Annotated in this window: 34 protein-coding genes and 3 pseudogenes; 23 read left to right on the forward strand and 14 right to left on the reverse strand. The window is 72.1% G+C overall.

What is annotated here, in order from left to right; genetic code table 11:
* The 4 genes from FJ694_RS27850 to FJ694_RS27865 all read right to left on the reverse strand — a co-directional run.
* Nucleotides 1-947 (reverse strand): Hpt domain-containing protein (locus tag FJ694_RS27850; RefSeq protein WP_198321033.1); only part of this gene is annotated, 947 nt, incomplete at its 3' end.
* Nucleotides 948-957: 10 nt separating this feature from the next.
* Nucleotides 958-1245, reverse strand: coding sequence for an STAS domain-containing protein (locus tag FJ694_RS27855; protein ID WP_157270806.1), 288 nt, complete (start codon nt 1243-1245; stop codon nt 958-960).
* 11 nt (nt 1246-1256) lie between these two features.
* Nucleotides 1257-1619, reverse strand: a complete 363-nt coding sequence (locus tag FJ694_RS27860; RefSeq protein WP_157270807.1) for a response regulator — start codon at nt 1617-1619, stop codon at nt 1257-1259.
* 85 nt (nt 1620-1704) lie between these two features.
* Nucleotides 1705-2838 carry a methyl-accepting chemotaxis protein gene (locus tag FJ694_RS27865; protein WP_157270808.1) on the reverse strand — a complete coding sequence of 378 codons (1134 nt, stop codon included), beginning with the start codon at nt 2836-2838 and terminating at the stop codon, nt 1705-1707.
* Between the two features lie 339 nt (nt 2839-3177).
* On the opposite strand from FJ694_RS27865, the gene FJ694_RS27870 reads away from it, so the two are divergent.
* The 4 genes from FJ694_RS27870 (at nt 3178) to FJ694_RS27885 (ending at nt 10548) form a co-directional block, all read left to right on the forward strand.
* The gene (locus FJ694_RS27870; protein ID WP_157270809.1) at nt 3178-5007 is read left to right on the forward strand and encodes a methyl-accepting chemotaxis protein; all 1830 of its coding nucleotides are present in this window, start codon (nt 3178-3180) and stop codon (nt 5005-5007) included.
* 98 nt (nt 5008-5105) lie between these two features.
* On the forward strand, nt 5106-7637 hold the full coding sequence (locus FJ694_RS27875) for a PAS domain S-box protein (RefSeq protein ID WP_198321034.1): 2532 nt from the start codon (nt 5106-5108) through the stop codon (nt 7635-7637).
* A gap of 121 nt (nt 7638-7758) precedes the next feature.
* On the forward strand, nt 7759-9570 hold the full coding sequence (locus FJ694_RS27880) for a sensor domain-containing diguanylate cyclase (RefSeq protein ID WP_198321035.1): 1812 nt from the start codon (nt 7759-7761) through the stop codon (nt 9568-9570).
* 159 nt (nt 9571-9729) lie between these two features.
* Entirely contained in the window at nt 9730-10548 is an 819-nt protein-coding gene (locus tag FJ694_RS27885) for an EAL domain-containing protein (RefSeq protein WP_198321036.1), read from the forward strand.
* 75 nt (nt 10549-10623) lie between these two features.
* On the opposite strand, the gene FJ694_RS27890 is transcribed toward FJ694_RS27885, so the two are convergent.
* Entirely contained in the window at nt 10624-13680 is a 3057-nt protein-coding gene (locus FJ694_RS27890; RefSeq protein WP_157270813.1) for a CHASE domain-containing hybrid sensor histidine kinase/response regulator family protein, read from the reverse strand.
* A gap of 450 nt (nt 13681-14130) precedes the next feature.
* Between FJ694_RS27890 and FJ694_RS27895 the strand changes: the two genes are divergently transcribed.
* Together FJ694_RS27895 and FJ694_RS37375 are read left to right on the forward strand one after the other, a co-directional pair.
* Nucleotides 14131-16158, forward strand: a complete 2028-nt coding sequence (locus tag FJ694_RS27895; protein WP_232540250.1) for a PAS domain-containing hybrid sensor histidine kinase/response regulator — start codon at nt 14131-14133, stop codon at nt 16156-16158.
* Nucleotides 16047-16382, forward strand: coding sequence for a response regulator (locus FJ694_RS37375; protein ID WP_232540251.1), 336 nt, complete (start codon nt 16047-16049; stop codon nt 16380-16382). Before FJ694_RS27895 ends, FJ694_RS37375 begins: the two co-directional genes overlap by 112 nt.
* A gap of 45 nt (nt 16383-16427) precedes the next feature.
* Here FJ694_RS37375 and FJ694_RS36830 read toward each other — a convergent pair whose 3' ends face one another.
* Nucleotides 16428-16601, reverse strand: coding sequence for a DUF6726 family protein (locus FJ694_RS36830; RefSeq protein WP_198321038.1), 174 nt, complete (start codon nt 16599-16601; stop codon nt 16428-16430).
* Nucleotides 16602-16703: 102 nt separating this feature from the next.
* On the opposite strand from FJ694_RS36830, the gene FJ694_RS27900 reads away from it, so the two are divergent.
* The 11 genes and pseudogenes from FJ694_RS27900 to FJ694_RS27945 all read left to right on the forward strand — a co-directional run bounded on the left by FJ694_RS27900 (nt 16704) and on the right by FJ694_RS27945 (nt 27323).
* Nucleotides 16704-17639 (forward strand): LysR family transcriptional regulator, encoded by a 936-nt coding sequence (locus FJ694_RS27900; protein ID WP_157270814.1) that lies wholly within the window; start codon nt 16704-16706, stop codon nt 17637-17639.
* Between the two features lie 246 nt (nt 17640-17885).
* Complete coding sequence (locus FJ694_RS27905) at nt 17886-19256, forward strand: MFS transporter (RefSeq protein WP_198321037.1); 1371 nt, start codon at nt 17886-17888, stop codon at nt 19254-19256.
* Nucleotides 19257-19331: 75 nt separating this feature from the next.
* Nucleotides 19332-20360 carry an amidohydrolase family protein gene (locus tag FJ694_RS27910; protein WP_157270816.1) on the forward strand — a complete coding sequence of 343 codons (1029 nt, stop codon included), beginning with the start codon at nt 19332-19334 and terminating at the stop codon, nt 20358-20360.
* Nucleotides 20361-20405: 45 nt separating this feature from the next.
* Nucleotides 20406-21089, forward strand: a complete 684-nt coding sequence (gene ligK / locus FJ694_RS27915) for a 4-carboxy-4-hydroxy-2-oxoadipate aldolase/oxaloacetate decarboxylase (RefSeq protein ID WP_157270817.1) — start codon at nt 20406-20408, stop codon at nt 21087-21089.
* Between the two features lie 16 nt (nt 21090-21105).
* Nucleotides 21106-22047, forward strand: coding sequence for an NAD(P)-dependent oxidoreductase (locus FJ694_RS27920; RefSeq protein ID WP_157270818.1), 942 nt, complete (start codon nt 21106-21108; stop codon nt 22045-22047).
* Nucleotides 22048-22053: 6 nt separating this feature from the next.
* Entirely contained in the window at nt 22054-22992 is a 939-nt protein-coding gene (locus FJ694_RS27925) for an amidohydrolase family protein (protein ID WP_157270819.1), read from the forward strand.
* A 10-nt stretch (nt 22993-23002) separates the two neighbouring features.
* Nucleotides 23003-23323: pseudogene (gene ligA / locus FJ694_RS37380) on the forward strand (protocatechuate 4,5-dioxygenase subunit alpha); the annotation flags it as partial.
* Nucleotides 23324-23494: 171 nt separating this feature from the next.
* On the forward strand, nt 23495-24376 hold the full coding sequence (locus FJ694_RS37385; RefSeq protein WP_232540252.1) for a class III extradiol dioxygenase subunit beta: 882 nt from the start codon (nt 23495-23497) through the stop codon (nt 24374-24376).
* A 1-nt stretch (nt 24377) separates the two neighbouring features.
* Complete coding sequence (locus FJ694_RS27935) at nt 24378-25343, forward strand: Gfo/Idh/MocA family oxidoreductase (protein WP_157270821.1); 966 nt, start codon at nt 24378-24380, stop codon at nt 25341-25343.
* Between the two features lie 5 nt (nt 25344-25348).
* Entirely contained in the window at nt 25349-26350 is a 1002-nt protein-coding gene (locus FJ694_RS27940) for an aldo/keto reductase (RefSeq protein WP_157270835.1), read from the forward strand.
* Nucleotides 26351-26450: 100 nt separating this feature from the next.
* Nucleotides 26451-27323, forward strand: a complete 873-nt coding sequence (locus tag FJ694_RS27945; RefSeq protein WP_157270822.1) for a DMT family transporter — start codon at nt 26451-26453, stop codon at nt 27321-27323.
* On the opposite strand, the gene FJ694_RS27950 is transcribed toward FJ694_RS27945, so the two are convergent.
* Nucleotides 27277-28674 (reverse strand): formimidoylglutamate deiminase, encoded by a 1398-nt coding sequence (locus tag FJ694_RS27950; protein WP_157270823.1) that lies wholly within the window; start codon nt 28672-28674, stop codon nt 27277-27279. The two genes, FJ694_RS27945 and FJ694_RS27950, sit on opposite strands and share 47 nt — an antisense overlap.
* Before the next feature lie 203 nt (nt 28675-28877).
* Between FJ694_RS27950 and FJ694_RS27955 the strand changes: the two genes are divergently transcribed.
* Nucleotides 28878-29672 (forward strand): DUF2189 domain-containing protein, encoded by a 795-nt coding sequence (locus tag FJ694_RS27955; RefSeq protein WP_157270824.1) that lies wholly within the window; start codon nt 28878-28880, stop codon nt 29670-29672.
* 4 nt (nt 29673-29676) lie between these two features.
* Here the strand turns inward: FJ694_RS27955 and FJ694_RS27960 are convergent, their stop codons facing one another.
* From FJ694_RS27960 to FJ694_RS27975, 4 genes are all read right to left on the reverse strand, one after another.
* A complete protein-coding gene (locus FJ694_RS27960; protein WP_157270825.1) occupies nt 29677-31896 on the reverse strand; it encodes a xanthine dehydrogenase family protein molybdopterin-binding subunit in 2220 nt (739 codons plus the stop codon).
* Entirely contained in the window at nt 31893-32888 is a 996-nt protein-coding gene (locus FJ694_RS27965; protein WP_157270826.1) for an FAD binding domain-containing protein, read from the reverse strand. Before FJ694_RS27965 ends, FJ694_RS27960 begins: the two co-directional genes overlap by 4 nt.
* On the reverse strand, nt 32885-33589 hold the full coding sequence (locus FJ694_RS27970; protein WP_157270827.1) for a 2Fe-2S iron-sulfur cluster-binding protein: 705 nt from the start codon (nt 33587-33589) through the stop codon (nt 32885-32887). The genes FJ694_RS27965 and FJ694_RS27970 overlap by 4 nt, the downstream gene beginning before the upstream one ends.
* An 87-nt stretch (nt 33590-33676) precedes the next feature.
* A complete protein-coding gene (locus FJ694_RS27975; RefSeq protein WP_157270828.1) occupies nt 33677-35653 on the reverse strand; it encodes an acyltransferase family protein in 1977 nt (658 codons plus the stop codon).
* Nucleotides 35654-36008: 355 nt separating this feature from the next.
* Between FJ694_RS27975 and FJ694_RS27980 the strand changes: the two genes are divergently transcribed.
* Nucleotides 36009-36452, forward strand: a complete 444-nt coding sequence (locus FJ694_RS27980; protein ID WP_157270829.1) for a BLUF domain-containing protein — start codon at nt 36009-36011, stop codon at nt 36450-36452.
* 39 nt (nt 36453-36491) lie between these two features.
* Here the strand turns inward: FJ694_RS27980 and FJ694_RS27985 are convergent, their stop codons facing one another.
* Nucleotides 36492-37019: a hypothetical protein gene (locus FJ694_RS27985; RefSeq protein WP_157270830.1), complete on the reverse strand. Its 528-nt coding sequence runs from the start codon at nt 37017-37019 to the stop codon at nt 36492-36494.
* 96 nt (nt 37020-37115) lie between these two features.
* Between FJ694_RS27985 and FJ694_RS27990 the strand changes: the two genes are divergently transcribed.
* Both FJ694_RS27990 and FJ694_RS27995 read left to right on the forward strand, forming a co-directional pair.
* Entirely contained in the window at nt 37116-38144 is a 1029-nt protein-coding gene (locus FJ694_RS27990; RefSeq protein ID WP_157270831.1) for a L,D-transpeptidase family protein, read from the forward strand.
* Nucleotides 38145-38149: 5 nt separating this feature from the next.
* Entirely contained in the window at nt 38150-38794 is a 645-nt protein-coding gene (locus FJ694_RS27995; RefSeq protein WP_157270832.1) for a M23 family metallopeptidase, read from the forward strand.
* On the opposite strand, the gene FJ694_RS28000 is transcribed toward FJ694_RS27995, so the two are convergent.
* Nucleotides 38709-39728 carry a LysR family transcriptional regulator gene (locus FJ694_RS28000; protein WP_157270833.1) on the reverse strand — a complete coding sequence of 340 codons (1020 nt, stop codon included), beginning with the start codon at nt 39726-39728 and terminating at the stop codon, nt 38709-38711. The two genes, FJ694_RS27995 and FJ694_RS28000, sit on opposite strands and share 86 nt — an antisense overlap.
* Before the next feature lie 124 nt (nt 39729-39852).
* On the opposite strand from FJ694_RS28000, the pseudogene FJ694_RS28005 reads away from it, so the two are divergent.
* Together FJ694_RS28005 and FJ694_RS28010 are read left to right on the forward strand one after the other, a co-directional pair.
* A pseudogene (locus FJ694_RS28005) lies at nt 39853-40184 on the forward strand (protocatechuate 4,5-dioxygenase subunit alpha).
* Nucleotides 40185-40213: 29 nt separating this feature from the next.
* A pseudogene (locus FJ694_RS28010) lies at nt 40214-40345 on the forward strand (protocatechuate 3,4-dioxygenase); the annotation flags it as partial.
* 162 nt (nt 40346-40507) lie between these two features.
* Here FJ694_RS28010 and FJ694_RS28015 read toward each other — a convergent pair.
* The coding region (locus FJ694_RS28015; protein ID WP_157270834.1) for an IS5 family transposase at nt 40508-41150 on the reverse strand (643 nt) is incomplete at its 5' end.

The raw sequence follows: 41150 nt of genomic DNA on the forward strand, positions 1-41150 counted from the left end.
GGCTGCGCCGCGCCGCGGCGCTCGGCCGCGCCCTGGCGCCGCACGGCCAGCGCGGCGTTCACCGCCGCCGGCACGGCGGGCTCGGCCGCGGCAGGCGCCGCCGGCTCGGCCGGTGCCGCGTCGGCAATGGTTCCAGCCGGAACGGGAGCAGGTGCCGCAGCGGCCGCGTCCACTTGCGGAGCCAGCGGATCGATGCGCAGCTCGCAGTCGTCGAGCGCGAACTCGAACACGCCCTCGACCTCGGCGCGCGGCGCCTCGGACATCAACCGGATGTCGAAGCCCAGGTGGCAGCTCTCGGCGTCGAGCGCCTCCAGCGCCGGCACCGCGTCCACGCGCGTGGCGACGCTGCATTCGCTGCCCAGCCGGGCCAGGTAGCGGATGAAGGCCAGCGGGTCCAGGCCGTTGCGCAGCGCGTCGGCGCCGAAGCCGACCGCGACCTGCCATCCGGCGCCGGCCGATCCGGTTGCGGGCGCATCCCGCACGGACGCCGGCTGCAATTGCTGTTGTGGCTGCGTCCGGGGCGCGGCCGTGCCGCCCTGCAGCAGCGCGCGCAGCTGCGCGCCCAGCACGGCGCTGCGCTCGGCCACCACGGGGTCGGCGCTGCCGAGCTCGACCTCGCCGAGCAGCACCTGCATCTGGTCCAGGCTCTCCAGCAGCGCGGCGCAGATGGCCTCGTCGGCCTGCAGCGCGCCGCTGCGCAGCGCCTCCATCAGCGTCTCGACCTCGTGCGTGAAGGCCACCAGGGCGTCGAAGCCGAACAGGCCCGCGGTGCCCTTGATGGTGTGCGCGGCGCGGAAGGCCGCGTTGAGCAGCTCCGAGTCGCCGGGGGCCTGCTCCAGGCCCAGCAGCGACTGCTCGAACTGCTGCAGCATCTCCTGCGCCTCGGCCAGGAAGCCCTCGCGCGCGGCGGCGATGATGGCGGCGTCGTCGTCGTACGGTTGGTTCACCGTCGGTCCTTCACTCGTGGGCGCCGTGCGCCGCCGGCAGCAGCTGCCGCAGGCCCAGGCACTGCAGCGCGTCGCGCACGGCGGCGCTGGGCTGGTGCAGCACCAGCGCGCGGCCCTGCGCCTGCAGGCTGCGCCGCGTGGCCAGCAGCAGCTGCACGCCGGCGCTGTCGAAGTCGATGACGCCGGAGAGGTCCAGCGCCAGGTCGCCGGCACCGGCCTGCAGCGCCTGCAGCAGCGCCTCGCGCACCGTGGCGGCCTGCGCGATGGTCAGCTCCGGGCCGAGCGCGAGCATGCTCATGCCTCGTCGCGTCAGACGCAGAGCTTGGTTACCGCGTCCACCAGCTGCGAGGGCTGGAAAGGCTTGGTGATCCAGGCGCGCACGCCGGCGGCGCGGCCTTCGGCCTTCTTGGCTTCCTGCGACTCGGTGGTCAGCATGATCACCGGCACGAACTTGTGCGCGGCCTGCGCCTTGAGGTGGCGCACGAAGGTCAGCCCGTCCATGTTGGGCATGTTGACGTCGCACACGACCAGGTTGATCTTGTTGCCCAGCTTGGCGATGGCGTCCTTGCCGTCCACGGCTTCGATCACGGCGTAGCCGGCCTTCTGCAGCGCCAGCTTCACCAGGGTGCGAAAGCTCGCCGAGTCGTCGACGATGAGAATGGTCTTGCTCATGGGTGTTTCTCTCCCGGGAAGGCCGGTTGTTGGTATCGAAGTCGGAAACGGAATCCGTGGTGGGTGCTCGGTGCCGGCTGGCGCGTCAAAAGAACTCGACCCCGGCGCTGCGCTGCACGAGCACGTTGTCGTGATGGCGTGCGCGCTGTTCTTCCATGGTGTAGCTGGCTTCGAGCGTGGCCAGCCACTGCGCCGCGTCGGCGTTGCTGGCGTCGCGGTTCTCGGCCAGCCAGGCCACGAAACGCTCCATGTCCTGGCCCAGTATGCAAAGCATCTGGTTCAAACGGTCACCGAATTGAAAACTCACCAGCATGCGCTCGGCCTCGGTGCGCAATGCTTCGCAGCCCGCGCGCAGCGCCTGTGAAGTGTTCACGTTCTCGCTGAGGCTGCCGAGCATCAGCGACAGCGCCTCGCGCGCGCGCAGCTGCAGCTCGATGCGCAGCTCCTCGGCGCTGGTGTTCTGCAGCTCGCCCTGGTGTTGCGTGCGCTGGATGGCCTGCTCCAGCTCGCCCAGGTGGCGGCCGATGTGCTCGCCGGTGTCGCCGATGCGCGCGGCCACGGCGCGCACTTCCTCGGCCACGGCGCGCAGCCCGCCGTCGTCGGCAACGCGGCTGGCCTCGATGGAGGCGTTGATGGACAGCAGCCGCGTGTGCGCCGACACCGCCTGCAGCTGCTGCGACAGCTGCGTGAGCAGCGCCATGGGCTCGCGCAGCTCGCCCAGCAGGCCCAGCGCTTGGTCGCGCTGCCCGAAGGCGCGCCGCATCGGCGCCAGCAGGGCCTCCAGCGCAGCGGCGTTGGCGCCCAGCACCTCGTCGGCGGCGCCGGCCGTGGCCGAGAGGTTGAGCTGCGTGGCCTGCTGCTCCACCACGGCGAGCCCCTCGGTGATGCCGGCCAGCCCCTGCATCGCGCCGGCCAGCCCGTCCTCGGCCGACTGGCGCGCCGACTGCAGCTGCCGCTCCCACACCGGCACCACCTGCTGCGCCATGAGCGCCGCGCCGCTGCATTCGGCCGCGGCGCGGTCGTCGCGGGCCGCGCGCGCCGGAGCGGCCAGGGCCCCCGCCGAGCCGCAGGCCAGCGCCAGCCCCAGGCCCAGCATCCATCCGCCCTGCGCGGCCAGCAGGCAGCCGGCGGCCGCACCCGTGGCGGCCAGGGCGCGGCGCAGCGTCCCGCGGGGTGCGGCGGAGGAGTCGGCGGCGGGCGTGAGGGTGGAAACGGACATGGGTGCAGGCGGCTCTCAGTTGTCCGGCGGTCTATCGGCCGGCGCGGCACGGTGTTGAGCGCCACGCGTTTCCCGCAGGCACTGTCGCGACATAACGCACGAAGCCCACGCCCGCGTGGGCAGCACCGGCGCGCCGCCTGCCGCGGCGTGATACATCGCGTGCACGGGCGCCTGTCGTTGCGTGCGCAATCCACGGGCGCCTGCCAGGGGGCATTCAATGTCACAACCTTGTGACGATTTGATACTGCCCCTGCGCCAAGCTCGCAGGCATTCGTTCAGCTGCGGCCGCGGCTGCCGATGACAGCAGCCCGCAACGCTGCCGTCGGCGCCGCCCTTTTCATGAGCACCGTACCGACCACGCACGCCAGCGGCCCGTCCGCCGCATCCCGGCCCCACGCCGCATTGCCGTGGCTGGAGCCCGTGCGCCAGTACTTCGCCTACCACGGCCTGCTGGCGCCGGCGGTGCGGCTCATGCGCAACCTGTCCATGCGCGGCAAGGTGGCGCTCACCACCGCCTTGTTCATGCTGCCGCTGCTGCTGCTGGCCGGCTCGCACCTGGCCTGGCAGCAGCGGCTGCTGCGCCATACCCACATCGAGCTGGCCGCGCTGGAGTACGCCGAGGCGGCGCAGCAGGTGGCGCTGCATCCCGGCGACGGCGCGCGGCGCGCGGCGCTGGAGCAGGCGCGCCGGCGCGCCACGCAGGCCGGATTGCCGGAAATGGCCGCCTGGCCCCAGTTGCAGGCCGGCGCGCAGGAAGGCGCTGCGCTGGAGCGCTCGCTGTCGGTGCTGCGGCGCGAGGTGTTGCGGGTTTCGGCGCTGGGCCTGCAGGAGTGGGGCGAAGGCTTCCACCTGAGCCGTCTGGGCCTGTTCCTCGTCCCGGACCTGCAGCAGTCGATCAGGAATTTCGTGGCCAGTGCCCCGGCCGAGCGCGGCGTGCCCGAGGCCATGGTGCTGCGGCTGCTGTTCCTGGCGCGGGATGCCCACGAGGGGAGTGCCGGCGAGCTGCCGCGCGCCGAGGCTGACAAGGCCTTCGAAGCGGTGGAGAAGCTGCTGCGCCTGGACCCCGAGCCCGACGCGCTGCGCGCGCAGTCGCAGGCTGCCCTGGACGCGGTCGAGGCGCTGCGCGGCAAGGCGCTGCAGCTGCTGGAGCACAAGCTGCGCCAGCGCGCGGACGCGGTGGTGTCGCAGCAGGTGGTGCTGGTGCTGGGCGTGCTGGCCGCGCTGCTGGTGACGCTGTACCTGCAGCTGGCCTTCTACAAGGTGCTCTCGGGCGGGCTGCAGGCGCTGCGGCGCGAGATGGGGCAGCTGGCCGACGGCAACCTCAGCGCGCGGCCGCGGCCGCGCGGGCGCGACGAGGTGGCGGCGACGATGTGGTCGCTGTCGAGCTCGCTGGCGCGGCTGTCGGACCTGCTGGCCGCGGTGCGCCGCGGCGTGGGCGCCGCGGGGCAGGCCTCGCAGCAGATCGCCATGGGCAACGAGGACCTGGCCGACCGCACCCGGCGCGCCACGCAGGGCCTGGACCAGGTGGTGCAGGGCGTGACGCAATACGCCGCGCAGGCGCAGCACAGCGTGGCGCGCGTGGACGAGGCCGCCGCCTCGGTGCAGGCGCTGCGGCTGGAGGCCGCGCGCAGCCGCAAGCACATGGCGCAGCTGGCCGCGCGCATGCAGGCGCTGCAGGGCAAGAGCCGCGACATCGAGGCCATCGTCGGCACCATCGACGCCATCGCGCTGCGCACCGGCATCCTGGCGCTCAACGCCTCGGTGGAAGCGGGCAAGGCCGGCGCGGCCGGCCGCGGCTTCGCGGTGGTGGCGCAGGAGGTGCGCAGCCTGGCGCTGCGCAGCGCGGAGTCCGCGCGCCAGATCGGCGAGCTCATCGGGCGGGCCACCGAGGACATCGGCCAGGGCAGCGCGCTGTCGGCGGTGGCCGGCGCCTCGATCGCCGCCAGCGAGGGCCACGTGGACGGCATCCAGCAGGCCATGGCGGGCATCGTGGAGCTGTCGCGCACGGGCCACCGCCAGTCCACCGCCATCCTGGAAGAGCTGCGCTCGCTGCACGCCGTCACGGCCGAGAACGGCGCGCTGGTGGACGAGCTCACGCGCGCCTCGCTGGCGCTGCGCGAGCAGGGCGAGCAGCTCAACGCCCAGGTGCAGGGATTCAAGCTGTGCTGAGCTGACGGGCCGTTGGCCCGCACATGTCATGGGTCGGCGGGCGCGTGCCGGGCAAATGCATTGCTGCAACCGCATCACCTGCCTGGAATGCCACTGCCGTGGACCGCAACCGACCTGATCACGACTCCTCCGGCTGGCCCTTCGCCGGCGGCGAGATGGCGCAGCGCGTGCGCGAGCTCGACTGGGCTGCCACGCCCCTGGGCCCCGTGGCGCGCTGGCCGGCCATCCTGCGCACGGCCGTGCAGCTCATGCTGGCCAATCCCCAGGCCAGCGTCGTGCTGTGGGGACCCGGGCTCATCCAGATCTACAACGACGCCTACCGCGACGTGATGGGCGCCAAGCACCCGGCCGGACTGGGCCAGCCCACGCACGAGTGCTGGCCCGAGTTCCGGCACGTCACCGCGCCGCTCTACGAGCGGGTCTTCCGGGGCGAGCCGCTGATGTTCGAGGATGCGCTGTACCCGCTCGAGCGCGCGGGCGTGGTGCAGGACGCCTGGTTCTCGGTGACCTACTGCCCGGTGCACGACGCGGCGGGAAGCGTGGCGGGCGTGCTCATCACGATCATCGAGACGACGCGGCGGCGGCGTGCCGAGGCGGCGCTGCGCGAGAGCGAGGCGCAGATGCGCGCCATTGCCAACCTGGTGCCCGACCTGCTCTGGAGCAACCAGCCCGGCGGCCACGTCGACTGGTACAACAGGCGCTGGCACGAGTACACCGGGCTGGACCTGTCCGGCAGCATGGGCGAGGGCTGGGAGGCCACCATCCATCCCGACGACCTGCCGGACACGCAGGCGGTGTGGCAGCGTGCCCTGGCCGTGCCCGGACCGGTCATGCACGAGCACCGCATCCGCCGGCATGACGGGCTCTACCGCTGGCACCTGTTGCGGGTGGAGCCGGTGTTCGACGAGCAGGGACAGGTCGTGCGCTGGTTCGGCTCGGCCACCGACATCCACGAGCAGCGCACCGCGCGCGAGGTGCTGGAGCAGCAGGTGCGCCAGCGCACCGCCGAGCTCGAAGCCCTCGCCGGGCGCGAGAAGGCCATCGTGGCCAGCGCGCGCATCGCCGTCATCGCGACCGATCTCGAAGGGCGCATCACGTCCTTCAACCCGGCCGCCGAAGGCATGTTCCGCTGCACCGCGGCGCAAGCCCTGGGCCGTCTGGTGACGGACTTCTGCGAGCCCGAGGAGCTGACCTACAAGGCCCAGTTCTTCCCGAGCGACGTGCAGGCCGAGGCGGCGCGCATGCCCGCGGCGCTGATTGCCGGGCTGCTGCCCGAGCGGGCCCGCCCGGGCGAGGGTCCGCGCAACGAGTGGACCTACGTGCGCGACGACGGCACGTCCTTCCCTGGCCTGCTGCACCTGAGCGTGCTGCGCGACGCCCGGGAGGAGGCCCTGGGCTTCCTGGCGTTGCTCACCGACCTGACCGAGCGCCGGGCGCTGGAGGAGCAGCTGCGCGAGCGCACCCGCCAGGCCGAGGTGGCCAATGCCGCCAAGAGCGCCTTCCTGGCCAACATGAGCCACGAGATCCGCACGCCGATGAACGCCATCCTCGGACTCGCCCACCTGCTGCAGCGCGAGCTGCGCGAGCCGCTGCAGCGGCAGCGCCTGGCGCAGGTCATCGACGCCGCGCGGCACCTGCTGCAGGTCATCAACGACATCCTGGACCTCTCCAAGATCGAGGCCGGCAAGATGGTGCTGGAGGATGCCGAGTTCACGCTGGACGACGTGCTGGGCCGCTCGCTGGAGCTCGTGCGCGGCCTGGCGGCCGACAAGGGGCTGGCGCTGGCGCTGGACACGGGCGGGCTGCCCCGGCGCCTGCGAGGCGATGCGACACGGCTGTCGCAGGCGCTGCTCAACCTGCTGTCCAACGCGGTCAAGTTCACCGCCGCCGGCTCGGTGCGGCTGCGCATGGGGCCAGTGCGGGAGGAAGGGCCGCGGCTGCTGGCGCGCTTCGAGGTGAGCGACACCGGGCCGGGCATCCCGCCGGAGCGCCAGCAGGCCGTGTTCGAGGCCTTCGAGCAGGCCGACGGCTCGATCACGCGGCGCCACGGCGGCACCGGCCTGGGCCTGGCGCTGGTGCGCCACCTCGCGGGCCTGATGGGCGGCGAGGCCGGGCTGCGCAGCGTGCCGGGCGAGGGCAGCACCTTCTGGTTCACCGCCTGGCTCGGCCAGGTCCCGCAGGCATCGGGGCAGGCCGGCGCCGCCGCCAGGAGCCTGTCGAGGGAGGAGACGGAGGCGCTGCTGCGCTCGCGCCACGCGGGGCGGCGCGTGCTGCTGGTCGAGGACCACATCGTCAACCGCGAAGTCGCCTTGGCCGTGCTGCGCGCCGTCTCGCTGTCGGTCGAGACCGCCGACAATGGCCAGGTGGCCGTGGAGCTGGTGTCCGCCAGGCCCTATGACCTCGTGCTGATGGACGTGCAGATGCCGGTGATGGACGGCCTGGAAGCCACGCGCCGGATCCGCCGGCGCCTGGGCGCGGGGCTGCCCATCATCGCCATGACGGCCAATGCCTTCGAGGAGGACCGCCAGGCCTGCCTGGACGCGGGCATGAATGACCACGTCGCCAAGCCGGTGGAGCCCGAGCAACTGTATGCGACGCTGCTGCGCTGGCTGGGCCGCGGGCGGGAGTGAAGGATTGCACGGCGGGACGGCACGTTTTCACGATCCTGAATAGGTTGGGACCGCGCGGCACATCATCATCCGTGACCGCGCCCGCCCGACGGGCCTGCGCGGCAACATGAACAGTGAACGCATGGCCATTCATCGACGCGAAGGAGCCGGCACGGACCCCGCCGAAGGGGCGCGGCTGCAGGCGCTGCACGACCTGCACATCCTCGACACACCGCCCGAAGCCGAGTTCGACGACCTGGCCTGGCTGGCGGTGCGGCTGTGCGACGCGCCCATCGCCCTGGTCAGCCTGGTGGACGCCGATCGGCAGTGGTTCAAGGCGCGTTGCGGCCTGGGGGCCGAGCAGACGCCGCGCGCCATTTCGTTCTGCACCCACGCCATCGAGAGCGACGGCCTGTTCGAGATCCCGGACGCCAGGCAGGACCCGCGCTTTGCCGACAACCCGCTGGTCACCGGCGCCCCGCACATCCGCTCCTATGCCGGCATGCCGCTGGTCACCCTGGACGGCCACCGCCTGGGAACGCTGTGCGTGATCGACAACACGCGTCCCCGCACGCTGGACGCGACGCAGCGCGAGGCGCTGCAGCGCCTGGCACGCCGTGCCGCCGGCAGCCTGGAGGCGCGGCGCCAGCGCCTGCGCGCCGAGTCGCGCGAGGGCACGCTGGCGCTGCTGCTCGAAGCCATGCCCGACGCCGTGGTGACCTGCGATGCCACGGGGCTGCTGGGCGAGTTCAACCGGACGGCGCGAGACTGGCATGGCGTCGATCCCCGCGCGCTGCCGCCCGAGAGCTGGGCGCAGCACTTCGACCTGCACGAGCCCGGCGGGCACGAGCTGCTCGCCACCGAGCGCATTCCGCTGCTGCGCGCCTGGCGCGGCGAGCGCGTGCGCGAGGCGGCGATAGTCATCAAGGCGCGCGGCCAGGCACCGCGCACGGTGCTGTGCAATGCCGACCCGCTGCGCGCTGCGGACGGCACGCTGCAAGGGGCCGTGTGCGTGATGCACGACATCACCGACCGGCTGGCCGCCGAGGAGCGGCTGCGCAAGAGCGAGCAGCGCATGCGCACCGTGGCCGACAACATGCCCGCGCTCGTGGCCCACGTCGGCGCCGACCTGCGCTACCGCTTCGTCAACCGGCCCTATGCCCAGTGGTTCGGGCTGGAGCCGGAAGCCATCCTGGGGCGGCACATGAGCGAGATCCTGCGCCGCGAGCACTACGTCGGCATCCTGCCGCGGCTGCAGCAGGTGCTGGCCGGCCAGACGGTGGCCTTCGACATGGACGTGACCCGCGGCGGCGAGCTGCGGCACATGCATGCCACCTACGTCCCGGAGCACCAGGCGACGCCGCACGGGCCGCCTTGCGGGCAGCGCACGGGCTTCCACCTCATGGTGCACGACCTCACCGAGAAGACGCAGCTCGCGCGCATGCTGCACGAGCGCGCCCTGACGGATGCGCTCACCGGGCTGCCCAACCGGGCCGCGTGGGACGAGGAGATCCAGCGCGGCGTCGCCCGCGCGCAGCGCGCGGGCGTGCCGGCCACCGTCATGTTCCTCGACCTCGACGGCTTCAAGCAGGTCAACGACAGCTTCGGCCATGCGGCCGGCGACGCGGTGCTGTGCGAGTTCGCCCACCGGCTGCGCGGCTGCCTGCGCAGGAGCGACTTCATCGCGCGGCTGGGCGGCGACGAGTTCGTGGTGCTGCTCGACCGCATCACGCACCCCGACGTCGATCCGGCCGTCATCGCCGCGAAGGTGCTGGACGCCATGGCGCCGGCGCTCCACGTTGACAGGGCCGCGCTGCACATCAGGCCGAGCATCGGCATCGCGGTGCAGCCGGGGCCGCTGCGCGACGCAACGCGCCTCATGCAGGCCGCGGACGAGGCGATGTACCAGGCCAAGCGGCGCGCCGAGCTGCATTTCGCCACGCTGGAGTGTTGAGCGGCATTCCCGGCCGCCGTGCCCCTGTGCGGGCATGCGACGGCTTGGGCGCCGCCCGCCGGGCCGGGTCCGTGACGTATTGACCAGCGGGGCCGGCATGCCGGGCAGCGATCACGCCCCCATCCTCAAGCCCGGTCACGACGGGCCGAACACATGACCATGTCCGAATTCACCATTCCCGTCCTGCTCCATGCTCCAGCCCCGGCGGACCACCCGGCCGCCTGCGGCGGCGACTGCGCGTCGGCAGACAAGCTGGGCTTCGACTTCAGCTTCGCCTACCAGCCCATCGTGGACCTGGCTGCCGGCGACGTCTGGGCGCACGAGGCGCTGGTGCGCGGCCCCCAGGGCCAGGGCGCCTACAGCGTGCTGCAGCAGGTCAACGACGACAACCGCTACCGCTTCGATCAGCTCTGCCGCGTCAAGGCCATTCGCGAGGCCGTGGCGCTGGGCATCGATGCCCGGCTGTCCATCAACTTCCTGCCCAACGCGGTCTACAAGCCCGAGGTCTGCATCCGCACCACGCTGGAGGCCGCGCGCACGCACGGCTTTCCCGTCGACCGCATCATCTTCGAGACCACCGAGGGCGAGCACGTGAAGGACGCGGCGTGGTATGCCGAGGTCATGCGCGAGTACAAGCGCATCGGCTTCCAGACGGCGATTGACGACTTCGGCGCCGGCTATGCCGGGTTGTCGCTGCTGTCGGACTTCGTGCCCGACATCGTCAAGCTCGACATGGGGCTGCTGCGCGGCATCGAGGCCAGCCGCCCCCGGCAGGCCATCGTGCGCCACGTCACGGCGCTGTGCTGCGAGCTGGGCATCCGCGTCGTGGCCGAGGGCGTGGAAACGGCCGCCGAGCGCGACTTCCTGGCCGACATCGGCATCTCGCTGATGCAGGGCTACCTCTTCGCCAGGCCGTCCTTCCAGGCCCTGGTGCGGGCGCAACAGCTGTCCATGTTCGGCGAGCCCGTGCCGGTCTGACGGGCACGCACTCCGCGCGCTGCCGCGCCCGCCCGCACCCTGGGCAAGCCAGGCAGGGCGGCTGCCGGCGCGGCGCTACGCCGCCGGTGCCGGGTCGTCCGTACCCGGCGCTGCCTGCGGGCCGCCCGCGTCCGCAGACGACGACAGCCACTTCGCCAGCGTCGCGTACAGCGCCAGCGGCTCCACCGGCTTGGAGACGAAGTCGTTCATGCCCGCGGCCAGGCAGGCCGCGCGGTCCTCGTCGAAGGCGTTGGCCGTGAGCGCCAGCACGGGCAACCGCTCGAAGCCGGGCAGCGCGCGCAGCGCATGGGTGGCCTGCAGCCCGTCCATCACGGGCATCTGCATGTCCATGAGCACGAGGTCGCAGTGCCGCTGCTGCAGCCGCTCCAGCGCCTGCTGGCCGTTTTCCGCGACATCGACCTCCAGCCCGGCGTTGCGCAGCAGCACCAGCGCGATCTCGCGGTTGACGGCGTTGTCCTCGGCCAACAGCACCCGCGCGCCGCGGCGCCTGAGCCACGGCAGCGCATCGGCCTGGGCCAGGGCCGGCGCCGGCTGCCCGGCCGCCGTGCCGCGCTGCAGCCAGGCGGTGAACCAGAAGACGCTGCCGCCGCCCTGGCGCGGCTGCGCGCCGGCGCTGCCGCCCATGAGCTCGGCCAGCCGCCGCGTGATGGCCAGCCCCAGCCCCGTGCCGCCGTGCTCGCGCGTGGTGGAGGCCTCGGCCTGCTCGAAAGCCTGGAACAGGCGGGGCACCTGCTCCGGCCGGATGCCCACGCCCGTGTCCTCGACCGAGAAGCGCACCAGCAGCCACTGGCCCTGGCGGTGCCGCTGCTGCTGCGCCCGCAGCCGGATGGAGCCCGCCTCGGTGAACTTCACGGCATTGCCGGCGTAGTTGAGCAGCGCCTGGCGCAGCCGCGTGTCGTCGCCGACGAGCCACGCCGGCACCTCGCCCGCGTCCACCTCGAAGCGCAGTCCCTTGGCCGCGGCACTGGTGCCGACGATGGAGCGCACCTGCTCCAGCAGCGCGGGCAGCGAGAAGTTGCGCTCCTCCAGCCGCACCTTGCCGGCCTCGATCTTGGAGAGGTCCAGGATGTCGTTGATGATGGACAGCAGGTGCCGCGCCGCGTCCTCCACCTTGGCCAGTTGCCCGGCCTGCCGCGGCGTGGCGCCTTCGCTGGCCAGCAGGTGCGTGAGGCCGAGGATCGCGTTCATGGGCGTGCGGATCTCGTGGCTCATGTTCGCCAGGAAGGCGCTCTTGGCCAGGCTGGCGGCCTCGGCCTGGCGCGTGCGCTCGTGCAGCGCCTCCTCCAGCGCCTTGCGCTTCGCGATGTCCTGGTGGATGCCGTGCATCCACAGCGGCTTGCCGTCCTCGCTCCACGTGATCACGCGGCCGCTGTCGCGCACCCAGACCCAGTGGCCGTCGCGGTGGCGCAGCCGCGCCTCGCACTCGTAGTGGTCGAGCTCGCCGCGGAAGTGCCGCTCCAGCAGCTCGGCCGAATGCTTGAGGTCCTCGGGATGGAAGAGTCGCGTCCAGGTGTCGATGGACACGGGCTGCAGCTCTTCGAGCCGCCAGCCGATGATCTGCGCCCAGCGCTCGTTGAAGCGGGTCTCGCCCGTCTGCACGTTCCACTCCCAGGTGGCGACGTTGGTGTCGCGCAGGATGTCGTCCAGCCGCTGGCGCTCCGCGTCCAGCGCGCGGCGGCTCTCCACGATCTCCGTCACGTCATGGACGAGGGAGTAGAAGCCGCGTACCTCGCCGTCCACCACGTCGGGCAGGTAGTACGACACCGAGTGGCGCAGGCCCTGGCCGCCGGGCCGCGGGAAGCTGCGCTCGAAGCGCTGCGGCTCGCCGCGCAGCGCGGCCAGTGCGTGGGGCAGGCTTTTCTCGTAGAGGGCGTCGCCCAGCACCTCGCGCAGGTGCGGCCGGCGCGGCGCGTCGGGCTCCAGCCCCAGCCACTGGCGCACCGCGGCGTTGGCGAAGCGGTTGACCAGGTCGCGGTCCCAGTAGCTGATGAGCGAGGGCAGGGCATCGAGGATGTTGCCCAGGTCGCGCCGCGCATGTTCGAGCTCGGCCGTGCGCCCGGCCACGCGCTCCTCCAGGTGCTCCAGCAGCTCCAGGCGGCGGCGCCGGCCGCGCAGCAGCTGGTTGCCGCCCAGCGCCAGCAGCGTGCACAGCGCGGCCAGGCCGCCCGCCACGGCCCGGCCGTTGGGCAGCTGGTCCGCCGCGGTCAGCCCGGGCAGGGCGTGCGCCTGCAGCGTCCAGGTGCGCCCGTGGACCGTGAGCTCGCGGCGGGCGGCGTCCGGGACGTCGGCCGCCGGCGAGGCGGCAAAGCCGGGCGAGGCGTAGAAGCGCCCGCCCACCGTGTCGGTCAGGGCATAGGCGAACTCGTCCAGGGCCAGCCCGGGGTCGCGCAGCGCCTCGGACACCGTGACGACGGCATAGACCCAGCCCACCGTGGCGGCCTGCCGCGCCGCGGCGGTGCCGGGGTCGGTTTCGGTGCGGTAGACGGGCAGCATCACCAGCACGGCGTCGTTGGCCTGCTGCCGGGCCTGCATCAGCGTGAGCGGCGCCGACATCCGGACCTGCGCCGTGCGCATGGCCGCCAGCGCGGTCTCGCGGCGGTCGGCATCGCCGCCGATGTCCAGGCCCCAGGCCGCGGCGTCGTCCGGGTGCGGGTAGAGATACTGGACCACCAGGTGGTCGCCGGCATGGGGCGCCATCTCGCGCAGGCTGAAGCTTTCCGGCCCTTCGCCGCGGGCGGCGGCCAGGAAGTCCGCCAGGCGCTGCGGCGGCACGCGGCGGATGAAGCCGAAGCCACGCAAGCCCGGAAACTCGCGCGCGACGTCGCGTGCCTTGATGTAGGTCTCGAACTGGCGGCGGGTGAGCGCCTCGCCGCCGGCCACCAGCACGGCGCCCAGCGTGCCGCGCAGCCCGTTCTCATAGCGCAGCAGTCGCGTCTGGATCGAGCGCACCCGCTCATCGACCAGCGCCTGCAGCCGGGCACCGTGCACGGCCTGGTTGTGCTGCTGTATCCACCAGCCGGCCAGCGCGCTCGACACCAGGCCCAGCAGCCACAGCGACACCACGACGCCACGCAGATGCTTGTGTCCTGGGGGGCGCGCGGGAGGGGTCATGAACGGAATGGAATCGTTGCCTTGCGCGCAAGGCAGGGGGCCGACGAGCGGCGGTGCGGCCTTGCGAGGCCGCGGGACGGGGATGACGAGGGCGGCCGGATCGCCGGCCGTGGCCGCGGCATGCCGGCGCGGCGGCCCGGAGCGTTGTCGCGGCGGCGTCCAACGGAGCGCTTTATGCTGCCGGCAAGAAAGCTTACCGCCATGACAAGCGCGGCTCCTGCATCCACCGCATCGCGCCGTGATCGGGCGGGCACAATCGCAGCCTCGGGTATTGGTGTTGCCGTGTGCTTTCTCGCTGCAGCCGTGTTGCGGCCGCGCCGGGCACGAAGTTGCGCGCGCATCCTGCCGAAGCCCGGTGTTGACCCGGCGCGGGCATTGGTCCAGCGTCACGATCGGCTGCGTGCGGCACTGCCGTGCGGGCCCGGCGTTGAAGGAAACGCCCAGGACCCAATGGATACCTCGATCCTGTTGACCACCAACGCGCTGCTGTCCGCGGCGGCGGCCATCGTCATGCTGGTGGTGTCGCGCACGCGCAAGACCTACCCCGGATTCGGTTTCTGGACGGCGGGCGTGGCCGGTCTTGCGCTGGGGGCGGCGATGCTGGTGCCGGGCGCCCTGCCGTCCACCTGGGCGGTCCGGGTGCTGCGCAACGCCATGCTGCTGGGCGGGCTGCTGCTGATCCTGCGCGGCATGCTGGTGTTTCGCGGACACCGGGTCGGCGCCGGGCTGGAAGCCGGCCTTGGCGCGGTGTTCCTCGTCGTGTTCGGCTACTACAGCCTGGACCCGGCGCACCTGGACCAGCGCATCGTCGTCTATGGCGTCATGGCCGCTGCGCTGAGCCTGGGCACGGTGTTCGTGACCCTGTGGCGGCGGCCCGCGCACTTTTGCTCCAACGACGTGCTGCTGGCGCTGTGGCTGTCGTTCTACGCCGTGCTCAATCTCGTGCGCATCGCCCACCAGCTCGGCGGTGCCGCGGGCGGCACCGCCTTCGAGGCGCTCAAGGGCTTCGGCAGCTTCTACGCCATGGCGCAGATCCTGACCGCCCAGCTGGTCACGCTGACGCTGATCAGCATGAATTCCCAGCGCATCGAGCACGAGTACCGCATGAGCGAGGCCCGGTTGCGCGAGCGCGAGGAGCAGCTGCGCTCCATCGGCGACAACCTGCCCGACGGCTTCGTCTACCAATACGAGGCCGTCGATGGCCAGCGGCGCTTCAGCTACGTCAGTGCCGGCGCCGGCAGGATCTTCGGCCTGCAGCCGCGGGACATCATGGCGGACGCCCAGCCGCTGTTCGCGATGATGGACCCGGCATCGCTCGAACGGTACGTCGCGGACGAGGCGCGCTGTGCCCGCGAGCTGAGCGTCTATTCGGGCACGCTGCTGTTCAGGCTGCCCGGCGGGCAGGAGGCCTGGATCCATGCGCGCGCTTCACCGGTGCGGCGCGCCGACGGAATGCTGGCGTGGCAGGGCGTGGCCCTCGACGTCACGCAGCGCGTGCGGTCCGAAGCCGAGCTCGACCGGCACCGCCACCACCTGCAGTCCATGGTCCAGGAGCGCACGGCGCAGCTGCTCGAAGCCCAGCTGCGCGCCGAGGCCGCCAACGAGGCCAAGAGCGCCTTCCTGGCCAACATGAGCCACGAGATCCGCACGCCGCTGCACGGCATGCTGGGCATGGCCCGGCGGCTGCAGGAAGCGCCGCTGGCACCCGCGCAGCAGCAGCAGGTGCAGGTCATCGAGCGCTCGGGCCGGCTGCTGCTGGGCGTGATCGACGACGTGCTCGACTTCTCGCGCATCGAGGCCGGCCGCCTGGAGCTGGAGCAGGCGCCCTTGGACCTGGTGCAGCTGGCGCGCGATGCCGTGGCGCTGTTCGAGCCGGGTGCCCAGGCCAAGGGCCTGGCCTTGCGGCTGGCCTTGGAGCCGGGCCTCACCCAGGCCTGGCTGCTGGGCGACGCGCTGCGGCTGAGCCAGGTGCTCAACAACCTGCTGTCCAACGCCGTGAAGTTCACGGCCCGCGGCAGCGTGGTGCTGCAGCTGTCGGCGCTGGAAGGCGGGCGCTGGCGCGTGGCCGTGCGCGACACGGGCATCGGGCTGAGCGCGGCCGACCGGCAGCGCATCTTCGAGCCCTTCATGCAGGCCGACAGCTCCACGACGCGGCGCTTCGGCGGCACGGGGCTGGGCCTGGCCATCGTGCGCAGCCTGGTGCAGCTCGCCGGCGGCGAGCTGGGCGTGGACAGCGAGCCGGGGCGGGGCACCGAGTTCTGGTTCGAGCTGCGGCTGCCGCCGGCGCCGGCGCCGGTACCCGAGCCCGACAGGGCGCCGGCCTGGCCGGCCGCCGCGCCCTGGTGGCCGAGGACAACGAGGTCAACATGGCGCTGGCGCGGGCGATCCTGCAGGGCCTGGACATGCGCGTGCAGGAGGCCGTCAACGGCGCGCAGGCCGTGCAGGCCTACGGCCAGGAACGGCCCGACGTGGTGCTGATGGACATGCACATGCCGGAAATGGACGGCCTGGATGCCGCGCGCCGCATCCGCGCGCTGGAAGCGGCCCGCGGCTGGGCGCGCACCCCCATCGTGGCGCTCACGGCCAGCGCGCTGCCCGAGGACGGGCGGCGCTGCGTGGAAGCGGGCATGGACGACGTGCTGGTCAAGCCCTTCGGGCCGGCGCAGCTGCAGGACCTGCTGCAGCGGCATTGCTGCCGATGAACGTGGCGCGGCGCGCGGGCCCGGACCAGGCCGGGCGAAGCCGGCTCAGGGGTCGATCACGGCCGCGCAGGCATCGGTGGGCAGGGCCGCGGCATGGCCCACCACCGGGACCACCTTGAGCACCGCCGAGGTGGCGCGGCAGGGAAAGGCGAGGGCGCCGCAGCCGCCCAGCAGGGAGGACAGCAGCGCGGCGCCAAGCATCAGTACAACGGTTCGCATCGCGACCCAACGAAGGCCGGCCCTCGGCCGTTGACACGGCCCGGGCGCGCCGGCCATGCCGGGGCGGCAATCCGTCACGCATGCCGCGGCCATACTGCCGGGGTGAACCTCAAGCAGCTCGAATACTTCATCCACGTCGCGGAGCTCGGCAGCTTCAGCAAGGCCGCGGCGGTGCTCGACATCGCGCAGCCCGCGCTCAGCCGCCAGGTGCGCGCGCTGGAGCTGGAACTGCGCGAGACGCTGCTGCTGCGCAACGGCCGCGGCGTGACGCTGACCGAGGCCGGGCGGCGGCTGCTGGAACACGGCACGGGCATCCTGCAGGCGGTGGCGCAGGCGCGCGAGGACATGAGCGCCTCGCGCGACGAGGCCGTGGGCCGCATCGTCATCGGCGTGCCGCCGACCATGGGCCGCAAGCTCACCGTGCCGCTGGTCGAGAGCTTCAAGACGCGGCTGCCGCGGGCGCAGCTGGCCATCGTCGAGGGGCTGTCCACGCACATCGTCGAGTGGATCCTGAGCTCGCGCGTGGACATCGGGCTGCTCTACAACCCCGAGGCCCAGCCCGGGCTGGAGGTGGAGCCGCTGCTCAGCGAGCCGCTGTGCCTGGTCGAGCGGCGCGACGCGCCTTCGGCCCGGGTCCAGGGCCGCTCCCTGGTGCCGCTGCGCGAGCTGGCCGCGCTGCCGCTGGTGCTGCCTGAGCGCGCCCACGTGATCCGGCGCCAGCTGGAGTCGCAGGCCGCGCTGGCCGGGCTGAAGCTGCAGATCGCCTGGGAGGTTTCCAGCGTCGCCGCCATCGTCGAGCTGGTCGCCGCTGGCCACGGCTGCGCCGTGCTCACGGCCAGCGCCGTGGCCGCGTCGCCCCGGGCGCAGGCGCTGCGCGCGCGTCCACTCACCGACCCGCCGCTGACCAGCGTGCTGTGCCTGGCGCGCTCGGCCACGCGCCGCCCCGGGCCGCTGCTGCGGCAGGCGTCGCAGCTGCTCATCGACCTCAGCCTGGGCCTGCCCACGGGCGGCGAGGCTGCCGCGGCCGGCACCGACTGACCCCGGCCCGCGGCCGGCCGGCCGGCCGGGGCCCGGCTCGCGGGCAGTCGCTTTTGAGATGGCGCCGGCTGGCAAGCCATGCCGGATTGCTATAGCAGCTATCGGCCCGGCAGTCTTGGTTCGCCAGGCTCCCGTCTCCAGAATCGCGCCGCAACGAAAGCCGCCCCGGCAAGTCCCGGGCGGCATGCGAACTGCCCGCCCTTGGCAGCGCCTGCCGTGCGGACGCAGCCTTCAGGAGACAACAGCGTGAACCCCACCCAGAGCGTCGATGTCCAGGCGCTGCTCAACGCCAGCCGCTTCAGCCGCTACCAGTGGCTGGTCTTTTTCCTGTGCTTCTTCGTCGTGCTGCTGGACGGCTTCGACACGGCGGCCATCGGCTACATCGCGCCCTCGCTGATCAATGAATGGGGCGTGAGCAAGCCGCAGCTGGCACCGGTGCTCAGCGCCGCCCTGTTCGGCCTGGCCGCCGGCGCGCTGTCGGCCGGCCCGCTGGCCGACCGGCTCGGCCGCAAGAACGTGCTGATCGCCTCGGTGCTGGTGTTCGGCCTCGGCTGCCTGGCCTCGGGCTTTGCCGCCAACCTGGACCAGCTCACGGTGCTGCGCTTCGTCACCGGCGTGGGCCTGGGCGCGGCCATGCCCAACGCCGTGACGCTGATGAGCGAGTACTGCCCCGACGGCAAGCGCTCCATGATCACCAACGCCATGTTCTGCGGCTTCCCGCTGGGCGCGGCCTTCGGTGGCTTCCTGGCGGCGTGGATGATCCCGCAGTTCGGCTGGCGCAGCGTGCTGGTGCTCGGCGGCGTGGCGCCGCTGCTGCTGATCGCGGTGATGCTGCTCGCGCTGCCGGAGTCGGTGCGCTACATGGTGGCCAAGGGCTTCAGCGCCGAGCGCATCCGCGCCGTGCTCGTGCGCATCAACGCCGCCGCGGCCGCCGGCGCCGTGCGCTTCACCATGGCCGAGAAGGCGCCGGCCACCGCCGCCAAGAGCGGCCTGGGCACGGTGCTGTCGCGGCAGTACATCGTGGGCTCGCTGTCGCTGTGGGTGGCCTACTTCATGGGCCTGGTGATCTTCTACGCGCTCATCAACTGGATGCCGATCCTGTTCCGCGACGCCGGCATCGACGCCAAGACCGCCACGCTGATCTCGGCGCTGTTCCCGCTAGGCGGCGTGGGCGCGATCTTCGCGGGCTGGCTGATGGACCGCTACAACGCCGACCGCATCATCGCCGTGGGCTACGCGCTCACCGCGGTGTCGATCTGGGCCATCGGCCAGGCCGTGGGCCAGGTCGGCACGCTCATGGCGGTGGTGTTCGTGGCCGGCACGATCATGAACACGGCGCAGTCCTCGATGCCCGCGCTGGCCGCGGCCTTTTACCCGACCCAGGGCCGTGCCACGGGCGTGTCGTGGATGCTGGGCATCGGGCGCTTCGGCGGCATCGCCGGCTCGTTCCTGGTGGCCGAGCTGCAGCGCCGCCAGCTCAGCTTTGCCGAGGTGTTCGCCGTGGTGGCCATCCCCGGCGTGATCGCCACGGTGGCGCTGCTGGTCAAGCAGTTCGCCCACCCTGCGCGGCCCACGGGCGAAGCCGGCGCGCGCCAGGGCGAGGCGCTGGGCCACTGAGAACCCTTTCCCTTTACGGACCGGCGCGCCGGCGTGCGGCCCGCTCAGCCACCCATACCTAGACAGGAGACCTCGATGATCATCGACGTTCACGGCCACTACACCACCGCTCCGGCTGCGCTGGGCGCCTGGCGCGACCTGCAGATCGCCTCGCTCAAGGACCCGGGCAGGAAGCCCGACCCGAAGAGCCTGAAGATCAGCGACGACGAGCTGCGCGAGTCGATCGAGACCAACCAGCTCAGGCTGATGAAGCAGCGTGGCTCCGACCTCACCGTCTTCAGCCCGCGCGCGAGCTTCATGGCGCACCACATCGGCGACTTCGAGACCTCCTCGACCTGGGCCGCCATCTGCAACGAGTTGTGCTACCGGGTGAGCCAGCTGTTCCCGGACAACTTCATCGGCGCGGCGATGCTGCCGCAGTCGCCGGGCGTTGACCCCGCAACGTGCATCCCCGAGCTGGAGAAGTGCGTCAAGGAATACGGCTTCGTCGGCATCAACCTGAACCCCGATCCTTCCGGCGGCCACTGGACCAGCCCGCCGCTGTCGGACCGCCACTGGTACCCGATCTACGAGAAGATGGTCGAGCTGGACATCCCGGCGATGATCCACGTCTCCACCAGCTGCAACGCCTGCTTCCACACCACCGGCGCGCACTACCTGAACGCGGACACCACCGCCTTCATGCAGTGCCTCACCAGCGACCTGTTCAAGGACTTCCCGACGCTGAAGTTCCTGATTCCGCACGGCGGCGGCGCGGTGCCCTACCACTGGGGGCGCTTTCGCGGCCTGGCACAGGAGCTCAAGAAGCCGCTGCTGGACGAGCACCTGCTCAACAACATCTTCTTCGACACCTGCGTGTACCACCAGCCCGGCATCGACCTGCTCACCAAGGTCATCCCGGTGAAGAACATCCTGTTCGCCTCCGAGATGATCGGCGCGGTGCGCGGCATCGACCCGGAGACCGGCCACTACTACGACGACACCAGGCGCTACGTCGAGGCCACGGCCAACCTCACCGACGAGGAGCGCTTCCAGGTGTTCGAGGGCAACGCGCGGCGCGTGTTCCCGCGCCTGGACGCGGCGCTCAAGGCCAAGGGCCTGTGACCGCAGCCGCCTGACCACACGCAACCCCAAGCCAAGGAACCTGCCATGTTCGAACTCGGTGTCGTCTACCGCAACATCACCCGCGCCGACCGCGAGGCCACGGACCGCCTGGCCGCGCTGGGCTCGGCCACCGTGCACGAGGCTCAAGGCCGTGTCGGCCTGCTGCAGCCCTACATGCGCCCGATCTACCCGGGCACGCAGGTCTCGGGCACGGCCGTCACGGTGCTGCTGCAGCCCGGAGACAACTGGATGATGCACGTCGCCGCGGAGCAGATCCAGCCCGGCGACGTCGTCGTGGCCGCGGTCACGGCGCCCTGCACCGACGGCTACTTCGGCGACCTGCTGGCCACGAGCTTCCAGGCCCGCGGCGCGCGCGCGCTGATCATCGACGCCGGCGTGCGCGACGTGCGCGTGCTGCAGGAGATGGGCTTCCCGGTGTGGAGCAAGGCCGTCTCGTCCAAGGGCACGATCAAGGCGACGCTGGGTTCCGTGAACATCCCGGTGGTGTGCGCGGGCATGCTGGTCAACCCGGGCGACGCCATCGTCGCCGACGACGACGGCATCTGCTGCGTGCCCAGGGCCAGGGTGGTTGAAGTGGCTGAAGCCGCCGCCAAGCGCGAGAGCTTCGAAGGCGAGAAGCGCGCCAAGCTGGCCTCGGGCATCCTGGGCCTGGACATGTACAACATGCGCGGCCCGCTGGAAAAGGCCGGGCTGAAGTACATCGACTGACCGGCACGCGCACGCCATGTCTCTTGCACCCGACCCTAGGCAGTGGAGCGTCGGCCTCGTCGGCTACGGCGAGGTCGGCCGTATCCTGGCCGAGGACCTGCGCGCGCAGGGCGTCGCCGTCTCGGCCTACGACCTGAAGCTCGATGCGCCGGCAACGGCCGAGGCGCCGGCGGCGCATGCCCGCGCCCATGGCGTGACTCTGGCCGCCTCGCATGCCGAGCTGGCCGCGCGCGCCGACTTCATCGTCAGCGCCGTGACCGCCAGCCAGGCCGTGCCGGTGGCGCGGGCCTGCGCGCCGGGCATCAGGCCCGGCGCCTTCTTCCTGGACTTCAACTCCGCCTCGCCCGGCGCCAAGCAGCGCGCCGCGGCGCTGATCGACGCGGCGGGTGGCCGCTACGTCGAGGGCGCGGTGATGACCTCCATCCCGCCCTACCGCATCCGCGTGCCGCTGCTGCTGGGCGGCGCCAGCGCCCGCGAGCTCGAACCGCTGCTCAAGGCCCTCGGCTTCGACGCCAGGGTGGCCAGCGACCGGCTCGGCGTGGCATCGGCCACCAAGATGTGCCGCAGCGTGATGATCAAGGGCCTGGAGGCCATGGTCATCGAGAGCTTCACTGCCGCCCGCCACTACGGCGTGGAGGACGCGGTGATCGCCTCGCTGCACGAGACCTTTCCCGGCATCGACTGGGAGAAGCAGGCCGCCTACTTCTTCCAGCGCGTCATCGAGCATGGCCGCCGCCGCAGCGAGGAGGTGCGCGAGGTGGCCGAGACGGTGCGCGAGGCGGGGCTGGAGCCCTGGTCGGCATCCGGCACCGCCGAGCGCCAGGCCTGGGTCGCGGACCTGGCCGACCAGGGGCTGTTCGGCGCCCGTGGCACGCAGCAGTTCGCGCGCAGCCCCGACTGGCGGCTTGAAGCCGACCGCATCCTGGCCCACGTCAAACCCACGGACACCAAGGACTGAACCACCATGAGCAAACCCACCACCGGCGACTTCACCAAGACCCCCGGCTGGCTCGACTGGTACGAGGGCCCCAGCAAGCCGCGCTTCCAGGTGCCCGCGGGCAGCGTCGATGCGCACTGCCATGTGTTCGGCCCGGGAGACAAGTTCCCGTACGCGCCCGAGCGCAAGTACACGCCCTGCGACGCTTCGAAGGAGCAGCTCTTCGCGCTGCGCGACCACCTCGGTTTCGAGCGCAACGTCATCGTGCAGGCCACCTGCCACGGCGCCGACAACCGCGCGCTGGCCGATGCGCTGCTGCACAGCGAAGGCAAGGCGCGCGGCGTGGCCACCGTCAAGCGCGGCGTCAGCGACGACGAGCTGCAGGCGCTGCACGACGCCGGCGTGCGCGGCGTGCGCTTCAACTTCGTCAAGCGGCTGGTCGATTTCACGCCCAAGGACGAGCTCATGGAGATCGCCGGGCGCATCGCCAGGCTGGGCTGGCACGTGGTGATCTACTTCGAGGCGGTGGACCTGCCCGAGCTGTGGGACTTCTTCACCGCGCTGCCCACCACGGTGGTGGTGGACCACATGGGCCGCCCGGACGTGACCAAGCCGATCGACGGCCCGGAATTCGAGCTGTTCCTGAAGTTCATGCGCCAGCATCCGAACGTCTGGAGCAAGGTCAGCTGCCCGGAGCGGCTGTCGGTGAGCGGCCCGCCGGCGCTCGACGGTGAACAGAACGCCTACCGCGACGTGGTGCCGTTCGCGCGCCGCGTGGTGGAGGAGTTCCCGGACCGCGTGCTGTGGGGCACCGACTGGCCGCACCCCAACCTCAAGGGCCACATGCCCGACGACGGGCTGCTGGTGGACTTCATCCCGCACATCGCGCCCACGGCCGAGCTGCAGAGGAAGCTGCTGGTGGACAACCCGATGCGGCTGTACTGGCCCGACGAAGCCGCGAAGTAAGGAGACGACCATGGCATTGCACAAACCCTACAAGGACGTGCCCGGCACGACCATTTTCGACGCCGACCAGTCGCGCAAGGGATACTGGCTCAACCAGTTCTGCATGTCGCTGATGAAGGCCGAGAACCGCGCGCGCTTCAAGCAGGACGAGGACGCCTACCTGGCCGAATGGCCGATGAGCGAGGAGCAGCGCGCGGCCGTGCGCGCGCGCGACCTGAACTGGATGATGCGTACCGGCGGCAACATCTACTTCCTGGCCAAGCTCGGCGCCACCGACGGGCTGTCGTTCCAGCAGATGGCCGGCAGCATGACCGGCATGAGCGAGCACCAGTACCGCGACATGATGGTCGGCGGCGGCCGCAGCCCCGAGGGCAACCGCTACCAGGGCGAGAGCGGCGACGCGCAGGGCCCCGTGGCGCGCTCCGACGCCTGGCAGTCATGGGAGCTGAGCAACCAAGACGCCCTGGCGGCGCAGGTCATGGCCGACCACGCGGCCAGCCGCATGGGTGGCGCGCAGGAGGAGGCGGTCCATGCGCGCATCACCGCCTCGGTCTACACCTCGCACGTGCCCGCCATCGGCGCGGCCATCGACCTGGGCAAGACCGAGGAGGCGTACTGGAAGCCGCTGTTCGCCGGCTACGAGCCGTCGCGGCAGTGGATGCGCGAGAACCGGCCCGACGTGGTGTTCCTGGTCTACAACGACCACGCCACGAGCTTCGACCTGGGCGTGATCCCGACCTTCGCCATCGGCACCGCGGCCGAGTTCGAGCCGGCCGACGAGGGCTACGGCCCGCGCCCGGTGCCCAAGGTCATCGGCCATCCGGAGCTGGCCAGCCACATCGCGCAGTCCGTGATCCAGCAGGACTTCGACCTCACCCTCGTCAACGAGCTGAAGGTGGACCACGGCCTGACCGTGCCGATGAACCTGCTGTTCGGCTCGCCCGAGGAGTGGCCGGTCAAGGTCATCCCCTTCCACGTCAACGTGGTGCAGTACCCGGTGCCTTCGGGCGCGCGCTGCTTCGCGCTCGGCCAGGCGATCCGCCGCGCGATCGAGAGCTACGACGCGCCGCTGAAGGTGCAGATCTGGGGCACCGGCGGCATGAGCCACCAGCTGCAGGGCCCGCGCGCGGGGCTGATCAACCGCGAGTGGGACAACGCCTTCCTGGACAAGCTCATCGACGACCCCGCGGCCGCGGCCGCCATTCCGCACATCGACTACGTGCGCGAGGCCGGCAGCGAGGGCATCGAGCTGGTGATGTGGCTGATCGCCCGCGGCGCGATGAGCGACGTGGGCGGCGGCAACAAGCCCACGCTGAAACACCGCTTCTACCACGTGCCCGCATCGAACACGGCCGTGGGCCACCTCATCCTGGAGAACAACTGACATGGCTGACAACAAGACGATCAAGGTCGCGCTGGCCGGCGCCGGCGCCTTCGGCATCAAGCACCTGGACGGCATCAAGAACATCGACGGCGTCGAGGTGGTCTCGCTCGTCAGCCGCGACCTGGAGAAGACGCGCGAGGTGGCCGACAAGTACGGCATCCGGCACGTCACCACCGAGCTTGCCGACAGCCTGGCGCTGCCCGAGGTGGACGCCGTGATCCTGTGCACGCCCACGCAGATGCACGCCGCGCAGGCGATCCAGTGCCTGCAGGCTGGCAAGCACGTGCAGGTCGAGATCCCGCTGGCCGACAAGCTGTCCGACGCGCAGGAAGTGGTGCGGCTGCAGAAGGAGAAGGGCCTGGTGGCCATGTGCGGCCACACCCGGCGCTTCAACCCCAGCCACCAGTGGATCCACAAGAAGATCGAGGCTGGCGAGTTCAACATCCAGCAGATGGATGTGCAGACCTACTTCTTCCGCCGCACCAACATGAACGCGCTGGGCCAGCCGCGCAGCTGGACCGACCACCTGCTGTGGCACCACGCCGCGCACACGGTGGACCTGTTCGCCTACCAGGCCGGCAGCCCGATCGTGAAGGCCAATGCCGTGCAGGGCCCGATCCATCCGCAGCTCGGCATCGCCATGGACATGAGCATCCAGCTCAAGGCGGCCAACGGCGCGATCTGCACGCTCTCGCTGTCCTTCAACAACGACGGGCCGCTGGGCACCTTCTTCCGCTACATCGGCGACAGCGGCACCTACATCGCGCGCTACGACGACCTGGTCAACGGCAAGGAGGAGAAGATCGACGTGTCGAAGGTGGACGTGTCGATGAACGGCATCGAGCTGCAGGACCGCGAGTTCTTCGCTGCCATCCGCGAGGGCCGCGAGCCCAACTCCAGCGTGGCGCAGGTGCTGCCCTGCTACGAGGTGCTGCACCAGCTGGAGCAGCAACTGAACGCGGGTTGATCGCCATGCAGCAGCGCCGCATCGGACCCTTCAGCGTCTCGGCCATCGGGCTGGGCTGCATGAACCTGAGCCACGCCTACGGCGTGCCGCCGCCGGCCGAGGACGCCGAGCGGCTGCTGCTGCGCGCGCTCGACCTGGGCGTCACGCTCTTCGACACCGCGGCCCTCTACGGCTTCGGCGCCAACGAGACGCTGGTCGGGCGGGTGCTCAAGGCCCACCGCGAGCGCTTCACGCTGGCGAGCAAGGGCGGCATGGCCGGCGTCCGGGATGAGGACGGCGTGACGCGCCGCGTCATCGACGGCCGGCCCGAGGCGATCCGACGCAACTGCGAGGACAGCCTGCGGCGCCTGGGCGTGGAGGTGATCGACCTCTACTACCTGCACCGCCTGGACATGAACGTGCCCATCGAGGAGTCGGTGGGCGCCATGGCCGACCTGGTGCGCGCCGGCAAAGTGCGCACGCTGGGGCTGTCGGAGGTGTCGGCCGCGACGCTGCGCCGCGCGCACGCGGTGCACCCGATCGCGGCGCTGCAGACCGAGTACTCACTGTGGACGCGCAACCCGGAAATCGCGGTGCTGCAGGCCTGCCGCGAGCTTGGCGTGGCCTTCGTCGCGTTCAGCCCGTTGGGGCGCGGCTTCCTGGCCGGCGGCGTGGGCGACGTCACGGCGCTCGACGCCAAGGACATCCGCCGCGGCATGCCGCGCTTCCACCCGGACAATTACGCGCGCAACCTGGCGCTGTACGAGGGATTGAGGCGCATCGCCGAGGGGCGCGGCTGCACGCCGGCGCAGCTGTCGCTGGCCTGGCTGCTGGCGCAGGGCGAGGACGTCATCCCGATTCCCGGCACCACGCAGGTTTCTCACCTGGAAGAGGACCTGGGTGCCGCCAACGTGCAGCTCGACGCGGCCACGCGCGCCGAGGTGGAGGCGCTGATCAACCCGGGCACGGTGGTCGGCGCGCGCTACAACGAGGCCACGCAGCGCGAGATCGACACCGAGGAGTTCTGACCCCGGTCAAGGCCACGCCGCAGGCCCGGCGGCGCGCGCCGGGTGTCGAGGCATCATGCGCGGCTTTCCGCCGCGCGCGCGGTTGCAGTGCTTTCCCGCCATGCCCTACCTCCTCGTCGTCACCGGCCTTTGGGCCTTCTCGTTCAGCCTGATCGGCCAGTACCTGGCCGGCCGGGTGGACAGCGACTTCGCCGTGCTGGTGCGCGTGGCCATCGCCGCGGCCGTGTTCGTGCCGCTGACCGCGTGGCGCGGCCTGCAGCGTCTGCTCGTGGCCGGCTTCTGGCTGGCCGGCGCGCTGCAGTTCGGCGTCACGTACCTGTGCCTCTACCGCAGCTTCAACGTGCTGACGGTGCCGGAGGTGCTGCTGTTCACGGTGCTCACGCCGATCTACGTCACGCTGATCGACGACGCGCTGGAGGGCCGCTTCAACCGGCGCGCGCTGCTGGCCGCGGCGGTGGCCGTGGGCGGCGGCGCCATCATCCGGCTGCACCCCCTCGAAGGCGAATACCTGCTGGGCTTCGTCCTTCTGCAGGTCGCCAACGCCACCTTCGCCGCCGGCCAGGTGCTGTGCCGCCACCTGCTGGCGAAGTACCGGCCCGCGGTGCCGCTGCACCGCCTCTTCGGCCACTTCTTCCTGGGCGCGATGCTGCTGGCGTTGCCCTCGTGGCTGCTGTTCGGCAACCCGGCCAAGCTGCCGCACGACGCCGTGCAGTGGGGCGTGCTGGTCTGGATGGGGCTGTTCGCCACCGCGCTGGGCATGTACTGGTGGGTGCTGGGCAGCACGCGCGTGGACGCCGGCACGCTGGCCGTGATGAACGAGCTGCACGTGCCGGCCGGGCTGCTGGTGAACCTGCTGATCTGGAACCGCGACGCCGACCTGCCGCGGCTGGCCGCCGGCGGCGCGGTGATCCTGGCCTCGCTGCTGATCAACCGCTCGGGGCGGACGCCCACAGCGCGTCCATCGCATCCCTGAACCGCCGCGCCACGGCCGCGCCCTGCGCATGCCGGCCGTTGCGGATCGCCCACCCGCCCGCCACCAGCACGTCGCGCCAAGGCCGCGTGGGCCCGGCGAACAGCAGCGCGTCCAGCAGCTGCTCGGGCGGCCCGCCCAGCAGCCCGTCGGCGTCCATGTCCGCCACCAGCGCGTCCGCCCGCGCGCCGACCGCAAGACCCCAGGCCGGCTCGCCCGCCGCCGCGGCGCCACCGGCCGTCACCGCATCGACCAGCCGAGCCGCCGTGGACGGTTCACGCAGCCCCGGCGCCGCGGCCACGTTGCGCCGTTGCAGCCGCAACCGCTGGCCATACTCCAGCCAGCGCAGCTCCTCGACCGCGTCGCGCGACACCTGGCTGTCCGAGCCGACGGCCACGCCCACGCCGGCCGCGAGCCAGGCGTCCAGGGCCGGCAGCCCGTCGCCCAGGTTGGCCTCGGTGGTGGGGCAAATCACCACGCCGGCGCCGCTGGCGTCCACCGCGGCGATCTCCTTCGGTGTGGCATGCGTGGCGTGCACCAGCTGCCAGCGCGGATCGAGTAGCCCCTGGCCGTACAGCCACTCGAGCGGCCGCTCGCCGGTGGCGGCAAGGCAGTCCTTCACTTCCGCCGGCTGCTCCGCGACGTGGATGTGGATGGGACCCTCGAAATCCTCCGACAGGTCGCGCAGTTCCAGGATCGACGCGGGCGCCGCCGCCCGCAGCGAGTGGATGGCCAGCCCCGCGCCCAGCAGCGGCCGCCGCGCCGCCTCGATGCGCCGCATTGCCTCCCACACCCCACGCGCGTCGAGCCGGAAGCGCCGCTGCTCCTGGCGCAGGGCGGGCTGCTTGAAACCCGCGCGCTCGTAGAGCACGGGCAGCAGCGTCAGCCCGATGCCCGCCTCGGCCGCGGCGTCCGCCAGCGCCCAGGACAGCGCCAGCGGGTCGGCGTAGGGCCGTCCGTCCACGTCGTGCTGCAGGTAGTGGAACTCGCACGCCTGCGTGTAGCCGCCGCGCAGCAGCTCGATGAAGAGTTGCGCCGCCACCGCCTGCAGCTGCGCCGGCGTGATGCGCAGCGCCACGCCGTACATGCGCTCGCGCCAGGACCAGAAGTCGTCGTCGGCGCGCTCGCGCCGCTCGGCCAGCCCGGCGAAGGCGCGCTGGAAGGCATGGCCGTGCGCGTCCACGAAGCCGGGCAGCAGCGGCCCGGCGGCGACTTCGGCGCCGGGCGGCGCGTCCACGTTCGGCGTGATCGCGGCCCAGCGGCCGCCGCGGCTGCCGGGCTGGATCTCCAGCAGCACCCGTTCGCGCCAGCCGCCCGGCAGCCAGGCGCGCGGCGCCCACAGTCTCTCCAGCATGGCTCTCTCTCCAGGGCAGTGCGACGCCGGCACAGGGTACGCCGCGCCGGCCGGCTTTTCCCCATTGCGCTCTCAACTTCCTGCCCGCACTGGAGCCCGGGAAATCACCTCGCTAGCATTCGCACCAGTGCGCGCAGCGCGGTGTGACGCTTTACGTCACCGTGCCGTGCCGGCTTGTCTTTCCCACCGCGCAGGAGTTCGCCATGGACCACTCGCTCGATCGACACAGCCTCGCCCACCGCCATCCGGCCCAGGCCTCGCAAGCACCGCAGGTGCGCCGGATCGCCGCGAACCGTCCCCTGCACTGGCTGCGCCTGGGCGCGCGCGACACCTTGCGCACGCCGGGCCTCAGTCTCGGGATGGGGCTGCTGGTGGCCGCCGTCGGCATGCTGCTCAGCACCGTGACCTGGAAGGCCACCTACATTGCGCCGGCGCTGCTGGGCGGCTTCCTGCTGGTCGGCCCGTTCCTGGCCATCACGCTGTACGGGTTGACGCGGCAGCTGGAGGAGGGCGACTCGGTGGACGTGCGCCGCGCCTGGGCCGCCGTGCGCGGCAATGCCGGCTCCATCGCGCTGTTCGGGCTGCTGCTGGCGATGGCCTACATCGCCTGGGAGCGCTTGGCCGCGATCCTGTTCGCCTTCCATTACGACGGTGAGCCGATCGTGCTGTCGCAGCTGCTGTCAGGCTTCGTGGTCGGGCAGCACCTGGACCTGCTGCTGCTCTTTGCCGGCACCGGCGCGCTGCTGGCCGCGGCCGTGTTCGCGCTGAGCGTGGTCACGGCGCCGATGCTGGTGGACCGCCCGGTGGACGTCGTCACCGCCGTGCTCACCAGCCTGCGCTGCTGTGCTCGTAACCCGTTGCCGATGCTGGCCTGGGCCGCGTGCATCGCCGCGCTCACGCTGTTCGGCTTCCTGACGCTGATGCTGGGCCTGATCTTCGCCTTCCCGCTGCTGGCGCACGCGAGCTGGCATGCGTACCGGGAGCTGGTCGAGGACTGACCGATCAGGCCATGACCTTGTCCAGCGTGACCGGCAACTCCCGGATCCTCTTGCCCGTCGCGTTGTAGACCGCGTTGGCGATGGCCGCCGCCACGCCGGTCATCGACACCTCGCCCAGTCCCTTGGCCCTGAGCGCGTTGACCTGCTCGTCGCGCTCGGGCACCACCACGATGTCGATCGCGCCCACGTCGGCATTCACCGGTACGTGGTAGTCGGCCAGGTTGGCATTGACGATGCGCCCGTAGCGGCCGTCGGGCACCGACTCCTCCATCAGCGCCTGGCTCAGCCCCCACACGATGCCGCCCATGAGCTGGCTGTGCGCGGTCTTGGCATTCATGACCCGGCCCACGCCGTAGGCGCCGGTCAGCCGCGGCACGCGCAGCAGGCCCAGCTCGCGGTCCACCCAGACCTCGGCGAACACCGCGCCGAAGGCATGCATGGAGAACTGCTTCTCCTCCGGCCCGGGCCTGCTGTCCAGCGTCACCTCCAGCGGCTGGCCGCCGTGCCGTGCGATCAGCGCCGCGGCGCTGTCGCGCTGGCGCGCGTCGCCGCCGTCGAGCCGCAGCCAGCCGTCCTCCACACGCACGCGCTGCGGCGCCGCGCCGGCCAGCGGCGAGGCCGCGTCGTCGCAGGCCAGCTGGACGAGGCGCTGCCGCGCCGCCAGGCAGGCCGCGTGCACGGCCGAACCCACGCTCTCCACCGTCATCGAGCCCGCGGCGATCGGCGCTTCCGGCAGCTGCGTGTCGCCCAGCTCGAAGCGCACGCGCGAGACCGCGTAGCCCAGCGCGTCGGCGGCGATCTGCGCCATCACGGTGTAGGTGCCTGTGCCCAGGTCCTCGGTGCTGGACTGCACCACCGCGCTGCCGTCGGGCAGCAGCCGCACCCGTGCCGCGGCGGGACTGCGCTTGGCCGGGCGCGTGCTGCTGGCCATGCCCAGGCCGACGAGCCAGTTGCCTTGCCGCAGCGCCCCCGGCTGCGCGGAGCGCCGCGCCCAGCCGAAGCGCTCGGCACCCGCGCGGTAGCACTCGCGCAGGGACTTGCTGGAGAAGGGGACGTTGCGCTCCGGGTCGCGGTCGGCGTGGTTGCGCAGGCGCAGCTCGATCGGGTCGAGGTTCAGCGCCACGGCCAGCTCGTCGAGCGCGCACTCCAGCGCGAAGCTGCCCGTGGCCTCGCCCGGCGCGCGCTGGAAGGTCGGCGTGCCCAGGTTCAGCTTCACCAGCCGGTGCGTGGTGGTCACATTCGGGCAGGCGTAGAGCATGCGCGTGACCAGGGCGCAGGACTCGGTCCAGTCCTCCAGCATCGAGGTGTTGGAGACGCTGTGGTGCTCCACCGCCGTCAGCCGTCCGCCCTCGTCGGCGCCCAGCAGCACGCGCTGCTCGGTGCGCGGGCGCCCGCCCACCGGGCCGAACAGCTGCGGCCGCTGCAGCACCAGCCGCACCGGGCGCGCGGCCTGGCGCGCCGCCATCGCCGCCAGCGCCACGTGCGACCAGGGCGCGCCCTTGCCGCCGAAGGCGCCGCCCACGAAGGCGCAGCGCACCCGCACGCTCTCCACCGGCAGCCCGAAGGTCGCGGCCAGCGTGCGCCGCGCACCGGCCGGGTACTGGGTGGAATCGAACACCGTCAGCCGCTCGCCCTCCCAGGCCGCCAGCGTGGCATGCGGCTCCATGGGGTTGTGGTGCTGGTGGCCGGTGGCGTAGGCCAGCGCCTGGCGCCGCGGCGCGGCTGCCAGCGCCGCGGCCGGGTCGCCGCGGCGCGAGTCGGCCGGGTTTTCCTGGATCTTGCCGGGCGAGTAGGCGCCCGCGCGCGCGGCCGCGAAGTCCAGCGCCGCGCCCGCGCGCTCGTACTCGATGCGCAGCAGCTGCGCCGCGCCTTCGGCCTGCTGCGGCGTCTCGGCCACCACCACCGCCACGGGCTGGCCGTTGTAGTGCACGCGGTCGTCCTGCAACAGCGACAGCACGCGCCCCTGCGGCGGCTTCGCCGCCGCGCGCCCGCCCTGCGGCAGCCTCAAGGCATTCAGGTGCGTCAGCACCAGCACCACGCCCGGCGCGCGCTGCGCCGCGCCGGCGTCGATGCGCGCCACGCGCCCGGCCGGCACCGTGGCCTGCACCAGCACCGCGTGCGCCATGCGCGGCAGCGTCTCGTCGCCGGTGTAGCGGGCGCGGCCGCAGACTTTCAGCGGACCGTCCACCCGGTCCAGTGGCTTGCCGATGCTCTCGCTGCTCATGCCAGGCCTCCCGCCGTGCCCAGCGCGCGCAGCACGCTGCGCCGCGCCAGTTCCACCTTGAAACCGTTGTGCGCCTGCGCCCGCGCGCCCTGCAGCAGCGCCTGCGCGGCGGCCTGCATCGTGTCGGCGCTCAGCGGCTTGCCGACGAGCAGATCCTCCGCCTGCGGCACGCGCCAGGGCTTGTGGGCCACGCCGCCCAGCGCCAGCGCCGCGTCGCGCACCACGCCGTCGCGGATGTCCAGCGCGGCGGCCACCGACACCAGCGCGAAGGCATAGCTGGCGCGGTCGCGCAGCTTCAGGTAGTGCGCATGCCCAGCCAGGCCCGCGGCCTCGGCCGGCAGGTCCACCGCCGTAATCAGCTCGCCCGGCGCCAGCACCGTGTCGCGCTGCGGCGCATCGCCGGGCAGGCGATGGAAATCGGCGAAGGCGATGGCGCGCTCGCCGCGCGCGCCCTGCACGCGCACCACGGCGCGCAGCGCCGCCAGCGCCACGCACATGTCGGACGGGTGCACGGCGATGCAGGCCTCGCTCGCGCCCAGGATGGCGTGCATGCGGTTGAAGCCCTCCTTCGCGTCGCAGCCGCTGCCGGGCTGGCGCTTGTTGCAGCGCTCGAAGGCGGGGTCGTAGAAGTAGGGGCAGCGCGTGCGCTGCAGCAGGTTGCCGCCGACGGTGGCCATGTTGCGCAGCTGCGGCGAGGCCCCGGCCAGCAGCGCCTGCGACAGCAGCGGATAGCGGCTGCGCACCAGCGGGTGGTTCGCCACGTCGCTGTTGAGCGCCGCCGCGCCGATGCGCAAGCCGCCCGCGGGCAGCTCGCTGATGCCGGCCAGCGGCGGCAGCCGGCTCACGTCCACCAGCAGCCGCGGCGTGGCGATGCCGCCCTTCATCAGGTCGATCAGGTTCGTGCCGCCGCCCAGGAAGGCCGCGCCCGGCGCCTGCGCCAGCCGCAACGCCTCCTCGACGCTGCCGGCGCGCTGGTAGGCGACCGGGTTCACGTGCCGCTCCCGCGTCGCGGCGCCGCCGGCGCGGCCTTCGCCACCGACTGCACCGCCTGCACGATGTTCACGTACGCGCCGCAGCGGCACAGGTTGCCGCTCATGCGCTCGCGCACCTCGTCGTCGCTCAAGGGCCCGGCCACCGGCCGGCGCACGTCGGGCGTGGCGGCGCTGGCGTCGCCGCGGCGCGCCTCCTCCAGCAGTGCCGCGGCCGAGCAGATCTGCCCCGGCGTGCAGTAGCCGCACTGGAAGGCGTCGTGGCTGACGAAGGCCGCCTGCAGCGGATGCAGCTTCTCGGGCGTGCCCAGGCCCTCGATGGTCGTGACCTCGTCGCCCTCGTGCGCCAGCGCCAGCGTCAGGCAGGCATTGATGCGCCGGCCGTTGACCAGCACCGTGCAGGCGCCGCACTGGCCGCGGTCGCAACCCTTCTTGGTGCCGGTGAGGTCCAGGTGCTCGCGCAGCGCGTCCAGCAGCGTCACGCGCGGCTCGACCATGAGCTCGTGGCGCTCGCCGTTGACGCGCAGCGACAGCCGCGCCGGCGGCACGGCGGGGAAGGCGTCGGCAGGCGTGGCCGCGCCGGCCGGCGCGGGCGCCGCCGCGGCCGTGCCCGACGCCACCAGCGGCGTGCCGGCCAGCGCGCCGGCCGATTGCAGGAAGCGGCGCCGCGCCGGCACCGAAGGGTTGTCATCCGCGTTCGACATCGGGAACCTGCCTGGAATGAGCCCGGGAATCCCGGGAATGGGCCCAGGCGGCAACCGGTGTGCCGCGGAACGTGCGCCGGCGCGCCTTCAGCGCGCGTCTTCGCCCCTGAGCCGCGCCTCGATCGCCGAGGCCATGAGGGTCGAGGCGGCGCGGAAGGTGATGTGGTCGTCGTCGTAGTAGAGCGGCACGCCGTCGGCCATGAGCGCGCAGTCCTTGTCGCAGAACACGTCCCAGACCGGCACGTAGCGCACCCCGGGCCGCGTCGCGGCGATGCGCTTGAAGATCTCGTCGGCGCGGCGCTGGCTCTGCATGACCTTGTCGCGGCTGACCACGGTGGCCTCCGGGCGGCCGTTGAAGGAGGCCAGCGCCAGCAGGCGCGGCACGTCGAAGCCGGGCTCCTGCACGCCGCCGAGGATGACCACGCGCTTGCCCAGCGCGGTGAGCGTGTCCACCGTGCGCGCCACGGCGCGCTCGAAGACTCGCTCGTTCTCCTCGGCCGACAGCGCCGTGGTCTGGTCGTCGGCGAAGTAGTTGCGGTGCGCACCGCCGATCTCCAGCCCGTGCCCGGTCAGCGACGGGCCCCAGCGCCCGGCCAGGATCACGTCGGTGATCTCCGGCGAGGCCTGGAGCGCGGCCAGCGCGCGCTGCTTGAAGGCGGCGCAGGGCGAGAAATCGGTGCCGGTGACGCGGCGCGCCCCGACCAGGAACGGGCAGGCGCGGTACCACCACAGCGTGCCGGCCTGCGTGTCGAAGGGCGCGACGTGCTGGAACGCGCCGCGCAGCGCCGCGGCGTGCGAGTCGCCGACGATGGCATAGCTCACCGGCCGGCCCTCGGGGCCGAAGCGGCACTCCGCGCCGCGCCCGGCGCCGGCGAAGCGGCTGCAGCGGCCGCGGATCGGGTCGATGTCGCCCGCCGCCGACAGCAGCTGCGAGGCCTCCGGATTGAGCCGCTGCGGCAGCCCGCCGCTGAGCACCCCGAACACCGACAGCCCCGCCACCGCCGCCAGCGTCGGCGCCAGCACCTGCGCCACGCGCCGCCCGGGCAGGGCCGTGCGGTTGCGGAAAGGAAGCTCCACGTACTTCCAGCTCAGCACCGCCAGCACGAAGGACAGCGCCACCGCCGCCAGCGCCCGGGGCATGTCCAACGCCAGGCTCGCGGCGTGGATGCTGGCCAGCGACAGCACCGGCCAGTGCCACAGGTACAGCGAGTAGGAGATCAGCCCGACGAAGACCAGCGGCCGCAGCGACAGCAGCCGGCCGACCCAGGTGCCCGGCGCGGCATGCAGCAGCAGCGCCGTGCCCACGCAGGGCAGCAGCGCCACCCAGCCGGGAAACACCATGCCCTCGTCCAGGAACAGCACCGCGCCGACGACCAGCGCCAGCCCCAGCGAGGCGGTGGCCGTGCGCGTTGCGCCCGGGCGCAGCGCCGGCACCGCGCCGCAGGCCAGCACCGCACCCAGGCCCAGCTCCCAGGCGCGCGCGGGCAGCAGGTAGAAGGCGGCGCTGGTCTTCCAGTACGACAGGCCCACGCCCAGCGCCAGCAGCGGCACCAGGCCCAGAAGCAATATCCGGCGCAGCGGCCATTGCCGGCGCCAGCACAGCATCAGCAGCAGCGGGAAAAGCAAATAGAACTGCTCCTCCACGCCCAGCGACCAGGTGTGCAGCAGCGGCATGTGCTGCACCGCTGGCGCGAAGTATCCGCTTTGCTGCCAGAACCAGATATTCGATACCGAGAAAATCGCGGCCAGCGCCGATGCCGAGGTTTCCTGCATTTGCGGCGGCAAACTCACCAGCGGCAGCAGCAGCAGCGTGGCCAGGATCATCACGAACAGGGCCGGCACGATGCGGCGGATGCGCCGCTCGTAGAAGCCCGCCAGCGTGAAGCGCCCGGCCTGCAACTCCTTGAGGATGATGCCGGTGATGAGGAAGCCGCTGATGACGAAGAACACGTCCACGCCCACGAAGCCGCCCGGCATGCCGGGCAGCCGTGCATGGTGGAACACCACCGGCAACACGGCCAGGGCCCGCAGGCCGTCGATATCCGCTCGGTGCTCCAGTTTCATGCGCTTTCCTGCTCGATATTCCAACAACTCAAAAATCGCCTCCGCCGGAAACCGTTGGGGCGGGCGCCACACGCGCGCGGAACATCGATGCTGAAAGGCCGGCGCCTGGTTTTCAACGCCCGCTTGGGCGGAATTTCTTGTTCATTGATGTAAGCAAGGCGGCCGGATATATCGAGCGCCAAAGTCAAGAGGGTATTTGAAACATTGAGAACGACGGCGGCAGGGCGTGGCGACCTCGCCTGCAAACCGTCCGGCGCGGGCGGGAGCGCGGAATGCCCCGGGACTGTCCCGGGGCGGAATGGAACCGTGCCGGTCATGCTGCGCTCACATCCTCAACGCCTGCGGAGCCACTGCCGTGAACGACACCTCCGACGAACTGCGCGATGGCGTGGACTGCGCCGGCCGCAGCATCTGCCGCTTTCTCTATGCCAGCCGGCTGGCGCCGGGGCAGCCCGCGACGGTGGTCGGCGCGCTGCTGACGCAGGCACGCGAGCGCAACCGACAGCTCGGCCTCAGCGGCGCGCTGCTCTTCGATGGCGAGCATTTCCTGCAGCTGCTCGAAGGCCCGGCCGAGGTGGTGGACGCGCTGGCGCGGCGCATCGAGGCCGACCCGCGCCATACCGAGGTGCAGGTGCTGCTGCACGGCGCCGACGCCCAGGCACCGCTGTTCCAGCGCTGGTGGGGCGGCTGGGCCGACGCCGACGCGGTGCAGGCCTTCCTGGCCCTGGACCGCGGCGACCCGGCGCGGCTGCTCGATGCGTTCAGGGCGCTGGTGCGCGACGAAGGCGACATGCATTGAGCAGGCTTGCCGGGCCCGGGCCCGGGCTCGGACCCGGACTCAGGGACAGCTCAGCACCCCGCCCGGCGCGCTGCAGAAGCCGCGCGGCCCCAGCAGGTTCGGCCCGGCGCGCTGCAGCCGCGTGCCGTCGCTGGCCCAGCAGCCCAGGGCGTCGCAGGAGGTGATGGACGCCGGCGGCGCCGGCCGGGGCAGCGCCGGCGGCAGCGGCGTCGCGGGCATCGGCAGCACGCTGGGCGGCGCCGGCAGCGGCGCGGGCATCGCCACCGGCGGCACGGTCAGCGGCGGCGTGACGAAGCGGCCGGGCGCCGGCGGCGGCGCGTCGGCGCGGCCCTGCAGGCAGGCGCGGGCGGCACGCTGGCGCGCTGGCGCCAGGCGCTGCGCCAGGGTGTCGCGCGCCACCGGCCCCGCGCCGCGTTCGGCCTCGGCCACGGCGGCCTGCTCCTGCAGGCGCAGCGCGGCGAGCGCCTGGCGGCACTCGGCGGACTCCAGCGCGTCCCGAGGCTGGGACTGGGCCGCCACGGCGGCAGCCGCAAGCAGGGCGTACAGGAGCGGCAGGCGAGGGCGCATGGGGCAGGGTTGCGGGGCAGGCCGTTCCGGGCGATGGCGGCCCGTCACTTGCCGGACGGGCAGATGTCATTCCCGCGATCACCGATCCGTACCGCCATGAGCTGCTGCTCCGCCTTCCTGCCGCCCTTCGTGCTGGCCCTCGGCGCCCTTGCCCTGTCCCCGTTGCCGGCCGCGGCCGCTCCCAAGGCGGCCCAGGCGCCGCAGCCGGCGGACCCCGATACCTTGCTCGCCCGCCACAACGACCCCGCCGCCGATCCGCCCTCGCTTGCGCCCGGCGCGCGCGGCCCGGCCGTGGTGCGCGCGCAGGTGATGCTCGATCGCGCCTGGTTCCCGGTGGGCGAGATCGACGGCGTCTACGGCGCCAACATGCGCCGCGCCGTGACCGCGTTCCAGCTCGCGCGCGGCCTGCAGCCGGCCGACGGGCAGCTCAACCCCGCCACCTGGAGCGCGCTGCGCGAGGGCGCCGCGCCGGTGCTGGGGGTGCACACGCTCGGCGAGCAGGACGTGGCCGGGCCCTTCACGCCCATTCCCGAGGACATGATGGAGCGCAGCAAGCTGCAGCGGCTGGGCTACCGGTCGGCGCTGGAGGCGCTGGCCGAGAAGTTCCACATGAGCCCGAAGCTGCTCCAGCAGCTCAATCCGCGGGCGAGATTCGTGGCCGGCGAGCGGCTGGTGGTGGCCGACGTGGGCACGGGCAGCCAGAAGCCGGCGCCGCCCGCGGCGCTGCGCATCGACAAGTCCGACAGCGTGCTCTACGCGCTGCGCGAGGACGGCGCGGTGGCGGCGGCCTTCCCGATCAGCCTGGGCGGCAAGCTCGACCCGCTGGAGAACGGCAAGTTCAAGATCGCCAACGAGGTGGACAACCCCACCTTCTGGTACGACCCGGCGCGCATCCGCGAGTCGAAGGAGCACCACGTCAAGGCCGAGGTGCCGGCCGGGCCCAACAACCCGGTGGGCGTGGTCTGGATGGGCCTGAGCAAGCCGCACTGGGGCATCCACGGCACGCCGGAGCCTTCGAAGCTGGGTCGCCACACCACCAACGGCTGCGTGCACCTGACCAACTGGGACGTGCAGCGCCTGGCCTCGCTGGTCCAGCCGGGCATCACGGTGGAAGTGCAGGAGTAGCCGCCATGGCGCCGGTTCCCGTACCGGGCTGGCGGCGCGCGCTGCGGCCGGCCGTGCCGGGCCTCGCACTCGGGGCCGGGTGGGGCCTGGCGGTGCTGCTGCTGCCCGCCGGGCAGCCGGCGACCGCCTGGGCCGCCGAGGGCGCGGCGTCCGCGCCGGCCAGCATCGCGCCGGCCACGGCCGAGGAGCTGGCCGAACTCGCGGCGCGGCGGCTGCTGGTGCCGGTCGAGGGCGTGGCGCCGGCGGCGCTGCGCGACACCTTCAAGGAAGCCCGCGACGCCGGCGCGCGTCCGCACGATGCCATCGACATCCCGGCGCCGCACGGCACGCCGGTGCTGGCGGTGGAGGACGGCCAGCTGGTGAAGCTGTTCACCAGCGTCCCGGGCGGGCTGACGGTCTACCAGTTCGACCCGAGCGGGCGCTGGGCCTACTACTACGCGCACCTGGACCGCTATGCCGAAGGCATCCGGGAAGGCATGGCGCTCCAGCGCGGCCAGGTCATCGGCTTCGTTGGCAGCACCGGCAACGCCAGCCCCGATGCGCCGCACCTGCACTTCGCCATCTTCAGGCTGCGGCCCGAGCAGCAGTGGTGGCGGGGGGAGGCGGTGAATCCGTATCCGGTGCTGACGCCGGGGCCCGGGCGGCCCTGAACGCGGGTCCGGCCGCGTCGGGAGTCGCGGCCTGCAGCACCCGGGGCACCAGCGCCTCCACCTCGCGCCGCAGCCAGACGTGCACCGGCTCCGCCTGGTGCCTCACGTGCCAGACCAGGTACATCGGCATGGCCGGGCAGTCCAGCGGCAGCGGCGCGCAGGCCAGGTCGCGCAGCTGGTGCACGCGCAGCAGCGAGGGCAGCGTCGCCAGCAGCGGGCCGCCCTGCACGAAGGCCGACACCGCCGCGAAGCTGGGCACGCTGGCGGCGATGCGCCGTGGCGCCAGCGGTTGAGCATCGAGCCAGCGGTCGAAGTCCAGCGCCCGGCGCGGCTCGTACACCACCGTGACGTGCTCGGCTGCCAGGTACTCCTGCAGCGACGCGGGCGCTGCGCGCTCGCGCGGGTCGTAGAACACGGCGTACGAGTCTTCGAAGAGCCGCTTCTGCACCACGTCGGCGGCGTCCGGCGGGCGCGGCGAGATGACGAGCTGGCACTGCCCGTCGCGCAGCATCTCGGCCGTGGGCACGCCCGAGTGGATCACCCGCAGCTTCAGGTTCGGCGCCTGCGCGCGCAGCCGGCGCAGCAGCGCAGGCAGGAGCAGGTCGCGTTGCAAATCGTTGGCGGCGATCGTCACGGTCGCATCGAGCCGGGCCGCATCGAACCCGCCGGCGGTGGTGAAGCTTCGAAAATCCTCCAGCAGGACACGGGCGCGCGCGGCCGGCACCTCGGCGCGCGCCGTGGGCTGGATACCCCGCCCGCTGCGCACGAACAGCGGGTCGCCGGCGATGGCGCGCAGCTTCTCCAGCAGGTGGCTCACCGCCGACTGTGTCACGCCCAGGCGCTGTGCCGCGCGCGTGACGGAGCCCTCCTCGTACACCGCCAGCAGCAGCGCCAGCAGGTGGCCGTCGAGGTCCAGATGATCGAAACGGCTCATGAGTCCAATGAGTCAGGCCCGGCTTTTCTCAATGATCGGCCCGGACACACTGGAAACCGGTCCGGGCCCACGCACCGGACTTGACCTGCCGCAAGAGCTCACAAGCTTTTCAGGAGACATGGCCATGAGCGAACTCAAGAAGCCCATTCCCGGCACCGTCATCTTCGACGGCGCCCAGGCGATGAAGGGCTGCGCCCTCAACAAGATGTGCTTCTAGTTCAACGAGGAAGCGAACCGCCAGGCCTTCGTCGCCGACGAGGACGCCTACTGCGCGAAATACGGCCTGACCGCGCCGCAGCGCAAGGCCATCCGCAGCCGCACGCGGCCGGCGGCAACGCCTACTACCTGGCCAAGTTCGCCGGCATCCTGGGCCTGGACATGCAGGACATCGGCGCGCAGCAGACCGGCCTGACCCGCGCGCAGTTCCAGCAGAAGCTGCTCGACGCTGCCCGCTGAACGCCACCACCGACGCAGGAGACCTCCCCATGGCAAAGATCATCGGTGGCATCACCACCTCGCACGTCCCGGCCATCGGCCGCGCCATCGCTCGCGGGCTGCAGCAGGACCCGTACTGGAAGCCCTTCTTCGACGGCTACGTGCCGGTGCAGCAGTGGGTGCGTCCGCCATTCTTGTCTATGAAAAATCGCCCGTGAAACACTGCTACCCATCATGGGACCCATCAACTTGCCAAGGCGTTTGAGAGCAGGTCAGCAAGAGGCCCGGTTGTGAAGGTGTGTCCGTTCACTATGAGAGTTTCTAAGTGGCTCTAACCTTTTGAACTACGACGGCTGCAGGTGATGCCAGCAGATGAGCGCGCAGCCCAGCGTGAGGAAGGCTTGGTGGATGTCGGCCCGGCGCTCGAAGCGCGTACGCAGTCGGCGCATTTGATGCAGCCAAGCGATCGTGCGCTCCACTACCCAACGTTCCTTGCCCAACCCAGAGCCATGAGGCGTGCGGCGCCGAGCGATGAACGGTCGGATGTGCAACAGGCGCAGCCAACGCCTGTGCGGCTCGGCATCGTAGGCCCGGTCGCCCAGCAGCGCCTTGGGGCGTCTGCGCGGGCGTCCGCGCTTGCCACGCACTGGCGGCACGGACTGCACCAGCTTGCGCAGTTGCGTGGAGTCGTGGCGGTTGGCGCTCGTGACGCTCGAAGCCAGCGGCACGCCTTGCGCGTCCGTAAGGACATGGTGCTTGCTGCCTTTTTTCCTCCTGTCCACGGGGCTGGGTCCGGTATGGTCGCCAGCGTGAACGGCGCGCACCGACGACGAGTCGATGACGGCTCGCTCCCAGTTGATGCGATCGGCACCTCGCAGCCGCGCCAGCAACTCCGCGTGCAGCCTCTGCCATACGCCCACGGCTTGCCAGTCGCGCAGGCGTCGCCAGCACGTCATGCCGCACACGCCCATCTCCGCAGGCAGGTCC

The organism is Azohydromonas aeria (assembly GCF_009760915.1).
Classification (GTDB): Bacteria; Pseudomonadota; Gammaproteobacteria; order Burkholderiales; family Burkholderiaceae_C; genus Azohydromonas; species Azohydromonas aeria.

What these genes read in the sequence shown, in the direction of transcription:
- FJ694_RS27855 (WP_157270806.1), bottom strand. Translation starts at nt 1,245, where the DNA reads ATGAGCATGCTCGCGCTCGGCCCGGAGCTGACCATCGCGCAGGCCGCC.
- FJ694_RS27860 (WP_157270807.1), bottom strand. Translation starts at nt 1,619, where the DNA reads ATGAGCAAGACCATTCTCATCGTCGACGACTCGGCGAGCTTTCGCACC.
- FJ694_RS27865 (WP_157270808.1), bottom strand. Translation starts at nt 2,838, where the DNA reads ATGTCCGTTTCCACCCTCACGCCCGCCGCCGACTCCTCCGCCGCACCC.
- FJ694_RS27870 (WP_157270809.1), top strand. Translation starts at nt 3,178, where the DNA reads ATGAGCACCGTACCGACCACGCACGCCAGCGGCCCGTCCGCCGCATCC.
- FJ694_RS27880 (WP_198321035.1), top strand. Translation starts at nt 7,759, where the DNA reads ATGGCCATTCATCGACGCGAAGGAGCCGGCACGGACCCCGCCGAAGGG.
- FJ694_RS27885 (WP_198321036.1), top strand. Translation starts at nt 9,730, where the DNA reads ATGTCCGAATTCACCATTCCCGTCCTGCTCCATGCTCCAGCCCCGGCG.
- FJ694_RS27890 (WP_157270813.1), bottom strand. Translation starts at nt 13,680, where the DNA reads ATGACCCCTCCCGCGCGCCCCCCAGGACACAAGCATCTGCGTGGCGTC.
- FJ694_RS27895 (WP_232540250.1), top strand. Translation starts at nt 14,131, where the DNA reads ATGGATACCTCGATCCTGTTGACCACCAACGCGCTGCTGTCCGCGGCG.
- FJ694_RS37375 (WP_232540251.1), top strand. Translation starts at nt 16,047, where the DNA reads ATGGCGCTGGCGCGGGCGATCCTGCAGGGCCTGGACATGCGCGTGCAG.
- FJ694_RS36830 (WP_198321038.1), bottom strand. Translation starts at nt 16,601, where the DNA reads ATGCGAACCGTTGTACTGATGCTTGGCGCCGCGCTGCTGTCCTCCCTG.
- FJ694_RS27910 (WP_157270816.1), top strand. Translation starts at nt 19,332, where the DNA reads ATGATCATCGACGTTCACGGCCACTACACCACCGCTCCGGCTGCGCTG.
- ligK (WP_157270817.1), top strand. Translation starts at nt 20,406, where the DNA reads ATGTTCGAACTCGGTGTCGTCTACCGCAACATCACCCGCGCCGACCGC.
- FJ694_RS27920 (WP_157270818.1), top strand. Translation starts at nt 21,106, where the DNA reads ATGTCTCTTGCACCCGACCCTAGGCAGTGGAGCGTCGGCCTCGTCGGC.
- FJ694_RS27925 (WP_157270819.1), top strand. Translation starts at nt 22,054, where the DNA reads ATGAGCAAACCCACCACCGGCGACTTCACCAAGACCCCCGGCTGGCTC.
- FJ694_RS37385 (WP_232540252.1), top strand. Translation starts at nt 23,495, where the DNA reads ATGGGTGGCGCGCAGGAGGAGGCGGTCCATGCGCGCATCACCGCCTCG.
- FJ694_RS27935 (WP_157270821.1), top strand. Translation starts at nt 24,378, where the DNA reads ATGGCTGACAACAAGACGATCAAGGTCGCGCTGGCCGGCGCCGGCGCC.
- FJ694_RS27940 (WP_157270835.1), top strand. Translation starts at nt 25,349, where the DNA reads ATGCAGCAGCGCCGCATCGGACCCTTCAGCGTCTCGGCCATCGGGCTG.
- FJ694_RS27945 (WP_157270822.1), top strand. Translation starts at nt 26,451, where the DNA reads ATGCCCTACCTCCTCGTCGTCACCGGCCTTTGGGCCTTCTCGTTCAGC.
- FJ694_RS27950 (WP_157270823.1), bottom strand. Translation starts at nt 28,674, where the DNA reads ATGCTGGAGAGACTGTGGGCGCCGCGCGCCTGGCTGCCGGGCGGCTGG.
- FJ694_RS27955 (WP_157270824.1), top strand. Translation starts at nt 28,878, where the DNA reads ATGGACCACTCGCTCGATCGACACAGCCTCGCCCACCGCCATCCGGCC.
- FJ694_RS27960 (WP_157270825.1), bottom strand. Translation starts at nt 31,896, where the DNA reads ATGAGCAGCGAGAGCATCGGCAAGCCACTGGACCGGGTGGACGGTCCG.
- FJ694_RS27970 (WP_157270827.1), bottom strand. Translation starts at nt 33,589, where the DNA reads ATGTCGAACGCGGATGACAACCCTTCGGTGCCGGCGCGGCGCCGCTTC.
- FJ694_RS27975 (WP_157270828.1), bottom strand. Translation starts at nt 35,653, where the DNA reads ATGAAACTGGAGCACCGAGCGGATATCGACGGCCTGCGGGCCCTGGCC.
- FJ694_RS27985 (WP_157270830.1), bottom strand. Translation starts at nt 37,019, where the DNA reads ATGCGCCCTCGCCTGCCGCTCCTGTACGCCCTGCTTGCGGCTGCCGCC.
- FJ694_RS27990 (WP_157270831.1), top strand. Translation starts at nt 37,116, where the DNA reads ATGAGCTGCTGCTCCGCCTTCCTGCCGCCCTTCGTGCTGGCCCTCGGC.
- FJ694_RS27995 (WP_157270832.1), top strand. Translation starts at nt 38,150, where the DNA reads ATGGCGCCGGTTCCCGTACCGGGCTGGCGGCGCGCGCTGCGGCCGGCC.
- FJ694_RS28000 (WP_157270833.1), bottom strand. Translation starts at nt 39,728, where the DNA reads ATGAGCCGTTTCGATCATCTGGACCTCGACGGCCACCTGCTGGCGCTG.